Source organism: Pseudomonas sp. GL_139_B, assembly GCF_057834475.1.
This window is the reverse complement of record NZ_CM174403.1, coordinates 4488952-4544897: the sequence shown is the minus strand read 5'-3', so window position 1 is coordinate 4544897 and position 55946 is coordinate 4488952. Positions and strand designations below refer to the sequence as shown.

The window sequence follows — 55946 nt, the reverse complement described above, 5'->3', positions numbered from 1 at the left end:
TGCGAAAATGATCCAGGCGCCGATCCTCCATGTGAATGGTGACGATCCGGAAGCTGTATTGTTCGTGACCCAGCTGGCCATTGACTACCGCATGCAGTTCAAGCGCGATGTGGTCATCGACATGTTCTGCTACCGTCGTCGCGGCCACAACGAGGCCGACGAGCCAAGCGGTACACAGCCTCTGATGTATCAGCAGATCACCAAGCAGCGCACCACCCGTGAGCTGTATGCCGATCGCCTGACCCAGGGTGGTGTGCTCGACGCTGAGCGTGTTCAGGCGAAAATCGATGAATACCGCAACGCGCTGGACAACGGTCTGCATGTTGTAAAAAGCCTGGTCAAAGAGCCGAACAAAGAGTTGTTCGTGGACTGGCGTCCGTATCTGGGCCACGCCTGGACTGCACGTCACGACACGCGTTTCGATCTGAAAACCTTGCAGGAACTGTCCGCCAAGCTGTTGGAAATTCCAGAAGGTTTTGTGGTTCAGCGCCAAGTCGCGAAAATCTACGAAGACCGTCAAAAAATGCAAGCCGGCGGCCTGCCGATCAACTGGGGTTACGCCGAAACCATGGCGTACGCGACCCTGGCGTTCGAAGGTCACCCGATTCGCATGACGGGACAGGACATCGGTCGCGGTACGTTCTCGCACCGTCACGCTGTCTTGCACAACCAGAAAGATGCGGGCACCTACATCCCGTTGCAAAACCTGTACAACGGCCAGCCACGTTTCGACATGTACGATTCGTTCCTGTCCGAAGAAGCGGTTCTGGCGTTCGAATATGGTTACTCGACCACCACGCCTGATGCGCTGGTGATCTGGGAAGCCCAGTTCGGCGACTTCGCCAACGGTGCCCAGGTGGTTATCGATCAGTTCATTACCAGTGGCGAGCACAAGTGGGGTCGTCTCTGCGGTCTGACCATGCTGTTGCCGCACGGTTATGAAGGTCAGGGTCCTGAGCACTCGTCGGCTCGTCTGGAGCGTTACCTGCAACTGTGCGCCGAGCACAACATTCAGGTAGCTGTACCGACTACGCCGGCTCAGATCTATCACTTGCTGCGTCGTCAGGTTATTCGCCCGCTGCGCAAGCCATTGATCGTTCTGACTCCGAAGTCGCTGTTGCGTCACAAGCTGGCCATCTCGACTCTGGAAGATCTGGCCGAAGGTTCGTTCCAGACCGTGATCCCGGAAATCGATGCTCAAGACCCGAAAAAGGTCGAGCGCATTGTTCTGTGTAGCGGCAAGGTCTACTACGACCTGCTGGAAAAACGCCGTGCCGAAGGTCGTGACGACATCGCCGTCGTGCGTATCGAGCAGCTGTACCCATTCCCTGAGGACGACTTGAAAGAAGTCCTGGCTCCTTACACCAACGCCAAGCATGCCGTTTGGTGTCAGGAAGAGCCGATGAACCAGGGTGCCTGGTACTGCAGCCAACACCACTTGCGTCGTAGCATCAGTACCCTCAACAAGTCTCTCGTACTTGAGTACGCGGGCCGTGAGGCTTCTGCTGCACCTGCATGTGGTTATGCATCGATGCACGCTGAGCAGCAGGAAAAACTGCTGCAAGACGCCTTTACTGTTTAACGCCTTCGCGCACTTGAAACCGAATTTAAGGACACACAGATAATGGCTATCGAAATCAAAGCCCCCACTTTCCCGGAATCGGTTGCCGATGGCACCGTTGCCACCTGGCACAAACAACCGGGCGACGCGGTAAAACGTGACGACCTGATCGTCGACATCGAAACCGACAAGGTTGTGCTGGAAGTGTTGGCGACTGCTGACGGCGTGCTGGGCGCTATCGTCAAGAACGAAGGCGACACCGTTCTGTCCGACGAAGTCCTGGGCTCCATCGTTGCAGGTGGCGCTGCTGCTGCCGCTCCAGCTGCCGCTCCGGCCGCGGCACAAGCGGCTGCCCCGGCTGCTGAAGGCGAAGACGATCCTGTTGCTGCACCGGCTGCTCGCAAGCTGGCTGAAGAAAACGGCATCAACATCGCGTCCGTTGCCGGCACTGGCAAAGGCGGTCGTGTGACCAAGGAAGACGTGGTAGCGGCTGTTGCTGCCAAAAAAGCCGCTCCAGCTGCCGCGCCTGCCAAGGCTGCAGCGCCTGCTGCCGCTGCTCCTGTGTTCGCTGCTGGCGACCGCATCGAGAAGCGCGTTCCGATGACCCGCGTTCGCGCTACCGTGGCCAAGCGTCTGGTAGAAGCTCAGTCGAACATGGCGATGCTGACCACCTTCAACGAAGTCGACATGACCGAAGTCATGGCCCTGCGTTCGAAGTACAAGGACCTGTTCGAGAAGTCCCACAACGGCGTACGCCTGGGCTTCATGTCGTTCTTCGTGAAAGCGGCCACCGAAGCGCTGAAACGCTTCCCGGCTGTTAACGCCTCGATCGACGGCGGCGACATCGTTTACCACGGCTACGCCGACGTCGGCGTTGCTGTTTCCAGCGACCGTGGTCTGGTTGTGCCGGTTCTGCGTAACGCCGAACTGATGAGCCTGGCTGAAATCGAAGGCGGCATCGCTACCTTCGGCAAGAAAGCCCGTGACGGCAAACTGTCGATGGACGAAATGACCGGCGGCACGTTCACCATCACCAACGGTGGTACTTTCGGTTCGATGATGTCGACACCGATCGTCAACCCGCCGCAAGCAGCTATTCTGGGCATGCACAACATTCTGCAGCGCCCTATGGCGATCAACGGTCAGGTCGTCATCCGTCCGATGATGTACCTGGCTCTGTCCTACGATCACCGTCTGATCGATGGCAAAGAAGCTGTGACCTTCCTGGTGACCATCAAGAACCTGCTGGAAGACCCGGCTCGTTTGTTGCTGGATATCTGATAGAAGCGGCTGCAGGTTTCAGGTTCCAGGCTGCACGAAAGGGCAGCCTGGCTTGAGGCTTGTGGCTTCAAGCTTGCCGCAAAAAAGAGGATTTTTTGAATGTCGCAGAAATTTGACGTAGTAGTGATCGGCGCGGGCCCTGGCGGCTATGTAGCTGCCATCAAAGCAGCGCAGCTTGGTCTGACGACGGCCTGCATCGAGAAGTACACAGACAAGGAAGGCAAACTGGCTCTGGGCGGTACTTGCCTGAACGTCGGCTGCATTCCATCCAAGGCGCTGCTGGACAGCTCCTGGAAGTTCCACGAAGCCCAAGATGGTTTCGCGATCCACGGTATCAACCACGCTGGCGTGACCATGGACGTACCAGCAATGGTCGGCCGTAAAGCCAACATCGTCAAAGGCCTGACTTCGGGTGTTGCCACCCTGTTCAAAGCCAACGGTGTGACTTCCATTCAGGGGCACGGCAAGCTGCTGGCCGGCAAGAAAGTTGAAGTCACCAAGCCTGACGGCTCGGTAGAAATCATCGAAGCCGAAAACGTGATTCTGGCTCCAGGCTCGCGTCCGATCGACATTCCACCGGCTCCGGTCGACCAGAATGTGATCGTCGATTCGACTGGCGCACTGGAATTCCAATCCGTACCTAAGCGTCTGGGCGTGATCGGCGCTGGCGTTATCGGTCTGGAACTGGGTTCGGTCTGGTCCCGTCTGGGTGCCGAAGTGACCGTTCTCGAAGCGCTGGACACCTTCCTGATGGCCGCTGACGCTGCCGTTTCCAAGGAAGCGCTGAAAACCCTGACCAAACAGGGTCTGGACATCAAGCTCGGCGCACGCGTTACCGGTTCCAAAGTGAACGGCGACGAAGTCGTGGTGAACTACACCGATGCCAAGGGCGAACAGAACATCACTTTCGACAAGCTGATCGTAGCCGTTGGTCGCCGTCCAGTGACCACTGATCTGCTGTCCGCTGATTGCGGCGTGACCCTGGACGAGCGCGGTTTCGTGCACGTTGACGATCATTGCGCCACCACCGTGCCGGGCGTATACGCCATCGGCGACGTGGTGCGCGGCATGATGCTGGCGCACAAGGCCTCGGAAGAGGGCATCATGGTCGTTGAACGCATCAAGGGCCACAAAGCCCAGATGAACTATGACTTGATCCCTTCGGTTATTTATACTCACCCGGAAATCGCATGGGTCGGTAAAACCGAGCAGGCCTTGAAGGCTGAAGGCGTTGAAGTTAACGTTGGCACCTTCCCGTTCGCAGCCAGTGGCCGTGCCATGGCAGCCAACGATACCGGCGGTTTCGTTAAAGTCATCGCCGATGCCAAGACTGACCGCGTATTGGGCGTCCACGTGATAGGCCCGAGCGCTGCAGAACTGGTTCAGCAGGGCGCGATCGGCATGGAATTCGGCACCAGCGCTGAAGACCTGGGCATGATGGTTTTCTCCCATCCGACCCTGTCTGAAGCCTTGCACGAAGCCGCTCTGGCTGTGAATGGCGGCGCCATCCACATCGCCAACCGCAAGAAGCGTTAAGACAATAAGAAACCACGGCGGAATGGCCCGTCGTGAGCCTTGCATGCAAGACTCACCGCGGAATATCCGCTGGACGCAGTCTTGCGTAGCTGCACCGGTTGTCCGGAAAGCTACGCAAGCAGCAGTCACAGGTGGTGCGGCACTTGAACAAGTGCAGCACCGAATGCGCAGTACCTAACGAAGACGGTAATAAGCATGAATCTTCACGAGTATCAGGGTAAGCAGCTGTTCGCTGAATACGGCCTGCCAGTTTCTACCGGTTACGCAGTAGACACCCCGGAAGCAGCAGCAGAAGCTTGCGACAAAATCGGTGGCACCGAGTGGGTTGTCAAAGCCCAGGTCCACGCTGGTGGTCGCGGTAAAGCGGGCGGCGTTAAGCTGGTTCGCAGCAAAGAAGACGCTAAGGCATTCGCACAGCAGTGGCTGGGCAAGCGTCTGGTGACTTACCAGACTGACGCCAATGGTCAGCCAGTCACCAAGATCCTGGTTGAATCGTGCACTGATATCGCTAAAGAGCTGTACCTGGGCGCTGTCGTTGACCGTTCGAGCCGTCGCATCGTGTTCATGGCTTCCACCGAAGGTGGCGTGGACATCGAGAAAATCGCTCACGACACTCCAGAAAAAATTCTGAAAGCCACTATCGATCCACTGGTTGGCGCTCAGCCATTCCAGGGTCGCGAGCTGGCATTCCAACTGGGTCTGGAAGGCAAGCAAGTTGCTCAGTTCGCCAAGATCTTCGTAGGTCTGGCCAAGCTGTTCAAGGATCACGACCTGGCTCTGCTGGAAGTGAACCCGCTGGTGATCAAGGCTGACGGCGATCTGCATTGCCTCGATGCCAAGATCAACATCGACGCCAACGCCATGTACCGTCAGCCTAAGCTGAAGACTTTCCACGATCCGTCGCAAGACGATCCGCGCGAAGCGCACGCTGCCAAGTTCGAACTGAACTACGTAGCACTGGAAGGCAACATCGGTTGCATGGTCAACGGTGCTGGCCTGGCCATGGGTACCATGGACATCGTCAACCTGCATGGCGGCAAACCAGCCAACTTCCTCGACGTAGGCGGCGGTGCTACCAAAGAACGCGTTACCGAAGCGTTCAAGATCATCCTGTCCGACACTAACGTCGCTGCAGTATTGGTCAACATCTTCGGCGGCATCGTTCGTTGCGACATGATTGCCGAAGGCATCATCGGCGCTGTGAAAGAAGTCGGCGTGAAAATCCCGGTTGTTGTTCGCCTTGAAGGCAACAACGCTGAGCTGGGCGCTAAAGTACTGGCAGAAAGCGGTTTGAACATCATCGCTGCTACCAGCCTGACCGACGCTGCTCAACAAGTCGTTAAAGCTGCGGAGGGCAAATAATGAGCGTCCTGATCAATAAAGACACCAAAGTTATCTGCCAGGGTATTACCGGTTCGCAAGGTAGCTTCCACACCCAGCAAGCCCTCGAATACGGCACCAAGATGGTTGGCGGCGTAACTCCGGGCAAAGGCGGCACCGAACACCTGGGTCTGCCAGTGTTCAACACCGTGAAAGATGCTGTAGCTGCCACTGGCGCCACCGCCAGCGTGATCTACGTTCCAGCTCCTTTCTGCAAAGACTCGATCCTGGAAGCTGCTTTCGGCGGCATCAAGCTGATCGTCTGCATCACCGAAGGCATTCCTACCCTGGACATGCTGGACGCTAAAGTTAAATGCGACGAGCTGGGTGTCATCCTGATCGGTCCTAACTGCCCAGGCGTGATCACTCCAGGCGAATGCAAGATCGGCATCATGCCAGGTCACATTCACTTGCCAGGCAAGGTCGGTATCGTTTCCCGTTCCGGCACCCTGACCTACGAAGCTGTCAAGCAGACTACTGACGCCGGTTTCGGTCAGTCGACTTGCGTCGGCATCGGCGGTGACCCGATCCCGGGTTCGAACTTCATCGACATCCTGAAGCTGTTCCAGGAAGACCCGAAGACCGAAGCGATCGTCATGATCGGCGAGATCGGCGGTTCGGCTGAAGAAGAAGCGGCTGCCTACATCAAGGCAAACGTGACCAAGCCGGTTGTTTCCTACATCGCTGGTGTGACTGCCCCTGCGGGCAAGCGCATGGGCCATGCTGGCGCAATCATCTCTGGCGGCAAAGGCACTGCAGACGAGAAGTTTGCTGCCCTGGAAGACGCAGGCGTTAAAACCGTGCGTTCGCTGGCAGACATCGGCAAGGCTTTGTCCGAGCTGACCGGTTGGGCGATGAAGTAAGCCTCGCGCTTAACTCACGCTTCACCAAACAAAGGCCACCTTCGGGTGGCCTTTGTCGTTTCTGGCGTTCCGACGATGACGGACTTACAGGCGACAACCATTAACATGCAAAAACGCGACACAGAAACGTCGCGTATCGGATAGTTCGCCCTCTAACAGTGCGTTTTTCGGGCGAATTCGTTAGGCTAGCCGCCATTTTTGCGAACGCCGCCCACAAGGCAGCGACGCGCTAAAGGGTCAGTCCTATACGGATCGACAGCATTTCCCTCACCCCCAAGGGAAATCCCTCTCTAAATTCCGATTCAGTAGTGTGGTATTTCCTTAATGAAAGTGTTGAAAGGCCAGGACATCCTGGCACTTGGTTTTATGACGTTTGCCCTGTTTGTCGGGGCTGGCAACATCATTTTCCCGCCTATCGTCGGTTTGCAGTCCGGGCCTAATGTCTGGATGGCAGCGCTGGGCTTCTTGATCACCGCAGTCGGTTTGCCGGTGATCACGGTGGTAGCACTGGCGAAAGTGGGTGGTGCGATGGATGCCCTTAGCAGCCCGATCGGCAAAGTCGCCGGTGGCCTGCTGGCTGCTGCGTGCTACCTCGCCGTTGGCCCATTGTTCGCGACGCCACGTACCGCCACGGTATCGTTCGAAGTCGGCCTGGCGCCGTTGACCGGCGAGAGCCCGCTGGCGCTGTTCCTCTACAGTTCGGTGTACTTCCTGATCGTGTTCTTCATCTCGCTCTACCCGGGCCGATTGCTGGATACCGTAGGACGTTTCCTCGCACCGCTGAAGATCATCGCCCTGGCCGCACTCGGCATCGCCGCGTTCGCGTTGCCTGCCGGTGATATCGGCGTGGCCACACCGGAGTACGTCGCGGCACCGTTCTCCCAAGGCTTCATCAATGGTTACCTGACCATGGATACCCTGGGCGCTTTGGTATTCGGCATCGTCATCGTTAACGCGATCCGCTCACGTGGCGTTGAATCGCCGGTGCTGATTACCCGTTACGCAATCATTGCCGGGCTGATTGCCGGCGTGGGCCTGGCGCTGGTTTACGTCAGCCTGTTCCGCCTTGGTTCGGGCAGCCATGAAGTGGCCGCCGGTGCGACCAATGGCGCGGCGGTATTGCACGCCTACGTTCAACATACCTTCGGTTCGTTGGGCAGCGGTTTCCTGGCCGTGCTGATCTCGCTGGCCTGCTTGGTGACAGCGGTCGGCTTGACCTGTGCTTGCGCCGAGTACTTCAGTCGCGTGCTGCCACTCTCCTACAAGACGCTGGTCATCATCCTGGCGGTGTTCTCCTTGCTGGTGTCCAACCTGGGCCTCACCAAGCTGATTGCCTTCTCGATCCCGGTACTGACAGCGATTTACCCGCCATGCATCGCCCTGGTGGCGCTGAGCTTCTGCAAGGACTTCTGGCATGAGCAGGGCCGCATTGTCGGTCCGGTGATGCTGGTGTCGTTCCTCTTCGGCATGATCGACGCGCTCAAGGGCGCGGGTCTGGCGGACTGGATGCCGACTCAGCTGTCTCACTTGCCGCTGAGCGAGCAGGGCCTGGCGTGGCTGGTGCCAGCGGTCATGACCTTGGTGGTCGCAGTGGTTTGCGATCGCCTGCTGGGCAAACGCGAAGAAGCGCTGGCGTAACTCGCTGAATGGCCTGCCACAAGCGGGCCATCTGACTGAAACAGAAATGCCCCGTATCAATCGATATGGGGCATTTTTTATGGGTGAGGTGCAGTGCCTTTTTCCTTGAGCTAACGTCGAAGCACTGCAAAACCCATTGTAGGAGCGAGCTTGCTCGCGAAGGCGGCTTATCATTCAACACAAATGTTGACTGACCCACCGCGTTGGCGAGCAAGCTCGCTCCCACCGGGGGGGGCGAGTATTTCGCATTTACATCACAAGGACCTGCATGTCGTTCATCCACACTAATTTGATCCACATCCTCGCCGCGCTGTGGTTTGTCATCTGCTGGGGCGGTTACACCCGTTATGCCACGTGGAAGGGGCGCGACACCGCGTGTCTGGCCAGCGTGTTGCACCTGTACCGCGAAGACTGGATGCGTCGCATGCTGCTGCGCGATAACCGCATCGCCGATGCCAGCGTGGTCGGTAACCTGGAGCGTAACGCCTCATTTTTCGCTTCCAGCACATTGATTATTCTGGCCGGTATTCTCACCGTGCTCGGTGCTTCCGAAAGGGCGGTGTCGTTGTTGGCGGATATTCCGATGGTGCAGCAGGCGTCACAAGGCATGTCCGAGATCAAATTGCTGTGCCTGGCGCTGGTGTTTGTCTATGCCTTCTTCACCTTCAGCTGGTGCATGCGCCAGTACAACTTTGCGGCGATTCTGATTGGCTCGGCACCCATGGTCGGAGAGCGCCACGTTTCCGAACAAGAACGCAAAGCCTTCGCTGCCCGAGCGGCACGGGTCATCTCCATGGCGGCCAACCAGTTCAACTTCGGCCTGCGTTCCTACTACTTCGGCATGACCATGCTGGCCTGGTTCGTCAGTCCGTGGCTGTTCATGCTGATGAGTGCCGGCGTAGTGCTGGTGTTGTATCGCCGGGAGTTTCATTCCGACGTTCTGGATGTGATGGTCTATACCCCAACAGAGGCACCCTTGCCCGAGGCAATCAAAGAGGCCGCTTAATGAATATTCCGTTTTGGTGCGTGTTCATCAGTGCATTACTGATCTATGTCGCTCGCATGCCGGTGGCCAAGGCGATGAAAGAGCAGGGCAGTTACAACAACCACCAGCCGCGTCAGCAACAGGCGCAACTTACCGGCTTCGGCGCCCGTGCGGTGGCCGCACATCAAAACTGTTTTGAAGCCTTTATATTGTTTGCGGTGGGGGTGTTGATGGCCCACACCACACAAACCGAAGGGTGGCTGATCGACTCGCTGGCGATCATCTTTGTGATTTCACGCGTTATCTATTTGCTGTGTTATTGGGGCGATTTGGCTTGGCAGCGCAGTCTGGTCTGGTTTGTCGGTTTCGTCTGTTCGTTGTTACTAATGATTAGTCCGACTTTTAGAAGCGTTTTGCTCTAACGGAGCAAATGGCAGGCAAAAGAAAACCCGCACTTGGCGGGTTTTCTTTACACGCTAAAAACTGTTTTAGTTTTTAGGTGCTTCTTTTGCAGCGGCAGCGTTCGATTCAGCCTGAGCTTTGGCAGCTTCGGCGTTTTCTTTCGCAGCGTCGTTCACTTTATCCTGAGCTTTGTTCATGTCCTGCTGAGCTTGTTCAGCATGTTTGGCTGCATCTTGAGCTTTGTCCTCGGATTTTTTATCGCAGGCAGCGAGACCGAGGGAAGCGGTCAACATCAAGGCAATAGCTAAAGTCTTACGCATGGGGTGTTTCTCCTTATGGAAATAACTACTGGCCTTTCGAGCACCGCCTGCAATGATAAGTTCCTCATTTCACTCAAATAAATGAAGGTCATTCGATAAGGAACTTTTTGCTTCTCCCAAGACTTCAGATCCCCACTAACTAGAGTTTTTTATCACATGGCCGAAAACCCTGTTTTTGAGCGTGCAACGCGATTCTTGTCAGCGCTCAGGCATTGTCAGGTCCTCGGGTTGCGAGTACACAGTGCCAGTAATGACGGACTAACGGTCATCTTGCCGTATAGCCCGAAAATCGTTGGCAACCCAGAAACCGGCGTGATTCACGGCGGCGCACTGACATCGTTGATGGATACGGCGTGCGGTATGTCGACCCTGTGCGTGCTACCTGAATTTGAAGTCTGCCCGACCCTCGATCTACGCATCGACTACATGCATGCCGCCGAACCGCATAAAGATGTCTACGGTTTCGCCCAATGCTACCGAGTAACCAGTGATGTGATCTTCGCTCGCGGTTTCGCCTATCAGGACGATCCCGAACAACCCATCGCCCATGTCGTCGGCACATTCATGCGCATGGGCAAGGCCATCAAAGGCACCAAAGGCTTTGGCGGCGTCCTCGCCGGAGGTGCGCAATGACCGATTCCTTCAAGGAACAACTGCAAGAGGCCCACGAGAAGGGCGACTACGCTTCACTCTTGCATCTGATTCCTTACGCCAAACTGATTGGCGTCGAATGTTCGCGGGTGGGGGATGACCTGCTGTTTCGACTGCCGGCCAACAAGGACAACATTGGTAACCCTTTATTGCCGGCGATTCATGGCGGCGTGATTGCCGGGTTCATGGAACTCTCGGCCGCGCTGCATCTGCTGATTTTCGCTGGCTCACCCGGGGTGCCGAAGATCATCGACTTCTCCCTCGATTACCTGCGCGCGGGGCAGTTTCGCGATACCTGGGCCAAATGTCAGGTGTGCCGACAGGGACGCCGGGTCGCCAACGTGGCCGTTGCCGCCTGGCAAAGCACCGAATCCGAGCCCATTGCGACGGCTCGCGCCCATTTCAAAATTGAAGAGCCCTTGAAATCCTGAACGCAGCCCCCAACTTGGATGACAACCCGCCGACGACCCTGAAGGTCGCGGCCACTGCCATCTGATTGGAGTTTGATGACCATGAGTGTGGAAACTCAAAAGGAAACCCTGGGCTTCCAGACCGAGGTGAAGCAACTGCTGCACCTCATGATCCATTCGCTGTATTCCAACAAGGAAATCTTCCTTCGCGAATTGATCTCGAACGCCTCTGACGCTGTCGATAAATTACGTTTCGAAGCCCTGTCCAAGCCTGAATTGCTGGAAGGTGGCGCCGAACTGAAAATCCGTGTGAGCTTCGACAAGGACGCTAAAACCGTCACCCTCGAAGACAACGGCGTTGGCATGAACCGTGAAGAAGCGATCACCCATCTGGGGACTATCGCCAAATCCGGCACTGCCGATTTCATGAAACACCTGTCTGGCGATCAGAAGAAAGATTCGCACCTGATCGGTCAGTTCGGTGTGGGTTTCTACTCTGCATTCATCGTCGCCGACAAAGTCGACGTGTTCAGCCGTCGTGCCGGTGATGCGGCCAGCGAAGGCGTGCACTGGTCGTCCAAGGGCGAAGGCGATTTTGAAGTTGCCACGATTGAAAAAGCCGAGCGCGGCACTCGCATCGTCCTGCACCTGAAGTCCGGTGAAGACGAATTCGCCGATGGCTGGCGTCTGCGCAACATTATCAAGAAGTACTCCGACCATATCGCTCTGCCGATCGAGTTGCCAAAAGAAGTGGCCGCTGCTGAAGGTGAAGAGCAGCCGGCTGCGGAATGGGAAACCGTTAACCGCGCCAGCGCCTTGTGGACCCGTCCTCGCACCGAAGTGAAGGACGAGGAATACCAGGAGTTCTACAAGCACGTTGCTCACGATTTCGAGAACCCGCTGAGCTGGAGCCACAACAAGGTCGAAGGCAAGCTCGAATACAGCTCGCTGCTCTACGTGCCGGCCCGTGCTCCGTTCGACCTGTACCAGCGTGAAGCGCCGAAAGGCCTGAAGCTGTACGTGCAACGCGTGTTCGTGATGGATCAGGCCGAATCGTTCCTGCCGCTGTACCTGCGTTTCATCAAGGGCGTGGTCGATTCCAATGACCTGTCGCTGAACGTGTCGCGGGAAATCCTGCAGAAAGACCCGATCATCGATTCGATGAAATCGGCGTTGACCAAGCGCGTTCTGGACATGCTGGAAAAACTGGCGAAGAACGAGCCTGAGCAATACAAGAGCTTCTGGAAGAACTTCGGTCAGGTCATGAAAGAAGGCCCGGCAGAAGACTTCGCCAACAAAGAGAAAATCGCTGGCCTGCTGCGTTTCGCGTCGACCAACGGTGAAGAAGGCGAGCAAGTGGTGGGTCTGGCCGAGTACCTGGCTCGCGCCAAGGAAGGTCAGGACAAGATCTACTACCTGACTGGCGAAACCTACGCGCAAGTCAAAAACAGTCCGCACCTGGAAGTCTTCCGCAAGAAAGGCATCGAAGTGCTGCTGCTGACCGATCGTATCGACGAGTGGCTGATGAGCTACCTCAACGACTTCGACGGCAAGAGCTTCGTCGACGTGGCGCGCGGTGACCTGGACTTGGGCAATCTGGACTCGGAAGAGGACAAGAAAGCTGCGCAAGAAGTTGCCAAGTCCAAAGAAGGTCTGGTTGAGCGTCTGAAAACCGCACTGGGTGATTCGGTTGCTGAAGTACGGGTTTCCCACCGTCTGACCGATTCCCCGGCGATTCTGGCGATCGGCGAGCAGGACCTGGGCATGCAGATGCGTCAGATACTCGAAGCCAGCGGTCAGAAGGTTCCGGATTCGAAACCGATCTTCGAGTTCAACCCGGCTCACCCGCTGATCGAGAAGCTCGACAACGAGCAGAGCGAAGAGCGCTTCGGCGACCTGTCGCACATTCTCTTCGATCAGGCGGCACTGGCTGCCGGTGACAGCTTGAAGGACCCGGCCGCGTATGTGCGCCGTCTGAACAAGCTGTTGGTTGAACTGTCGGTCTAACTGCGTTGTAAAAAAACCCGCTTCGGCGGGTTTTTTTCATTCTGGTGTCTTTTACTGGGAGTGTGTCATGAGCCAAATCACTGTACGTTCTGTCGTTTATCAAATTGATGGCCAGCCCTATGAAGGCCGTCTGGCGTTCGATGCTGACCACAAAGGCCCGCGTCCGGGCTTGCTGATGGCGCCGAACTGGATGGGTGTCAGTGCCGGGGCCGAAGTGATAGCCAAGTCCGTGGCGTCCAAAGGTTATGTGGTGCTGATTGCGGACGTGTATGGTCAATCTGTTCGTCCGCAGAATGGTGACGAGGCGGGCGCCGCAATGATGCCGTTGAAACATGACCGTGCGTTGTTGCGCAAGCGACTGCAAGCGGCGTTTGAACAGCTGCAAAGCCAAGGCGAAGCAGCGGTCGATATCTCGAAACTGGCGGCATTCGGTTTTTGCTTCGGTGGTTGCTGTGCCCTGGACCTGGCCCGCACAGGTGCGCCGTTAAAAGCGACGGTATCGTTCCATGGAACACTGGATTCGCCTGCCCCGGCGGATGCCAAAAACATCAAGGGCTCGGTGCTGGTGCTGCACGGTGCAGCCGATCCATTGGTACCCAAAGAGCAACTGCCAGAGTTCGAAGCGGAAATGAATGCGGCGGGTGTGGACTGGCAATTGCTGAGCTATGGCGGGGCGGTACATTCCTTTACCGATCCGCATGCGAACGTGCCGGGCATGATGATGTATGACGCGAAGATAGCGGCGCGGGCGTTTACGTCAATGCACAATTTGCTGGATGAAGTGTTTAAAGGCTGATAGCAGTTTTTGCCCTGACACTCTGGTGTCATGACTGGCCTCATCACGAACAGGCTCACCCCCACATTTTTGGAATGCATTTCCCCTTGTAGGACTGAGCCTGCTCGCGATGACGGTGTAACGGTCATCGAAAAAGCTAAGGCAGTTCGATTCGCTCATTTTCCCCCGGCACAGTTGGCCAATCCCCGGCCGCCCAGCGCCGCCGCGCTTCATCGATAACCGCCGGATCACTCGCGACAAAATTCCAGTTGATCCGCCGTGGCCCGTCCAGCGGTGCACCACCAAACAGCACGGCATGACAGTCGCTCTCGGCAAACAGAGTCATCTCTTCCCCAGCCGGCAACACCACCAGCGAATTCAATTCCAGCGTCTCGCCATCCAGCTGCGCTTCGCCACTCAGGACATACAGCGCGCGCTCCTCATGCTCGGCGGGAATCAGCAGTGTGGTCGCTGTTTGCAGGTTCAATTCCGCATACAACGTAGGAGAAAGCACCGGGACTGGCGATTTCAGACAAAAGCCTGACCCGGCAATCATCCGGATCTTCACACCAAGGTTATCGCTGACCGGCAAGGTGCTCGCCGGATGATGGCTGTAGTACCCCGGACCTTGTTCATGCTCCTTCGGCGATGCCAGCCAGATCTGCAAGCCGTGCATCGTAAAGCCACTGTCTTTCAACGCCTCGGGTGTTCGCTCGACATGGGCAATCGCGCTGCCGGCGGTCATCCAGCTGACATCGCCGGCGCTCACCACTTGATCGGAGCCGAGGCTGTCCTTGTGCTGGATCTGCCCTTCAAACAAGTAGGTGAGGGTCGACAGACCGATGTGCGGATGCTGTCGGATATTCATGCCTTTGCCTGCCGGATAATGGGTCTGGAGCATGTGGTCGAAAAACACGAAAGGCCCGACGCTGCGGCATTTGGCTGACGGCAATGGGCGAAGAATCGGCTGGCCTTCGACATCTTCGGCGCGAGGGCGGATCACGAGCGGAGTGTTCATGCTGCATTCCAGGCTGAGCGGGTGATGCATGGAGCATAACCCGCTTGCGCTGCCGTTGCCGCTATTGGCTGAACGCACCTTCGGACAGGTGGGTTTCGATGCTGACCTCGGTGCTGGTCATCAGCTTGTGGACCGGGCAGCGGTCGGCGACGCGGTGCAGTTCTTCGCGCTGCGCATCGGTGAGCACGCCCTTGAGTGTCAGTTTGACGTGCAGGGCGTATTTGCCTTTCTGCTCTTCGCTGTTGTCGCGTTTGACCTCGACAGTGACACCGGTCAGCGGGATGTCCTTCTTCTTGGCATACATCTTCAGAGTCAAGGCTTTGCACGCCCCCAAGGCTGCATCGAAGTAATCGTGGGGTTCTGGCGCCGAGCCTTCACCGCCAGCCGAGGTCGGCACGTCGGCAAACAGTTCGTGGTCGTCGATTTGAACGCTATGGCGAAAACCTTCGGCGGAAACGGTATTGACGGTAACGGTCATGGAAAGCCTCCCAGGCTGGAAAAGTCGTACGGTCAAAAATAACCTTGAAGTTATAGAGCATTCCTGCGTCGGCGCGTTCCACTTTCTTCCGGGCGCATGCCCGTTCGTTGAACGGATACCGGGCGACCGGCCGGCCGCGCGCGGTTGCGAATGACGCCATCGCGGCCTATGGTCCAAGCGAGGTATTACCTGCGACCGTCACACAATGACGCGCAGCAGGTTGGTGTCCATCCAGTGCGAATAACCTAGCAAGGTGAAGACATGCCGAATGAATCCCGCCCCGCCGTCCTTGAACTGATTGGTAACACGCCGCTGGTGCGTGTCAGTCGTTTCGATACCGGCCCGTGTACGCTATTTCTCAAACTCGAATCACAAAACCCCGGTGGATCGATCAAGGATCGCATCGGTCTGGCGATGATCGACGCTGCCGAGCGCGATGGTCGCCTGCAACCTGGTGGCACCATCGTCGAGGCCACTGCCGGCAATACCGGTCTGGGGCTGGCCCTTGTCGGCCGTGCCAAAGGATATCGCGTGGTGTTGGTGGTGCCCGACAAGATGTCTACCGAGAAAGTCCTGCACCTCAAGGCAATGGGCGCCGAGGTGCATATCACCCGCTCGGATGTCGGTAAGGGCCATCCCGAGTACTACCAGGATGTAGCCGCGCGGCTGGCACAGGAAATTCCCGACGCGTTCTTTGCCGATCAATTCAACAATCCGGCCAACCCGCTGGCTCACGAATGCAGCACCGCGCCAGAGATCTGGGCGCAAACCCAGCATGATGTCGATGCCATCGTCGTTGGCGTCGGTTCGGCGGGCACGTTGACCGGCTTGACCCGCTTCTTTAACCGCGTTCAACCGAATCTGGTCATGGTGTTGGCCGACCCTGTCGGCTCGGTAATGGCCGAATACAGCCGCAGCGGCACCCTTGGAACCCCCGGTTCCTGGGCGGTGGAGGGTATTGGCGAAGATTTCATTCCCTCGATTGCCGACCTGTCGAGCGTGCGCCACGCGTATTCGATCAGCGACGAAGAAAGCTTCGATCATGCCCGCCAACTGTTGCGCGCCGAAGGCATTCTCGGTGGCTCGTCGACCGGGACACTGCTGGCGGCGGCACTGCGTTATTGCCGCGAGCAAACCGAGCCGAAACGGGTCGTGAGTTTTGTCTGCGACACCGGCACCCGCTACCTGTCGAAGGTCTACAACGATCAGTGGATGAACGATCAGGGCCTGTTGCAATACAAGCACTACGGCGATCTTCGTGACCTGATCTCGCGCCGTTTCGAGGATGGTCGAGTGATCAGCGTGGGCCCTGACGACACGCTGCTGACCGCTTTCCAGCGCATGCGCCTGGCGGACGTGTCACAACTGCCGGTGCTGGTGGACGGCCAGCGGCTGGTCGGTGTGATTGACGAGTCCGACATTCTGCTGAGGGTGCATCAGGACGCCTCGCACTTCCGCTCGACGGTGGCCAGCGCGATGACTGACAAGCTGCAAACGCTGCCTGCCGCTGCCAGTCTGGCGCAGTTGCAGGCGGAACTCGACCGTGGGCTGGTGGCGATCATTGCCGATGCCTCGGGCTTCCACGGACTGATTACCCGCTTTGACCTACTCAATCATCTACGGAGATCCCTGGCATGAGTCACGATAAAGATGCTGCGTCTTATGGGTTTGCCACACGTGTGATTCATGCCGGGCAGGCGCCGGACCCCTCCACTGGGGCGTTAATGCCGCCGATCTACGCCAACTCCACCTATTTGCAGCAAAGTCCTGGCGTACACAAAGGTCTCGATTACGGGCGTTCGCATAACCCGACGCGCTGGGCGCTGGAGCGCTGCGTGGCGGATCTCGAAGGGGGCACCCAGGCCTTTGCGTTCGCGTCCGGGCTGGCGGCGATTTCCACGGTGCTCGAATTGCTCGATGCCGATTCGCATATCGTCTCGGGCAATGATTTATATGGCGGCACGTTTCGCCTTTTCGACAAGGTGCGTCGGCGCAGCGCCGGGCATCGTTTCAGTTTCGTCGATCTGACGGACCTGGCGGCTTTCGAAGCGGCGCTGCAGGACGACACGCGAATGGTCTGCGTCGAGACTCCGAGCAACCCATTGCTGCGTCTCACTGACCTCGCCGCCATCGCGCGCATCTGTCGTCAGCGCGGCATCATTTGCGTGGCCGACAACACCTTCGCGAGCCCGTGGATCCAGCGCCCGCTGGAACTGGGCTTCGATGTCGTGGTGCACTCAACCACCAAGTATTTGAATGGCCACTCCGACGTGATCGGCGGAATCGCGGTGGTTGGGCAGAACGCGGAGCTGGGGGAGCGACTGGGCTTTCTGCAAAACGCGGTGGGCGCCATCGCCGGGCCATTTGACGCCTTTCTCACCCTGCGCGGCGTGAAAACCCTGGCATTGCGCATGGAGCGTCATTGCAGTAATGCACTGGCGCTGGCGCAATGGCTGGAACAACAGCCGCAGGTAGCGCGCGTCTACTACCCGGGCCTGCCATCCCATCCGCAGCACGAATTGGCGCGGCAACAGATGCGCGGTTTTGGCGGGATGATTTCACTCGATTTGAACAGCGATCTGGCGGGCGCCAAGCGCTTTCTGGAGAGCGTGCAGATCTTTGCGCTTGCCGAGAGCCTGGGCGGGGTGGAAAGCCTGATTGAGCACCCGGCGATCATGACCCACGCGACCATCCCCGCCGACACCCGTGCGCAACTGGGCATCGGCGATGCGCTGGTGCGATTGTCCGTGGGGGTCGAGGACGTCGAAGACCTGCGCGCTGATCTGGCGCAAGCGTTGGCGCGGATTTAAGTTCCAGCAGGCAAAAAAAATCCGGAATCCTTATCGGACTCCGGATTTTCGTGTCGAGCCCGGTTTAGCTGCCTTTGACTGCTTTACCGTTGACCTTGCCGTCGAGGAGCATGATGTTGTACTCCTTGCCGTCGGTTTCAACTTGTTGCAGGCGAACCAGCAGGTAATCCCACTCCTTGGCGAACCACAAGACGGTGGTGCGTTTATTCTGTGTCGGGTCGCGCACACGCTCGACCTTGATCCCATCGATCTTGCCGGCCTTGGTGTCGACTTTTTCCGAGCCCAGTACGCGGAAGTCATAGGTATCGACTTCGCTACCGTCGATGACCTGATAGCTCATGCTCTTTTTGCCGGCGGCGACGTCGCGCTGAAGGGCCAATTGATACGTGGACTTGTCGAGCATCCCGCGGTTGAGCGGAACCTTGACCGGGTCGCCACGATCCATGCCGGTGACCAAATTGGTGGTCCAGTCGAAATCCAGATCAGACTTCTTGGCTTTGCCCAGGCCCCCACGCTCAAAGTGGTAGGACTGAGGCAGCAGGGTGTCCTTGTCCAGAGTCAGGGTGCTTTCTTCAGACAGGCTGGCGATCATCATCGATGCCTTGAAGCTGAGTTTCCAGACGCCGTTGGCTTCCTTGGTCAGGCTGCGTTCAGCCGTGCCACTCATGGGCAGCTGTTTCCAGTCGGCGGTGTAGCTGGCGGAGAAAGGTTGAAGTTCCGCAGCCTGTGCCAGGGGCAAGGCAAACAGAGCGCAAGCGAAGAGCAGGGCGCGACGCATAATATCTCCTAGGTTCGAATCAAGTGGCCGCTGGCCGCGAGTAACTTGCCATCCAGTAAAGCACCTTGTTCGCCGAGTGATAAACGACCTTCGGCAAACCAGCGTACAGCCAACGGGTAGATCAGGTGTTCCTGAGCATGGACTCGCTGCGCCAGACTCTGCGGCGAATCGTGCAACTCTACCGGTATTACTGCCTGTACGACCAGTGGTCCGCCATCGAGTTCCTCGGTGACGAAGTGGACGGAGCAGCCGTGCTCCGTGTCGCCGGCCTCCAGCGCGCGCTGATGAGTGTGTAACCCTTTGTATTTGGGTAGCAGCGACGGATGGATATTGAGCAGGCGACCCGCGTAGTGGCGCACGAAATCAGCGCTGAGAATGCGCATGAAACCGGCCAGTACCACGAGTTTGGGGTTGAAGGCGTCGATCAGTTCGATCATCGCGGCATCAAAGGCCTCGCGACCTTCGAAAGCCTTGTGATCCAGGGCGCGGGTGTCGATACCCGCATCCCTGGCACGTTGCAGGCCGTAGGCGTCGGCGCGGTTGGAAATCACCGCAGCGATGCGGACCGGGCTGTCGCCGGTCCGCGTGCTGTCGATCAAGGCCTGCAAGTTACTGCCGGTGCCGGACAACAGCACCACAACATCACAGGTCTTAGGCATCAGTGAGCCTTGAGGTTCTTCAGTTCAACCTGGGCCGCGCCTTCGGCAGCCGTGGCGATCTGGCCGATGACCCATGGCTGTTCGCCTGCATCACGCAGTACATTCAGCGCGGTTTCAACGTGCTCTTGTGCCACGCAGATGACCATGCCGACGCCGCAGTTCAGCACACGGTGCATTTCGTTTTCGTCGACGTTGCCTTTCTCTTGCAGCCAGTCGAACACGGCAGGACGGGTCCAGCTCGCCACGTCGACCACCGCTTGTGCGCCTTTTGGCAAAACACGCGGGATGTTGTCCAGCAGGCCACCACCGGTGATGTGGGCCATGGCTTTGACAGCGCCGGTTTCCTTGATCAGCTTGAGCAGCGGCTTCACGTAGATACGGGTTGGGGCCATCAGCAGGTCGGTCAGCGGTTTGCCGTCGAGCTGGATGTTTTCGATATCTGCGCCCGACACTTCGATGATCTTGCGGATCAGCGAGTAGCCGTTGGAGTGCGGGCCGGAAGACGGCAGGGCGAGCAAGGCGTCGCCGGCAGCGACTTTCGAGCCATCGATGATTTCGGATTTTTCCACGACGCCGACGCAGAAACCGGCCAGGTCGTAGTCTTCGCCTTCGTACATGCCAGGCATTTCAGCTGTTTCGCCGCCGACCAGGGAGCAGCCGGACAGTTCACAGCCTGCGCCGATGCCGGTCACGACCTGAGTCGCGGTTTCGACATTGAGCTTGCCGGTGGCGTAGTAGTCGAGAAAGAACAGTGGCTCGGCGCCGCAGACCACCAGGTCGTTTACGCACATGGCCACCAGGTCGATGCCGATGCTGTCGTGTTTGTTCAGGTTCAGTGCCAGGCGCAGCTTGGTGCCCACGCCGTCGGTGCCGGAGACCAGCACGGGCTGCTTGTAGCCGGCCGGAATTTCGCAGAGGGCGCCGAAACCGCCCAGGCCGCCCATGACTTCCGGGCGCGCGGTGCGCTTGGCGACGCTCTTGATGCGTTCGACCAATGCTTCACCGGCGTCGATGTCTACACCGGCGTCCTTGTAGCTCAGGGAGGGTTGCTTGCTCATGATCCAGGCCTTTAGGGGGGATTCAGGGGTAACGACCGAGTCCAGCGGGGACACCGAATTCGACGGGGGGCGATTGCCTCACACAAAATTCGGATTACCCGGCTGTTGCCGGTCTGCGAAGGCGCGCGATTTTATCAGGCTTGAGGGGCAGCGGCCATCCTCACGCCGACAGCAGGGGCATATCCCATTAAAAAAAATGATATTGAACGCCCCTAGTGGCGTGTTGCTTGGCTGTATAAGGTATCGCGATTAACCGTCTATCGTTATGGCAGCGTCAAAAACTTATCGGGGTCGGGTGAATGTTTTGCGCGAGGCAATGGTCACAGCCTTGCTCAATGCCTTCATGCGGTCAGTTCCAGCCGCTCTTGCCGTCAGGAATCTTCCATGCGTTTGCTTTCTAGATTTTTATGTTTGAGCTGTTTTTCCCTTTTCAGTCTCGCCAGTCATGCCGAAACCGTGAAAGGTCTCTATCAGGTGCGTGAGCCTGTCACCAGTCAGGCGCCCGAGGAGCGTGATCAAGCGACTCAGCGAGCTCTGGATACGCTGGTGTTGCGTCTGACCGGCGATCCGAGGGCGGTGCAAAGTCCAGGGTTGGCGGCCCTGCGCAAAGATCCTCAGCAGATCATCAGTCAATACGGCTTTGATGCGGGCCCGCCGCAAGTGCTGAAAATCGATTTCGACCCCAATACCACCGAGCTGGCGTTGCGTCGTGCGGGGCTGTCGTTGTGGGGCGCGAATCGTCCATCGATCCTCGGCTGGTGGTTGAACGACTCCACCGAAGGTTCGAGCCTGGTGGGCGATGGCCAGGCCAGTGCCGCGCCTCTGCGTCGAGCAGCACAACACCGCGGTTTGCCATTGCGTTTGCCGCTGGCGGATCTGAGTGAGCAGTTGGTGGCTACGGCGCCAACGCTGGAAGGCACGGATGCGACGCCTCTGCACCATGCATCGGAGCGTTACAACGCTGACGCCCTGCTCGCGGTGCATGCCCGGGAAGAGGGCGGTCAGTGGCAAGCCAAATGGAATTTGTGGTTAGGGGACAAAAAGGAAGCGGGCAGCGTTCAAGGCGCGGATCAGGCCGCGGTGGCCGATGCGGTGATGCTGGCAATCAGCGAGCGGCTGGCGCCACGTTTTGTCGTCAGACCGGGCGCTTCGGGCGAACAATTGCTGGAAGTGCAGGGCATGAACCTGGAGCGTTACGCGACACTGGGGCGATTGCTCGACCCTTTTGGTGCGCGCCTGCAAAGTGTTAGCGGTGATCGCATCCTTTATCGGGTTAATGGCAGCGTTGAGCAGCTGCGCTCACAGTTGTCGCTGGCGAAGTTGCAGGAAGTACCGGCCGGTGAGACAGCCACGCCCGTAGCACCGGTTCAGCCCGTGACGCAGGGTTCGACGCCTGCTACAGCGCCAGCCCCGGCGCCGACGCCGCAATTGCGCTTCCGCTGGTAAGGTTTTCTTTCTTTATATAGATGCATATGGAGTGGTACATGGCCGATACGCGCCGTTGGTTCTGGTTGGGTGGAGTCGCTCTGCTGTGTGCGTTTGTCTGGCTGTTGCATCCGATCCTGACCCCCTTTCTGGTGGCGCTGTTGCTGGCCTATATGTTCGATCCGGTGGTGGATCGACTGGAGAAGGCCGGGTTTTCAAGGACGTGGGGCGTGGTGGCGGTGTTCGCGTTGTTTACCCTGATTTTCACCACGCTGCTGCTGGTGTTGGTGCCACTGCTGGCCAAGCAATTGTTTCGTTTGTATGAGTTGGCACCGCAAATGCTCGACTGGCTGCAGCACACTGCACTGCCGTGGGCGCAATCGAAGTTCGGGTTGTCGGAAGGCTTCTGGAAATTTGACCGGCTCAAGGCCGCGATCAGCGAGCATGTGACGCAGACCAGTGACATCGTCGGTGTGGTGTTAAGTCAGGCCACGGCGTCCGGTCTCGCGTTGATTGGCTGGTTGGCCAATCTGGTGTTGATCCCGGTGGTGAGTTTTTACCTGCTGCGGGATTGGGACCTGATGATGGTGAAGGTGCGTAGCCTGTTGCCCCGGGATCGCGAAGAGCGCGCTGTCTTGTTGGCTGGCGAATGTCACGAAGTGCTGGGGGCGTTCGTGCGCGGGCAATTACTGGTGATGGTGGCACTGGGGGTGATCTACTCCGCGGGCTTGATGCTGGTGGGGTTGGAGTTGGGGCTGTTGATCGGTGTAATCGCTGGTTTTGCCGCAATCGTGCCGTACATGGGCTTTGTCATCGGGATCGGCTCGGCGCTGATTGCCGGACTGTTTCAGTTCGGTGGCGACCTTTATCCAATGTTGGGCATCGTCGCGGTGTTCATGGTCGGGCAAGCGCTGGAAGGCATGGTGCTGACGCCATTATTGGTAGGTGACCGGATCGGTCTGCACCCGGTGGCGGTGATTTTTGCGATTCTGGCGGGGGGGGAGCTGTTCGGTTTCACTGGCGTGTTACTGGCCTTGCCAGTGGCGGCAGTGATCATGGTGTTGGTGCGCCATGTGAATGATTTATATAAGGACTCTGAAATGTACAGCGGACCGGATGAGCCAAGGCGGTAAGGTTCGTTGAAAGGCCGTTGCGGCCGACCAGGATCATTGCCGGGTTGGCCTGCACTCCTCGCGTGGCTGTCACATGCAGCGCCAACAAAACTGTCATGAAACCAGCACGTTAACGCAAACCTTTGATTTTGCTTGTGGTCTGTCGCATTGTGCGACCAGCGTCACGGGTATAAACTTCGCAAACTTTACACAGAGGCCACTAACGGTTCTTTAGGAACTGTTCAGTCAGCATGAAACCGATTCAGCTGCCCCTAGGTGTGCGTCTGCGTGATGACGCTACCTTTATCAATTACTACCCAGGCGCCAATGCCGCAGCACTCGGCTATGTCGAGCGGCTATGCGAAGCCGACGCCGGGTGGACCGAAAGCCTGATTTATCTCTGGGGCAAGGACGGGGTAGGGCGTACTCACTTGTTGCAGGCGGCCTGCCTGCGCTTCGAGCAGTTGGGCGAGCCGGCGGTGTACTTGCCTTTGGCCGAGCTGCTTGATCGTGGTATCTCCATTCTCGATAACCTCGAACAATACGAACTGGTCTGCCTGGATGATTTGCAGGCGGTTGCCGGCCGGGCGGATTGGGAAGAGGCGCTGTTCCATCTGTTCAATCGCCTGCGCGACAGTGGTCGTCGCCTGCTCATCGCCGCGTCGACATCACCGCGTGAATTGCCGGTGAAACTGGCGGATTTGAAGTCGCGTTTGACCCTGGCGCTGATCTTTCAGATGCGCCCGCTTTCCGATGAAGACAAATTGCGCGCTTTGCAATTGCGTGCATCGCGACGCGGTTTGCACCTGACCGATGAAGTCGGGCATTTTATTTTGACCCGCGGTACTCGCAGCATGAGTGCGCTGTTCGAGCTGCTTGAACGTCTCGATCAGGCCTCTCTTCAAGCTCAGCGCAAGCTGACCATTCCCTTCCTGAAAGAAACCCTTGGCTGGTAACAAGAGCTTGGTGAAACCTAAGCCTGGCAGGGGGTTCGACCTATTTCAGGCGCCAAGAGATCCGCTTTCCTACAGGGCTGCAGGCTGCGCGAGTGTCTAAAATGGGCTTAAGCGCTTAGATGTTAGCGAGAAACTGATAAGTCACATAAAGTTCGATTGAATTTGCAAATGAGGATGATAGCGGGCATAGTCTCGGCTTCTTTACAACTATCAGCCACGGTCGTGCCCATGCTAAAGCGCTTCGCACCCCTCGTGCCTCTCGCACTCGTCACCCTGTTGTTCGGTTGCGCTGCTCACTCTCCAGTGTCCCAGCAAGAGCAACAACAGCAGGTTAAAAATTCAGTTACTGCACAATCTTCTTCCGTTCTTTTCCAGGACGCTCTTTACCAGGAAGAGGCGGCCACCAATAAAGAGCTGGCCAGCTTTGCCGACGGCAAGGGCTATCAGCTACCGGTTCTGGCTGACAGCATCCTCGAGCGTGGCAAGTCCCTGATCGGTACCCGTTATCGTTTCGGCGGTACCTCTGAAGACGGTTTCGATTGCAGCGGTTTCATCGGTTATCTGTTCCGTGAAGAAGCGGGCATGAACCTGCCACGCTCCACGCGCGAAATGATCAACGTGAATGCGCCACTGGTATCTCGCAGTGCGCTGAAGCCGGGCGATTTGCTGTTCTTCGCTACCAATGGTCGTCGCGGCCGCGTCAGTCACGCCGGGATCTACCTGGGTGACAACCAGTTTATCCATTCCAGCAGCCGCAAAAGCGGTGGTGTTCGGGTCGACAGCCTGGGCGACAGCTACTGGAACAAGACCTTCATCGAGGCCAAGCGCGCCCTCGCGATGGCCCCGACCGTGGTCACCGCTCGCAAGTAAACGTACAGGTTGTAAGGCGAAGTTAAAGTCTTACTTGAACTTTGCCGCGTAGCCGCTAGAATTCTGATCTATTAATGATGGCAAACCGCCTGCGCCCCGCGCAGGCGGTTTTCTTTTCTGCACCCCCGGCAGAAAAAGCCGCAGCCAGATCAGGATGTTCTGCTTATGACGATGTCGGCCCGCCTCGCACTCCTGTTCTTCTTCGCAGCGCTGCTCAGCGCCTGTGCCAGCCGCACCCCACCTGCGCCGGTGGTTCGCGCGCCCATTATTTTCGGTAACCCGCAGTCCTTTTCCCCTGAAGCAGAAGACGTGCTATTCCGCGCGCTCGGTCTGGTGGGGACGCCGTATCGCTGGGGTGGCAACACGCCGGATTCGGGCTTTGATTGCAGTGGGTTGATCGGTTACGTCTACCGTGATGTTGCCGGCATTTCCTTGCCGCGAACCACTCGCGAGTTGATCAGCATGCAAGCCGCCAATGTGGGAAAGGAGGGCCTGCAAACTGGTGACCTGATTTTCTTCGCGACTAATGGCGGCTCTCAGGTCAGCCATGCCGGGATTTATGTCGGCGAAGGCCGCTTCGTCCATGCGCCCGCGACTGGCGGCACGGTGAAGCTCGACAGCCTGTCTAAAGCCTATTGGCAGAGGGCATACCTGAGCGCCAAACGCGTTCTGCAGCCCCAGCATTTGGCGCGCAATCCCTGATAAAGCGCTGACCCCTGGAGCGAGCTTGCTCGCGAATAGGCCGGCACATCCAGCATCAATATGGCTGGTCCACCGCTATCGCGAGCAGGTTCACTTCTACAGGTGTTGCAGTTATTTGGCTGCGGTCACGCGCCACACCTTGTTCCCCACATCGTCCGCCACCAGCAAGCCACCCTGCTGATCGATCACCACGCCCACCGGCCGGCCCCTGGCCTCTTCGTCGTTATTGAGGAAGCCTGTCAGCACATCAACCGGTTGCCCGGTCGGTTTGCCGCCCGCAAACGGCACGAAAATCACTTTGTAGCCACTGCGCGGATTACGGTTCCATGAGCCGTGCTGGCCGATGAACGCCCCTTCCTTGAATTGCGCGGGCAGGGTGTTGCCTTCAGCGAACGTCAGGCCCAGCGATGCAGTGTGCGGACCCACCGCGTAGTCCGGCATGATGGCCTTGGCCACCAGGTCCGGGTTTTGCGGCTCGACGCGAATGTCGACATGTTGGCCGTAGTAGCTGAATGGCCAGCCATAGAACCCGCCATCCTTGACCGAGGTGATGTAGTCCGGCACCAGGTCGCTGCCGATTTCGTCCCGCTCGTTGACCGCCGTCCACAGCGCGCCGCTGCGGGGCTCCCAGGCCAAGCCGTTGGGATTGCGAATCCCCGAAGCGAATATCCGGTGACTGCCGGTGGCGCGGTCCACTTCCCAGATCGCCGCGCGGCCTTCTTCCTTGTCCAGGCCGTTTTCACCAACATTGCTGTTTGAGCCCACGGTGACGTACAGCTTGCTACCGTCCTTGCTGGCGATGACGTTTTTGGTCCAGTGATGATTCAGCGTGCCCCCCGGCAGATCAATCACTTTGATCGGCGGCGACTTGATCGCCGTGTCACCGCTTTCATAGTGGAAACGCAATAAGCGGTCAGTGTCGGCCACGTACAGGTCATTGCCGACCAGTGTCATGCCGAAGGGCGAATTGAGGTTTTCCAGGAACACCGTGCGCGTTTCGGCGATGCCGTCGTGGTCCTTGTCACGCAGCAGCGTGATGCGGTTCGGGCTGGGAACGGTAGCGCCGGCGCGGCCCATGGCTTTGCCCATGACCCAGCCACGAATGCCTTTGCCGTCATCGGGTTTGGGTGGCGCGTTGGTTTCGGCCACCAGCACGTCACCGTTGGGCAGCACGTAGAGCCAGCGCGGGTGATCGAGGCCTTCAGCAAAGGCCGCCACTTGGGTCCCGGCGCCAGCGGTGGGTTTCGCGTCGGCCGGCCAGCCGATCGCCTGAGCGACGTTCACCGTCGGAATCAGGGTTTTATTCGGTTCGGGCAGCTTGGGTGACGGACCGGTGCCGTCGGAAACTTGCAGGGTGGAGGTTTCACCGCAGGCGGCAAGCCCTCCGGCGAGCACGATGACGAGAACGAGCGGGGACTTGCGCATGCTGGTCTTCCCTATGAATGCAGTGTCTTATTCATAGAGAAGATAAACAGCGCGATGGTTCAACCGGTCAGCCGCGAGCTTCCTTGAACAGGACGGCGATGCCCGGGTGATAGTTGCCGGCTTCGTTACGCAACTTGCGGTAGGCGTAGGGGAAATACCAGGCCACCGCGCAGCAGTGTTCCTTTTGCAGGTCGTCAACCATGTCCTGAAGTTCTTCAGGGGTGGCGCTCTGCTGGGCTTTTTGCGGAGCCACGAACAGGCAGCCGAGTTTAAGGTCGCTGGTGTAGCTGAGGCGTTTGGCGTCACTGGTGATGTCCAGCAGTGCCTGCGTCAGGTTCAGGCTGTTGACCTTGGGCCAGCGTTGAGTGGTCTGAAGATAGGCACGCTCTTCGGCGGTCGCGATAAACAGATCGGCGTGGGCATTGCGCTCGCCTTCTTCGATTTGTTTGCGGGTCGGCGCGCTTTGCAGGGTGACCATTTCCGCCATCCAGGCGGCGGTGGAGAGCAGGCCAAGGTTGGCCTTTTCGTCATGCCAGTAAGGCGCTTCGTTATCGCCGCGAATCGTGTTGTAGCGGTCGATACAGTCAAACCAGCGTTCCAGCACCGGTCGCAGGAATTCCAGCTTCGGATTGCTGATAATCATGCCTTGCATCTTGCTCACCCTTGTAATTGTGTTGTTGTTGGGTTGTGGCTCTTTGATATCATTGCTGGCCGTGTGCCGCAAGATTGGCGTCAATAAAATGATCGGCGGCAGTATATCGCTCGCCGCGGCTTTGTCTTCATTTGACGCTCCACCCCCAACCCTCTAACCTTCGCGGCTTGTTTCAGGTGCTCTGTGGCCGTGGCCGACAGAGTGAAACAGGGAAGCCGGTGAGTGACTTTCGTCATACGACGAATCTTCACGATCCCGGCGCTGCCCCCGCAACGGTAAATGAGTCAAGACTGCGCCTTGAGCCACTGTGTCTATCTTCGACATGGGAAGGCGCGCAGCCCGGCATATCGCCGCTCATGAGCCCGGAGACCGGCCTGATTCATCCAGCGGCATCACGGTGGGCGATGCCAGGCTTCTTGCCGTCTATTCTTGTGCCTGCCCGCCGTTATCCAGCCTCAACGGAGAGCTCCCCCATGACCGATACCCCTGATCGTGACGAACGCCATTTGGCGCGCATGCAGCGCAAAAAAGCCGTGATCGATGAACGCATCGCCAATTCCCCAAACGAGTGCGGTTTACTGCTGGTGCTGACTGGCAACGGCAAGGGCAAAAGCAGTTCGGCATTCGGCATGCTCGCCCGGTCCATGGGCCACGGTATGCAGTGCGGTGTGGTGCAGTTCATCAAGGGCCGCAACAGCACCGGTGAAGAACTGTTCTTTCGCCGCTTCCCGGAGCAAGTGCGTTTCCATGTCATGGGCGAGGGCTTTACCTGGGAAACCCAGGACCGCCAGCGTGATATTGCCGCCGCTGAAGCGGCCTGGGCAGTGTCCCGTGAATTGCTCAGCGATCCGTCCATCGGCCTGGTGGTGCTGGATGAGTTGAACATCGCCCTCAAGCACGGCTACCTCGACCTGGACCAGGTGTTCAGCGATTTGCAGGCGCGCCCGCCCATGCAGCACGTGGTGGTGACCGGTCGCGGCGCCAAGCCGCAAATGATCGAACTCGCCGACACTGTCACCGAAATGGGCGTGATCAAGCACGCGTTCCAGGCCGGAATCAAAGCGCAAAAAGGCGTCGAGCTGTGAATCAACCACGTCATTGCCCGGCGGTACTGATTGCCGCGCCGGCTTCCGGTCAGGGCAAGACCACCGTCACCGCCGCTCTGGCCCGATTGCATCGCAATCAGGGGCGCAAGGTGCGCGTGTTCAAATGCGGCCCGGACTTTCTCGACCCGATGATTCTCGAACGCGCCAGCGGTGCGCCGGTGTATCAACTGGACATGTGGATGGTCGGCGAGCAGGAAAGTCGTCGACTGTTGTGGGAAGCCGCCGCTGAAGCCGATTTGATCCTGATCGAGGGTGTCATGGGCTTGTTCGACGGCACGCCGTCCAGTGCTGACCTGGCGCGGCACTTCGGTGTGCCGGTGCTCGCGGTGATCGACGGCACCGCCATGGCGCAGACCTTTGGTGCATTGGCGTTGGGCTTGGCGAAGTATCAGTCGGACTTGCCGTTTGCTGGCGTGTTGGCCAACCGCGTTGGCACGCTGCGTCATGCGCAATTGCTCGAAGGCAGCCTGACCGAAGGATTGCGTTGGTACGGCGCTTTGTCGCGGGAAACCGGGATCGAATTGCCGAGTCGACATTTAGGGCTGGTTCAGGCCAGTGAGCTGAATGATCTCGATGTGCGCCTCGATGCGGCGGCCGATGCGTTGGCCAGCAGCTGTGAAGTGGCATTGCCGCCGGCGGTGGAATTTGCAGCCCCGGATGTAATCGCGGTCGAACCGTTGCTCGCGGGTGTGCGAATTGCTGTGGCCCGTGATGAAGCGTTCGCGTTCACCTACGGCGCGAGTCTGGATTTGCTGCGAGTCATGGGCGCCGAGCTGTCGTTCTTCTCGCCGATCCGCGACAGCGAATTACCGGGGGCTGACAGCCTTTATCTACCCGGCGGTTATCCGGAATTGCACCATGTGGCGCTGTCACAAAATACCTCGATGCTGAATGCGATTCACGCACACCATGCAGCGGGTAAACCGCTGTTGGCCGAGTGTGGTGGCATGCTGTATCTGCTCGACTCGCTGACTGATGTCGATGGCACCCGCGCCGAACTGGTGGGGTTGCTGAAGGGCGATGCAGTGATGCAAAAGCGTCTGGCCGCGCTGGCCTTGCAAGCGGTCGAACTGCCGGAAGGATCGTTGCGCGGGCACACCTATCACCATTCGCTGACCAGTACCGAAATTGAGCCGATTACGCGTGGCCTGAGCCCGAATGGCGGGCGCGGGGCGGAGGCGGTTTATCGTGAGGGGCGGATGACGGCTTCTTATGTGCACTTTTATTTTCCGTCCAATCCATCGGCGGTTGCCGCGCTTTTTGCGCCTGACCCTGAGGCCGCCATCGCGAGCAGGCTCGCTCCCACATTGGATCACCTAAACCCTGTAGGAGCGAGCTTGCTCGCGAAGAGGCCATGACTGACAACGCATTCAGTCAGGCCGAACGCGCAGCGGTCTACCGCACCATCGCCGAACGCCGCGACATGCGTCACTTCAGCGGCGGTACCGTCGAGCCTGAACTATTGCGACGCCTGCTCGAAGCCGCACACCAGGCACCCAGCGTCGGCCTGATGCAGCCTTGGCGCTTCATCCGCATCAGCGACCGAGCCCTGCGCGGCAAGATCCAGTTGCTGGTGGAAGAAGAACGCATTCGCACCGCCGAAGCCCTCGGCGAGCGCACCGACGAATTCATGAAGCTCAAGGTCGAAGGCATCAACGACTGCGCCGAGGTGCTGGTCGCGGCGCTGATGGATGATCGCGAGCGCCACATTTTCGGCAGGCGCACCTTGCCAGAAATGGACATGGCCTCGTTGTCCTGTGCGATTCAAAACCTCTGGCTGGCCTCTCGCGCCGAAGGCCTGGGCATGGGCTGGGTGTCGCTGTTCGAGCCGCAAGCGCTGGCGGACCTGCTGGGTTTGCCGGTCGGGGCCAAGCCGTTGGCGGTGCTTTGTCTGGGTCCGGTCAAGGCATTCTATCCAGCGCCGATGCTGGTGCTCGAAGGGTGGGCGCAAGCGCGTCCACTCAGTGAGTTGCTGTATGAAAATTATTGGGGAGAAAGTCAATGAGTGTGGCGTTATTGAGTGTCGCCGCAGTTGCGCTGGACGCGCTGCTGGGTGAGCCCAAACGCTGGCATCCGCTGGTAGCGTTCGGCAATTATGCCGAGCGCATCGAGCAACGTTTCAACGGCGGTGGTCGTGGCTGGCGCAGCCATGGCGTTACCGCGTGGGTGCTGGCGGTGCTGCCGCTGACCTTGCTCGCCACGGCATTGTCCTGGGCGCCTTATGTGGGTTGGGTCGTCGAGATTCTCGCGCTGTATTGTGCCCTTGGGATGCGCAGCCTCGGTGAGCATGTCGAGCCGGTGGCGAAAGCCCTGCGCAGTGATGACCTGGAAGAAGCGCGCACATGTGTGGGGTATCTGGTCAGTCGCCAGACCAGTGAACTGGATAAAACCGAAGTTGCCCGTGCGGCCACCGAATCAGTGCTGGAGAACGGCAGCGATGCGGTGTTCGCTGCGCTGTTCTGGTTTGCTGTGGCCGGTGCGCCCGGTGTGGTGCTCTACCGTTTGAGCAACACGCTGGATGCGATGTGGGGTTATCGCAATGAACGCTTCGAACGATTTGGCTGGGCGGCGGCGAAGATCGACGACGTCCTCAACTACATTCCCGCACGCTTGGTGGCGTTGACCTATGCGCTGTTGGGAAAAACCCGACTGGCGTTGAAATGCTGGCGTACGCAAGGCCCCACCTGGGACAGCCCGAATGCCGGCCCGGTGATGGCGGCGGGCGCCGGCGCATTGGGCGTCGAGTTGGGCGGGGCGGCGATTTATCACGGTGAGTTGCATCAGCGTCCGCAACTGGGCGAAGGCGTGCCGGCGGATCCCGATTCCATTGACCGTGGCTGGCAATTGGTTCAGCGCGGGGTATGGTTATGGTTGCTGATTCTCTGCGTGGGGGCTGAATTCTATGCTTGAGCACGGTGGCCGATTGCGCAAGGCGGCGCGCGAATATGGCATCGCAGAAGCCGATTGGCTCGACTTGTCCAGCGGCCTGGCGCCTTGGCCGTTTCCGATCCCGGACATCCCGCTGCGCGCCTGGGCACGTTTGCCGGAAACCGGAGACGGCCTGGAGCAGGCGGCCTGCGACTATTACAGCGCGGCGCAAGTGCTGCCGGTGGCCGGTTCGCAAATGGCCATCCAGTTACTCCCGCGTTTGCGGCGTGCCGGCAAGGTCGGCGTGTTGTCGCCATGCTACGCCGAACACGCCGAAGCCTGGCGACGCTGCGGCTACATCGTGCGTGAGGTGCTGGAGCAGGAGGTCGACTTCTTTATCGACAGCCTCGATGTGCTGGTGGTGGTCAACCCGAACAACCCGACCGGCCTGAGTCTGACCCCGAGTCGTCTGCTCGACTGGCACACTCGACTGGCCTCGCGTGGTGGTTGGCTGGTGGTGGACGAGGCGTTCATGGACAACACGCCGCAGTTGAGTGTGGCGCCGTTTACCCACCAGGTCGGCTTGATTGTATTGCGTTCGTTCGGCAAGTTTTTTGGTCTGGCCGGTGTCCGGTTGGGGTTCGTGCTGGCGGAACGCAAACTGCTCAACTTGCTCGCCGAGCAAGTCGGACCGTGGGCGGTCAGCGGGCCGACCCGTGTGATTGGCCAGGCCTGTCTGCTGGACACCGAAGGTCATGCCCGCCAACGTCTGCGCAGCGAGGAAGCCAGCGAGCGTCTGGCGCGGCTGCTTGAGCCGTTCGGCTTCAAGCCGCAGGGTGGATGCGCCTTGTTCCAGTGGCTGATCACCGACCAGGCCGAGCAATTGCATGAGTTCATGGCTCGGCAGGGCATTTTGCTGCGCTTGTTCCCACACAACAGCAGCCTTCGTTTTGGCTTACCCGCCGACGAAGCGGATTGGACACGCCTGGCGCAAGCCTTTGAAGCCTACGTCAAGGACGCTCAATGACTACATTAATGGTGCAGGGCACCACGTCCGACGCCGGTAAAAGCACACTGGTGACGGCGCTGTGTCGCTGGGTGGTGCGCCAGGGCGTAAGCGTCGTGCCGTTCAAGCCGCAGAACATGGCGCTCAACAGTGCGGTGACGGCGGACGGTGGTGAAATTGGTCGTGCGCAAGCCGTGCAAGCCCAAGCTGCCAAGCTTGAACCGCACACCGACATGAACCCGGTGCTGCTAAAACCCAACAGCGATACCGGTGCTCAAGTGATCATTCATGGTCGCGCGGTCACGACAATGAACGCGGTCGCCTATCACGACTACAAAGCCATCGCCATGCAAGCGGTGCTGGCCTCCCATGAACGGTTGAGTGCGGCGTATCCGGTGGTGATAGTTGAAGGCGCGGGCTCGCCGGCCGAGATCAATCTGCGTGCCGGCGATATCGCCAACATGGGCTTTGCCGAAGCGGTGGATTGCCCGGTGGTGTTGATTGCCGACATCAATCGCGGTGGGGTTTTTGCGCATCTGGTGGGCACGCTGGAGTTGCTCTCGCCGACCGAACAGGCGCGTATCAAAGGCTTCATCATCAATCGTTTTCGCGGCGACATCGCCTTGCTGCAACCCGGCCTCGACTGGCTCGAAGAGCGCACTGGAAAACCAGTGATCGGTGTTCTGCCGTACGTGATGGACCTGCATCTGGAGGCCGAGGACGGCATCGATCAGCGCCAGACCGACAAGGCCGACCAGGTGCTGAAAGTCGTGGTGCCAGTGCTGCCGCGCATCAGCAACCACACCGATTTCGATCCACTGCGCCTGCATCCGCAAGTGGACCTGCAATTCATCGGCCCCGGTCAGGCGATTCCGCCGGCCGACCTGATCATCCTGCCCGGCTCGAAAAGCGTACGCAGCGACCTCGCGTATTTGCGGGCCAATGGCTGGGATTCGGCGATCAGTCGCCATCTGCGCTATGGCGGCAAAGTGCTGGGGATTTGTGGCGGTTTGCAAATGCTCGGTGAGCACGTGCATGACCCGTTGGGTCTGGAAGGCACGCCGGGTTCAAGTGCCGGTCTGGGGTTGCTGGCGTTCGAAACACAGCTCGAAGAAGAGAAGCAATTGCGCAACGTGCGCGGGCGCTTGGCCCTGGAAGATGCCGCCGTCAGCGGCTATGAAATCCATGCCGGCGTGACCACCGGGCCGGCGTTGGAAAACGCCGCCGTGCAGCTGGATGATGGTCGCTGCGATGGCGCGCAAAGTGTAGATGGACAGATTTTCGGCACCTATCTGCATGGCTTGTTTGAATCGCCGGCGGCGTGCAGTGCGTTGCTGCGTTGGGCGGGTTTGCAGGCGGTGCAGGAGGTCGATTACCACGCATTGCGCGAGCGCGATATCGAGCGGCTGGCGGATCTGGTGGAGCAGCATTTGGATACGCGGCTGCTGCGTCAACTCTGCGGGATTTGAGGTGAATTCATCGCGAGCCTGCTCGCGATGAGGCCAGTCGCAACGCCGCCATTTAAAGGTAAATGACCATGCTCCAACTAATCCTCGGCGGCGCCCGCTCCGGCAAGAGTCGCCTGGCGGAAAAACTCGCCACCGACAGCCAACTGGCCGTGACCTACATCGCCACCAGCCAACCGCTGGACGGTGAAATGAACGACCGCGTCGCCCATCACCGCGCCCGGCGTCCCGCCGAATGGGCATTGATCGAAGAGCCGGTCGAACTCGCCCGCGTCCTGCGCGAAACCGCCAGCACCAACCATTGCCTGCTGGTGGATTGCCTGACGCTGTGGATGACCAATCTGCTGATGCTGGACGACGTCGAACGCCTCAATGCTGAACGCAAAGCCCTGTTGGACTGCCTGGCCTCGTTGCCGGGTGAAATCATTTTTGTCAGCAACGAGACCGGAATGGGGGTCGTGCCGCTGGGCGAATTGACTCGCCGTTACGTCGATGAAGCCGGTTGGCTGCATCAAGCGTTGGCCGAGCGCTGCCAGCGTGTCGTCCTGACCGTCGCCGGCCTACCCCTGACTTTGAAAGGAACTACGTTATGACTCAATCCTGGTGGCTGAACCCGTGCAAAGCGATCGATGCTCAAGCCGTCGAACAGGCGCAGGCGCGTCAACAGCAACTGACCAAACCGGCCGGCTCGCTCGGGCAGTTGGAATCGGTGGCGGTGCAATTGGCCGGGTTGCAGGGGCAGGTCAAGCCGAGCCTGGAGCACCTGTGGATCGCGATTTTTGCCGGTGACCACGGTGTCGTGGCTGAAGGCGTGTCGGCGTTTCCTCAGGAAGTCACCGGGCAGATGCTGCACAACTTCGTCACGGGCGGCGCGGCGATCAGCGTGTTGGCGCGACAGTTGGGCGCGTCCCTTGAAGTGGTGGATCTGGGCACGGTCACGCCGACCTTGAATCTGCCCGGCGTGCGCCACTTGAACGTGGGCCCCGGCACGGCGAATTTCGTCAAAGGCCCGGCCATGACGATTGACCAGGGCGAACTCGCCTTGCAGGCCGGTCGTGACAGTGTGCAGCGCGCCATCGCAGCCGGGGCTCAATTGTTTATCGGCGGCGAAATGGGCATCGGCAATACCACCGCTGCCAGTGCATTGGCCTGTGCCTTGCTCGATTGCCCGGTGGTGGATCTGGCCGGTCCGGGTACTGGCCTGGACGCGGCGGGCGTCAGCCACAAAGCTCAGGTCATCGAGCGTGCGCTGGCGCTGCACAGTGCTCAGCGCGGGGACACTTTACAGACGCTGTTCAACCTCGGCGGCTTTGAAATTGCCGCGCTGGTTGGCGCGTATCTGGCGTGTGCGCAGGATGGGGTTGCTGTGCTGGTCGACGGGTTCATTTGCAGTGTCGCGGCATTGGTTGCGGTGCGTTTGAATCCTGGGTGTCGTGAGTGGCTGCTGTTCGGCCATCGCGGTGCCGAGCCTGGCCATCGTCATGTGCTGGAAACCATGAACGCCGAACCGTTGCTGGATCTTGGCCTGCGCCTGGGCGAGGGCAGCGGTGCGGCGTTGGCCGTGCCGTTGTTGCGTCTGGCCTGCGATCTTCACGGGCAGATGGCGACCTTCGCCGAAGCCGCTGTTGCGGATCGTCCGGCATGACGTTGCGCCTGGACCTGCTGCGACATGGCGAGACCGAACTCGGTGGCGGGTTGCGCGGCAGCCTCGATGACGCACTGACCGCAAAAGGCTGGGAGCAGATGCGCGCGGCGGTGATTGAGCAGGGGCCCTGGGATCGTTTGGTCAGCTCGCCTTTACAGCGCTGTGCGCGGTTTTCTGAAGAGCTCGGCGAGCGACTGGGATTGCCGGTGCACTTGGATAAAGACCTGCAAGAACTGCACTTCGGTGCCTGGGAAGGGCAGAGCGCGGCGGCGTTGATGGAAACCGATGCTGAGGCATTGGGCCTGTTCTGGGCGGATCCTTATTCGTTTACGCCGCCGGATGGTGAGCGGGTGGCGGACTTTTCCAAGCGGGTGTTGGCGGCCATCGAACGATTGATCGTTGCGTACGCTGGTGAGCGGGTCCTGTTGATCAGTCATGGCGGGGTTATGCGGTTATTGCTGGCGCAAGCGCGGGGGTTGCCTCGCGAGCAGTTGCTGAATGTTGAAGTAGGTCACGGGTCGTTGTTTTCGTTGCGCGTCGAACCCGGCGTCATTCTCAAGGAAACGATTTGACCATGCTGCCATTCTGGATCGCCCTGCAATTTCTTAGCAGTCTGCCGATTCGTCTGCCCGGCATGCCGACTCCTCAGGAGCTGGGCCGGTCGCTGCTGTTTTATCCGCTGGTGGGGCTGCTGTTCGGCGTGATTCTGTGGGCGCTGAACTGGTTGTTGCTGGGCACACCGTTATTGCTGCATGCCGCGCTGTTGCTGACGGTTTGGGTCTTGCTCAGCGGCGCGTTGCATCTGGACGGGCTGGCCGATAGCGCCGACGCGTGGCTTGGTGGATTTGGTGACCGGGAACGTACGCTGACGATCATGAAAGATCCGCGCAGTGGACCGATTGCGGTGGTGACGCTGGTGTTGGTGTTGTTGCTGAAGTTCGCGGCGTTGTTGGCGTTGATCGAGCAGCAGCATAGCCTGTCCCTGATCATCGTTCCGCTGATCGGCCGTAGCGCGATGCTGGGTTTGTTCCTGACCACGCCGTATGTGCGGGCGGGCGGGTTGGGGCAGGCGCTGGCGGATCATCTGCCGCGATTGGCGGGTCAACAAGTGCTGGTGGTCAGTGCGTTGGGCTGTGTTTTGATCTCAGGTTTTAGCGGTGTTGTGGCTGTTGTTGTGACATCGGTTATTTTTCTATGGCTGCGGCAGCTCATGCTACGGCGATTGGGCGGGACGACGGGCGATACAGCAGGCGCGATGCTGGAGTTGCTGGAGATGGCGGTGCTGGTAGGATTGGCGCTGGTCTGACAGCTCCTGAGGTAAAAGTGCTGGCCCCATCGCGAGCAGGCTCGCTCCCACAGTTGATCGCATTCCCCCTGTGGGAGCGAGCCTGCTCGCGAATGCAGTCCATCAGACACATCGATATCTTGATTTAACACAACCGCGGGTATATACACGCACCATGCTCGACTCCCAATGTTTATGTATCAACCTGCGTCGCGCCGCCCGTGGCGTCAGCAGGCATTACGACGGCGCTCTGGACGGCTTCGGGATCAACGTTGCCCAGTATTCTTTGCTGTGCAATTTGCAGCGCCTGGATCAACCGAGTATTTCCACTCTCGCCGAAGCCATCGGCCTGGACCGTAGCACCCTCGGGCGCAATTTGCGGGTGCTGGAAGGCGAAGGGTTGGTGATGCTGGTCGAGGGCGAAGATATGCGTAATCGCATCGTCCGACTGACCGAGGCCGGTGCCGAACGTCTGAAGGCCGCCTTGCCGGCCTGGGAGGCAGCACAGCAGCGGTTGATTGACCGACTGGGTGCCGAGAAACGTGAAACCTTGCTGCGATTGCTGGACGAACTGGCCTGAAGCCGGTTTTTCCGATCTTAAGCGGGTATATACCCGCTACCGGAGAATAAGAAATGACATCGATGTGGCGTACTTGCGGTTGGGTGTTGTTGGGGAGTGCGCTGATCCTTGCGTTGTCTTTGGGCGTGCGTCACGGCTTCGGGCTGTTTCTGGCGCCGATGAGTGCCGAATTCGGCTGGGGGCGGCAGACTTTTGCGTTTGCCATCGCCTTGCAGAATCTGATCTGGGGCCTGGCGCAGCCCTTCACCGGTGCGCTGGCCGACCGCTTCGGTGCGGCCAAAGTAGTGCTGATCGGTGGCGTGCTGTATGCCCTGGGCCTGGTATGCATGGGGCTGTCTGATTCCGCCGTGACCCTGTCCCTGAGCGCAGGCCTGTTGATCGGCATCGGCCTGTCCGGCACCTCGTTCTCGGTGATCCTCGGCGTGGTCGGCCGTGCGGTGCCGCCCGAGAAGCGCAGCATGGGTATGGGCATCGCCAGTGCGGCCGGTTCATTCGGTCAGTTCGCGATGTTACCGGGCACGTTGGGCTTGATCGGTTGGCTCGGCTGGTCCGCCGCGTTGCTGGTGCTGGGCCTGTTGGTGGCGTTGATCGTGCCGCTGGTGAGCATGCTCAAGGACAAACCATTGCCTGTCATGGGCCATGAACAAACCCTCTCCGAAGCGCTACATGAAGCCTGCTCCCACTCCGGGTTTTGGTTGTTGGCGTTCGGCTTCTTCGTATGCGGTTTCCAGGTGGTGTTCATCGGCGTGCATTTGCCGGCTTATCTGGTCGATCAACATCTTCCGGCCACCGTCGGCACCACGGTGTTGGCGCTGATCGGGTTGTTCAACATCTTTGGTACCTACACCGCCGGCTGGCTCGGCGGGCGTATGTCGAAACCGCGCTTGCTGACCGGCTTGTACTTGCTGAGGGCGGTGGTGATTGCACTGTTCCTGTGGGCGCCCGTGACAACGACCACGGCGTACCTGTTCGGCATGGCCATGGGGTTTCTGTGGCTGTCGACGGTGCCATTGACCAACGGCACCGTGGCGACCTTGTTCGGTGTGCGAAACCTGTCCATGCTCGGTGGGATTGTTTTCCTGTTTCATCAGCTCGGCTCGTTTCTCGGCGGCTGGTTGGGCGGAGTGGTGTATGACCGAACCGGGAGCTATGACTTGATCTGGCAAGTGGCAATTCTCTTGAGCCTGTTGGCAGCTGCCCTGAACTGGCCGGTGCGTGAGCGGCCGGTAGCGCGTCTGCAATCACAGATGAGTGCGATATGAACAGTCTTTGGCCGCGAATCGCTGTAGCGGCCGTCTGCGCCTTGCTGCTGGCGTTGTCGTGGTGGGGCTGGCATCAGGGCGGGCTGGCGCTGATGCAGTTGGGCATGGGTGCTTGCTAGCGAGCAGTGAGGGCGAGTAACTTCGATTTTGACGACTTATCAAGGATGCACCGACATGCTGATGCGCTGGATTGCAGTCCCCGCGTTGCTGGTGGCGTTGACCGGGCTGGCTCACGCGGACGAGTGCCCGGAGCTGTTGCAAGGCTCATTGCAGAAGCTGCGCGCCAAGGAATCCATCGACCTGTGCCAGCGATTTGAGGGTAAACCACTGGTGGTGGTCAATACCGCGAGCCACTGCGGTTTCGCCCCGCAGTTCAAGGGCCTTGAGGCGCTCAATCAGCGTTTCAAGGGGCAGGGGCTGGAGGTGATTGGCGTTCCGTCGAATGACTTCAAGCAAGAGTCCAAGGACACCGCCGAGACCGCCAAGGTCTGTTACGTGAACTACGGCGTGACCTTTACCATGACCGAGCCGCAGGCAGTGCGAGGTGAGGACGCGACGCACCTGTTCAAGGTCCTGGCCAAACAGAGCAGTGCGCCGAAGTGGAACTTCTACAAATACGTGGTCGATCGCAAGGGCAACGTCATCGCCAATTTTTCCAGCCTGACCAAGCCCGATGATCCCGAGTTCATTGCAGCGGTGGAGCAAGCCCTGGCTTCCCAACCCTGATCAGCGCCCACTAAAAAGCCCCGCCTCTGTAGCAGAGTGCGGGGCTTTTTTGATTTAGTCGGCGAGTGGTTAAGGCTCGCCGTGAAACATCAGAAGCGGTAAGTCGCGCCGAGACCGAAACCGTTTGCCGAGTTTTCATACTTGGCGTTGTAGGTCTGGCCACGGTCGTTGCTGTTGTTGACCTTGACCGACTCTTCGCGCAGGTACGAATACGCCAGATCGATGGTCAGGTCGTCGGTCGGGCTCCAGCCAGCGCCCAGGCTGAGCGCTGTGCGATCGCCGGTCGGGATGCGTGGGGAACGATCGACGTTGTTGGTCGGTGCCTGGTCAACGGACAGACCGGTACGCAGTACCCATTGCTTGTTCAGCTGGTAGGCCGCGCCGATGGCGTGAGCCCAGGTGTCGTGCCAGTTCTGCTCTTCGGTGATGGTACCGAATTGGCCGTTCAGGACGGTTGGAACACCGCTGTTTTCGACGGTGATATCTTTCAGGCGGCTCCAGCGAGTCCAGGTGCTGCCTGCGTAAAGAGTCCACTGGTCGTTGAGCTGGTGAGTGACCGAGAAGTCCACCGATTCAGGCGTGGTCACGTCCAGCGAAGCGTCGTATTTCTGGTTCGGGTTCTGGCCAATCAGGCCCAGTACGTTGTAGCTGACCTTGGTGTCACCTTCGAGCTCGTACTTCACTTTCGAGTGGTAAGTCAGGCCGACGCGAGTGCTGTCGGTCGCTTGAACCAGTACGCCGATGTTGTAGCCCAGCGCGGTGTCGTCACCGTCGATCTTGACCTTGCCATCTGGCGCGGCCTGGGTGATCGACAGGTTCGATTCCAGGGTGCCGTTGATGTGGTTGATGGTCGGACCGAAACCGATGGAAACCTTGTCGTTGAAGGCGTAGCTGACAGTCGGTTGCAGGGTGACGACTTTTACTTCGCTCTTGCTACCGAAGTAACGACCGGCAAAGCCGTTTTCGTAGTCGGTTACCAGACCGAACGGTGCGTACACACCGATACCGAATGCCCAGTGGTCGTCGATTGGCTTGACGTAGTAGCCCATCGGCACGCCCATGAAAGGGACCATGTCACCTTTGTTGGTACCGCCATTCGGACTGGAGCTGGCGTCACTGATGTCAGTGTGCGCGTCGATGAATGAAACACCGCCAGTCACTTGTTCGCGCTTGATGCGGGACATGCCGGCCGGGTTGCCAGCAATGGTGGATGCGTCGTCGGCAGAAGAAGATCGCCCGGCAAAACCTGTACCCATCCCGCTGATGCTTTGTTCGTTGAGGGCAAAGCCACTTGCAAAGAGCTGGGTGGATGCCAGGGTAACGGCGAGGCTAAGGGTGGTTTTGAGCATTACTTTTTTCATTATTAGAACTCCTGGTGATCACCGGGGCGAAAATTACCAACATTTTCGTCCCAGCGCCATAGGCTGTAGGCCTTGAGTTAGAGCGGTTTTGTAGGACAATCCGACCAGGTTGGCGACCAATTGCACGATCTTGTGAAATTGGTGGGTCAGCAAGCGACCTGATTCAGGGGTGAAACACAGGTTTGCCAAGCGCTGGTGAAATCGCGCAGACGCCCTTGAGGCTGAAAGGTCTGACGCCAGATGCGGGCCATGCCTAACAAGTCGTCGGCGGCGGGGAGGGGGGTGTTCTGTTCTTCTACCAGCAGCCAAGCGATGGCAGTGGCGTAACGCAGGTTAACGGTCAATTCCAGGTGCGGCCCGCTAAGAAATGCATGTTGGCTGGCCAGGCCGCGGACAAGGCTCGCCCGTTCGGGGTCCAGTGCCAGGTAGTGATCCCAAAGTGCCTGGTGGCGGGGTTCGGCGATTCGGTACAGGCCGTGTCCGCGGCGGTCGTGCAGGGCGGAGCCAAGGGCCGACTGACTGGCGGCGATGCCCAGCAGCAAGGATTCGGCAGTTGCGCTATGGCGTCCGAGGTAAATCAATGTCGGACGAATCACATAACGGCACAGTTCGCTGGCAGCGATACCCATAAAGGCCTCGATGAATTAGGCGGCGATACCTGACAGGGGAGCGTTGGCAGCGGTGGATCGAATCAGGCTCGCCGGAAGCGGAACAAGCCGCTTGAGTTGAAGTGTAGTGTCATATTCGCGCCGTAAAGGTCTGTTTTTAAAATATTTCCAGCTTCGAGTTATAACCGTTATATCGGTTAGTGCTTAGCGGCTGTTTGCGAAAAGAGAACTAACGGGCAATAAAAAGCCCTGCTTTTTGAGCAGGGCTTTTGAGGTTTTCAGTCTTTCTGGCGTCTCAGGCAATCAATGCCTGGCGGGTACGCTCGATCACGGCCTGCAGCGGTTCTGCGCTGGAGTATTGATCGGGGTACAGGCGTTCGCTGTGTCGAGCGATGCCGTGTTCGTTAACCAGAGTGAAGCTGAAGCAGCCTTTACGAGCGGCCATGATCAGGCAGTTCATTGGTGCAAAAGCGTTGGTTAGGGTGCGGATTGCATCCTGGGTATGGATTTGAGTAGTCATTATTGGGTGTTCCTACAAGCGACACGGATAAGAACCGTGCAAAGTTAAAACGTTCCAGTGACGACGACCACCATTGGTCGAACGAAGAACCCGACTGGAACAAAGCAGCCAGTTTGAAGCGCTGATAATTGGCGCGCTTGGGCTGGCAGGTAGGTACTTAGGAGGGCAGGCAACACATCAAGGGCAAAGGTTCTGGGCCCGGGGTGAAGATCCTGATCAATTTGCAGGCTGGTTCGGTCAGAGTAAGTGAACTTCGCAACACCCTTCGCATTTGTTCGAAGGCTGTGTTGGCGCAAGGTTTACCTGGAAACCATCGAGGTGGTCGATCCTGTTTTGTCGGTGGAGGCTTCACTTGAGGGAAGGCTGACCGCGAGGATTTGTTCGACCAGAATTGACTTTCAGCTTGGTACTAACGCCGCGGATAGTAACGGATTGAATTTGAGAATGGAAGTGTGTTAGCCAAAAAGATAAATCGGCGCTGGCAGTGCGCACTGCGATTGCTCACATTCCGACCGCTGGTTATGGTTGCTCATCGGACCGCGATCTGCCTGGATCAAGGGTTTTCCCGGTTAATCCCCAGAATCCATACAAATATGCGCCGCAAAAGTGCGCACATATAACCGCCTCGAAGGCAGTTGTGCACATAAGTTGCGCAGACTGTAACCCCACTGTCATTCAGCCCTCGGTCCTAGTGGGTGCCTGTATTGAAAATTTAAGTCAATGAAAAACATCGCTTTTTTTTACTGGTGAAAAAATCGTCAGTTTGACTGCGAGCCCCGTCCCACAGGGCTTTGCGCGAGTTCAAGGGCGGTTGTCCACTGAGTTATCCACAGCTTCTGTGGATTGTCCCGAGCGCTTGCTCTAGGACGGGCGTGCCCGGATTTTTTGGGCTTTACCTGTAAGAAAAAAAGAGTAGAGTTGCGCGCCTTCCGATCTGTCCCACAGTGCTTTATGAAGTTTCGCTCAGTATCAATCGCTGCTACCTCCACTCCCTCAAATGTTACCCCGCCCAAGCGCTTTTCGATGCGCGTGGCCGAGTGGCTGCTGGACAGTCCGCGTCTTGGGGATAACCCCAACATCAAGCACTTCGCCGGACGCTTGCTCAAACAGCCTGCCCGTGAAGGTGTCGTGGCCGCGCAAAGCCGCCTCGGGCAATTGATGTGTCGCGAATGCGGCAACGCCCGTGATCGGCGCATTGGTCAGGATCTGTTGCGCCAGGCCGCGCGAGCAGGGGACGCGCGCGCCCAACAGGAACTGGGGTTGATCGAAGACTGAGCTGTCCAAGTCGGCTTGCCTTGGTTAACCTTCAAGCTTTATCTCATCGGCAGGAATCCCTATGGCAATGGACTTGACCAGCCTATTACTCGGTCTGGCGGGCGCTGGTCTGCCGTTACTGGTACTGGCCTGGCAAATTCAGCGCCGTGCGAGCGTCTCGCAAGCCGGGCTAGCATTGCTGGAAGAGCGTCTGGCCATGGCGCAGTTAGCGCAGGACGGTTTGAATGCCCAGCTCGACGCCAGCCGCGATGAAATCGGTGATCTGAGCCAGGTTAACGCCGCCAGGCAGGCAGACCTCGCCGCTGCGCGCCGTGAAGTCGAACTGCTGCAAATTGAACGCGACGACGCCCGCGATGCAGCTCACGCCTGGAATATTGAGCGCGCCGGTAAAGAGACTGAGTTGCGTCGCCTGGACACGCTGGCGGCCTCACTCAGCGCCGAGCTGCGTGAGCAGCAGGACAGCCATCAGCAGCGCCTCAGTGACCTGCAAGGGTCGCGAGACGAGCTGCGAGCGCAGTTCGCTGAACTGGCGGGCAAGATTTTCGATGAGCGTGAGCAGCGCTTTGCCGAAACCAGTCAGCAGCGGCTGGGCCAGTTGCTCGATCCTTTGAAAGAACGCATCCAGTCTTTCGAAAAACGCGTCGAGGAAAGTTATCAGGCCGAAGCCCGCGAGCGTTTCTCGCTGGCCAAGGAGCTGGAGCGCCTGCAACAGCTGAACCTGCGCTTGAGCGACGAAGCCACCAACCTGACGCGTGCCCTCAAAGGGCAAAAAACACAGGGCAACTGGGGCGAGTTGATTCTTGAGCGAGTGCTTGAACACGCGGGGCTGGAAAAGGGCCGTGAGTACCAGACCCAAGTCAATCTCAAAGGCCCGGACGGCGAGCGCTTCCAGCCGGATGTGATTATTTACCTGCCGGGCGACAAGCAGGTGGTGGTCGACTCCAAGGTCAGCCTGACGGCCTATCAGCAATACGTGGCAGCCGAAGACGACGCCATTGGCCAAATCGCTATCAAGCAGCACGTACTGTCGCTGCGCAATCACGTCAAAGGCCTGGCCGGCAAGGATTACAAACGGCTCGACGGCTTGCATAGCCTGGATTTCGTGTTGCTCTTCGTGCCGATCGAAGCGGCGTTTTCTGCAGCGTTGCAGGCCGAACCGACGCTGTTCCAGGAGGCGTTCGACCGCAACATCGTGATCGTCAGCCCTACCACGTTGTTGGCGACTTTGCGGGTCATCGACAGCCTCTGGAAGCAGGAGCGCCAGAGCCAGAACGCCCGGGAAATCGCCGAGCGTGCCGGGTGGCTGTACGACAAGTTCGTGTTGTTCATTCAGGACCTGGACGAAGTCGGCAATCGCTTGCAGCAACTGGACAAAGCCTACAGCTCTGCGCGCAACAAGCTGACAGAAGGCCGCGGTAATCTGGTCAGTCGTAGCGAGCAGCTGAAATTGCTCGGCGCGCGCGCTAGCAAGAGCTTGCCGGCAGATTTGCTGGAGAGGGCGATGACCGATGTGGATGGCTTGGTCGAGTTGCCGGAGTAATCCGAAAAGCATCGCGAGCTGGCTCGCTCCCACATGAACTGCGCAAAACTCTGTGGGAGCGAGCCTGCTCGCGATGACGAATATTGCTTCCCTGCAAGGCTAAAGTCTGCCGCGCTACAACGGCAAATGCCGACTCAACAACGCCCTTAACGCCGCAGGCTTCACCGGTTTGGTTAAATAATCCAGCCCTGCGGCATGCACTTGCGCCACGGTCTCCGGCCGGCCATCGGCGCTGATCACCACCCCCGGCACCGGTTCCCCCAATTGAGTGCGCAACCACGCCATCAGCTCGGTCCCGGTCTCGCCATGGTCGAGGTGGTAATCCACCAGCGCCAATTGCGGGCGCATACCGTCGTTGAGCAGCGCTGCACATTCCTCCCGGTTACGTGCCGTCCAGACCTGACAACCCCAGCGCGTCAGCAGGCTGTTCATGCCGATCAGAATGCTGTCTTCATTATCGATGCACAGCACCTGCGCGCCGGTCACCACATGACCGTTAACTTCGGTAGTCTGTGTCAGTGCCACGGTTTGTGCCTTGGCCAGTGGCACACTGACGCTGAACACGCTACCGCGCCCAGGCCAGGAGCGTACGCGCAGCGTGTGACCCAGCACGCGACATAAACCATCGGCAATCGCCAGGCCCAATCCCAGACCTTTCTCGGCGCGAGTCTGGTGGCTATCGAGGCGTTTGAATTCTTCGAAAATCACCTGCAGTTTGTCTTCTGCAATGCCCGGTCCCCGGTCCCAGACCTCCAGGCACAGCTCACCCCTGCGCCGCCGAACGCCGAGCAACACCGGCCCTTTGGCATAGCGGAACGCATTGGTCAGGAAGTTTTGCAGAATACGTCGCAGCAGTTTGATATCGCTGTCGACCCGTAACGTGCTGCCCCGAACACGGAAGGTCAGCTCCTGTTCCTGAGCCAGCGCCTTGAACTCTGCACCGAGGGTGTCAAGCAGTTCGTTCAGCACGAATGGCTTGATGTCGGGGTTGATCTTGCCGTTTTCCAGGCGAGAAATGTCCAGCAGGTCGCTGATCAAGTCCTCTGCCGAGCGCAACGAGCTGTCCAGGTGATGGACCAGTTTCTGCGCTTCGCCAGACAAGCCGTCGTCCTGATGGGACAGCGCTGCGGAGAACAGGCGCGCGGCGTTCAGTGGTTGCATCAAGTCATGGCTGACAGCCGCCAGAAAGCGGGTTTTCGACTGGTTGGCGGACTCGGCGGTTCCTTTGGCTTCGGTCAGAGCGACGTTAAGTTGCGACAGTTCGTGGGTGCGCTCGGCCACCCGCCGCTCCAGGCCCTCGTTGGCTTCGGTCAGCGCTTGTTCGGCTTCGCGGAACGCGGTGATGTCGGTGAAACTCATGACGAAACCACCACCGGGCATTGGATTGCCGATCAGCTCGATCACCCGCCCGTTGGGGAATAGTCGTTCAGAGGTATGGGCGCGGCCCTGACGCATCCAGTGCAAACGTCGGGCAACGTGGACTTCCGCCTCGCCAGGGCCACACAGACCGCGTTCGGCGTTGTAGCGAATAATGTCGGCAATCGGCCGCCCGACACTGATCAATCCGTCCGGGTAGTTGAACAGCTCCAGATAACGCCGGTTCCATGCCACCAGTTTCAACGACTGGTCGACCACGCTGATGCCCTGGGTGATGTTTTCGATGGCGCCTTGCAGCAGGGCACGGTTGAACTGCAGCACTTCCGACGCTTCGTCGGCGATCCGCACGACATCTTCCAGCTGCATTTCCCGGCCTTCGATGGCGGCTTTTACCACCGCACGCGTCGAAGACGCACCGAGTACACCCGCCAGCAAGCGTTCGGTGTGGGCGATCCATTCGCCATCGGCGTTTTGATTCGGGTTGAAGCCTTTGCCTTGGCGGTAGGCGAAACGGATGAAGCTTTGACGCGCCCGTTCTTCGCCGACGAAGCGTGCGGCCAGTTGCAGCAAATCGTCGATTTGCACCGCCAGCATCGAACGGGCACTGGGGCGGGCGCTGATTTCCTGACCGATGAAACGGCCCGCCTGCCAGTGCTCCGACACCCGTGTGCGCGACAATACCGACACCCAGGCAAACAGCGTGAAGTTGCCAGCCAGCGACAGCACCACGCCTTGGGTCAGCGGGGTGATCGGCAGGTGCAGCGGGTTGCTGTGTAACCAGGCCAGGCCCGGGAAACTCTCTAGGGACAAGCCGAGGCTACGGGCAGCAATCGGCAAGATCAGCGTGTAAAACCACAGGAACGTCCCGGCGGCGAGGCCAGCGAATACGCCGCGACGGTTGGCCTGCTTCCAATACAGCGCGCCGAGCATGGCCGGGGCCAGTTGCGTCACGGCGGCGAAGGCGATCTGGCCGATGGTTGCCAGGCTGGCGGTCGAGCCCAGCAGGCGATAACTGACGTAGGCCAGCAGCAAAATCACCACGATGCTGACGCGGCGCACCGAGAGCATCCACTGACGAAACACTTCGAACGGCCGCTCGGCGTTGTTGCGTCGCAGCAACCACGGCAACAGCATGTCGTTGGAGACCATGGTCGACAACGCCACACTGGCAACAATCACCATGCCGGTCGCCGCCGAGGCACCGCCGATAAACGCCAGCAAGGCGAGGGCAGGGTGAGACTGGGCCAGCGGCAAACTGATGACGAACGAGTCTGGCAACACCGAACTGGGCAGCATCATCTGACCGGCGAGGGCGATCGGTACAACAAACAACGCCGCCAACGCCAGGTAGGCCGGGAACACCCATTTGGCCAGGCGCAAATCTTGAGGATCAATGTTTTCAACCACCGTCACGTGGAACTGTCGGGGCAGGCAAATGATCGCCATCATCGCTACGCCCGTCTGCACCACCATCGAGGGCCAGTTGACGGTTTCCTTCCAGTATTCTTCGAGGCGGGGGGCGAGCATGGCTTGGTCGAACAGGTCGTCGAAACCATCGTACAGGCCGAACGTGACGAACGCGCCGACGGCGAGAAATGCGAACAGTTTGACCAGTGACTCAAACGCAATCGCCAGCACCATGCCACGGTGATGTTCCGTAGCATCGAGGTTGCGCGTACCGAAGACAATGGTGAATAACGCCAGCACCAGCGACACAACCAATGCCGTGTCCTGGGCGCGGACCCCCATGGCGTCGGCGCCCGCGCCAATCAGCAAGTTCACCCCGAGTACGATGCCCTTGAGCTGCAAGGCGATGTAAGGCAACACGCCGACCAGACAAATCAGCGCCACCACCACCGCCAGCGACTGGGATTTGCCATAACGGGCAGCGATAAAGTCGGCGATGGAGGTGATGTTTTCCTGCTTGCTGATCATCACCATTTTTTGCAGGACCCACGGCGCGCCTAGCAGCAGCAGGATCGGCCCGAGGTAGATCGGCAGGAACGACCAGAGCTGTTCCGCCGCCTGGCCCACGGCGCCAAAGAACGTCCAGCTGGTGCAATAGACTGCCAGCGACAGGCTGTACACCCACGCGCGCATTCGCGGCGGCAACGGCGTGCTGCGACGGTCACCGTAAAAGGCGATGGCGAACATGATGGCCATATAGGCCAGGGCGACGGCGGCGATCAGCCCGCTGGACAGCGACATGGGAACTCCAGACAAAAGACCCCGGGACTCCCACCCGGTCAGACAGTCTCGCACGATGGCCCAGGTTAGTCAGTGTCGACCAAGGTCGTGGCGTGGCGGGGTGTCGCAGGCTGTGTGTCAGTCAAAATTTGGTTGTCTGTGCCTGCCTCATCGCGAACAAGCTCGCTCCCACAGGGGATAGCGTTCCAACTGTGGGAGCGAGCCTTACTGATTCAACGCAATCTCGATCAATCGATGCAACTCTCCAGCCTCCAACGGCGCGTCGGAAAACAGGATTCGAAATACGATAGGCGCCGCCACCATGTTGATCAGCCGATCGACACTCGGTTTGGGCTCATTCGGATAACGATCCAGAATCATCTGTAACTGCCCGCCAATGATCGTCGCGCAATAGCTCGGCTTGAGGCTCGCTTGCACGTCGCGCAGCATGTTGCGGCCGGGTTCGGAGCTCATTTCGTCCAGGTACTGTTCCGCCCAGGCCTGCACGTCACCGCACAGGCTGCCGGTTTTGGGTGACTCGGTTTCCGGTTGCAGGCGTGCGAGGGCGACGTCTGCCAGCAGCGCCGATAAATCACCCCAGCGCCGATAGATAGTCGACGGCGTAACCCCCGCGCGCGCAGCGATTTGCGGCACGGTCACGGTGGTGCGGTCCTGCTCTTCCAGCAATTCGCGCACAGCCTTGTGAATTGATTCCTGCACCCGGGCGCTGCGGCCGCCGGGACGTAAAGTGGAGCTTGTCATTACCTGTGTCCTGTTCTCGCCGAGACTTGCCGTAAAGGCAAAAGCCCCAGCTCTAAAAGCCATGCATCGGACCTTAACACAAAGAATTTGCTTTAAGAGCCAGTCGGTAGCACACTCCATAAAAGCAAAAAGTTAGCTTTTGTGGGGTGTGCCGATGTCCAGTTCCCGTTCAAATCGTGCAAGCCTGTGGTTTCTGTCGATCACTTTACTCAGTTTTCTGGCGGCCTCCACGGCGCCGACACCACTGTATCGCTTGTATCAGGAGCAACTGCACTTCTCGGCCGCCACCCTGACCCTGATTTTCGGCGTCTACGCCTTCAGCCTGCTGGCTGCGCTGCTGACAGTCGGTTCACTGTCGGATCACCTTGGACGCAAACCGGTGATTTTCATCGCCGTGGTGCTGAATGGTCTGGCGATGTTGCTGTTTATCCACGCGGACAGCGTTGCTTGGCTGATTAGTGCCCGGGTGTTGCAAGGGTTTGCCACCGGCATGGCGACTGCCGTGCTCAGTGCAACGCTATTGGACACAGACCGCCAACAAGGGCCGCTGATCAACAGTGTTGCGCCGTTGCTCGGCATGGCCCTGGGTGGTTTGGGCTGTGGTTTGCTCGCTGAATTTGCACCGGCACCGTTGCATTTAACCTATTGGCTGCTGCTCATCGTGTTTGCGTTGCAGGCGATGTACATCTGGCGTTTGCCGGAAAGTGTCTCGCGACAGCCTGGGGCATTGGCGTCGTTGCGACCGACCCTACATGTACCGGTTCAGGCGCGTACCACCTTATGGCGGGTATTGCCGCTCAATACCGCCACGTGGGCGCTCGGCGGTTTTTATGCGTCCCTCGCGCCGTCATTGGTGCGCGCGGCCACCGGTTCCACTTCGAACCTGATTGCCGGGTCGACCGTTGCTGCGCTGACGGTGACGGGGGCGCTGATGATTTTCACCCTGCGCAATCGCCCTGCCGCGTTGGCGCTGCAGTGGGGGGCGAGTCTGCTACCGACGGGGATCGTCCTGGTCTTACTGGGCGTGCACGGCGCGAGCCTGCCGTTGTTTTTCCTCGGCACGCTCGTCGCCGGTTGTGGTTTTGGCGCCGGTTTTCTCGGGGCCGTGCGCAGTCTGGTGCCGTTGGCTCTACCCCATGAACGCGCGGGTCTGATGTCGGCGTTTTATGTGCTCAGCTACCTGGCGTTCTGTTTGCCATCGTTATTGGCGGGGAACCTGACGCGTACGTTCGGCCTGGTCGCGACCACCGACGGTTATGGCGCGGTGCTGATCGTGCTCTCCGTCGGCGCTTTGCTGACCTTGATGCGGCAACGCTCGTTGAAAGCTTGTAGCGCTGATGCGCGTTGATCGCTAGCCTTGGCCTCGCCATTCATTTCGACGGACCGCCCCATGAAGATCATCCGCAGCAAATCCTTCACCGCTGATCGTGCCTGGGGTGCGCTGGACATTGCCAACATGAACGGCATCACCACCCGGTTGCACTGGACGGATCAGCCTTACAAGTGGCACGTCAACGATGGCCAGGAAGTATTCGTGGTGCTGGATGGGCAGGTGCAGATGCGTTATCGCGAAGAGGGCATCGAGAAGGAGGCACTGCTGGACGTCGGCGACATCTTTTATGCGTCCGTTGGCACCGAGCATGTGGCGCATCCGCAAGGTGTGGCGCGGATACTGGTGATCGAATCAGAAGGCAGCATTTAACGCTATATCTGCAAAACAGATAAGTTATAGAGATATTACCCGTTATATAGATATTCGATTCGGTTCTACCATGGGCTCTACCTCACCTGAGGACAGGAGTTCGCCATGACATGCACCAACAGCATCAAAACCGGTATCAAACCGTTCAGCCAATTGCAGCACCCGCGTGAAGTCATCCGTCAATTCACGCCCAACTGGTTCGCCGCAACCATGGGCACCGGGGTACTCGCGTTAGCGCTGGCGCAATTGCCTGTCGCCATGCCCGGCTTGCGTGTGTTCGCCGAAGGGTTGTGGCTGTTCAATATTTTTCTGTTCGTGTTGTTCACCGCTGTTTACGCGGCGCGCTGGGTACTGTTCTTTGACGAAGCCCGGCGGATTTTCGGCCATTCCACAGTCTCGATGTTCTTCGGCACCATTCCCATGGGCCTCGCGACCATCATCAACGGCTTTCTGGTGTTCGGCCTGCCGCGCTGGGGCGACGGCGTGATCCATATTGCCGAAATGCTCTGGTGGCTGGATGTGGCGATGTCGCTGGCGTGCGGCGTGCTCATTCCCTACATGATGTTCACCCGTCAGGAACACAGCATTGACCAGATGACCGCCGTTTGGCTGTTGCCGGTGGTGGCTGCAGAAGTCGCCGCTGCCAGCGGTGGCCTGCTGGCGCCACACTTGGCGGATGCCCATTCGCAATTGGTGATGCTGGTGACGAGTTACGTGCTGTGGGCCTTTTCCCTGCCGGTAGCCTTCAGCATTTTGACGATCTTGTTGCTGCGCATGGCGCTGCATAAACTGCCCCACGAAAACATGGCGGCCTCCAGTTGGCTGGCATTGGGCCCGATTGGCACTGGGGCGCTGGGTATGTTGCTGCTGGGGGCGGACGCGCCAGCCATCTTCGCCGCCAACGGCCTGCCAGGTATCGGTGAAATCGCTGCGGGCTTGGGGCTGGTGGCCGGGATCACGCTGTGGGGTTTTGGGTTGTGGTGGATGCTGATCGCGGTGCTGATTACCTTGCGTTACCTGCGCGGCGGCATCCCATTCAATCTCGGCTGGTGGGGGTTTACCTTCCCGTTGGGGGTCTACTCACTGGCAACATTGAAACTGGCCAGCACCTTGAACCTGACCTTTTTCAGTGTCTTCGGCTGCGTGCTGGTGGCGCTGCTGTCGGTGATGTGGCTGATCGTTGCCCGGCGGACGTTGCAAGGCGCGTGGCGGGGCGAACTGTTTGTATCGCCGTGCATTGCAGGATTAAAGAAATAACCTGCGAAAGATTAGATAGTGTGTGGCCTGGATCGTCGTTCGATATTCCAATAACGGTATCCACGCCACTCGCAACCTAACATCAGGGACACATGGAAGATGAGTCACCCCTCACAGTTCAACTTGCTGCGCACCCGGCGCTTCCTGCCGTTTTTCGTGACCCAGTCCCTCGGGGCCTTCAACGACAACCTCTTCAAGCAGTCATTGATCCTCGCCATTCTCTACAAACTGACCCTCGACGGTGACCGCTCGATCTGGGTCAACCTCTGCGCGTTGCTGTTTATCCTGCCGTTCTTTTTGTTCTCGGCACTGGCCGGGCAGTTCGGGGAGAAGTTCGCCAAGGACCGCCTGATCCGTCTGATCAAACTCGGCGAAATCGTCATCATGGCGGTCGGCGCGGTCGGTTTCACCTTTAACCATCTGTCGTTGATGCTGGTGGCGCTGTTTGCCATGGGCACCCACTCGGCGCTGTTCGGGCCGGTGAAGTACTCGATCCTGCCCCAGGCCCTGCGCGAAGAAGAGCTGGTCGGCGGTAACGGGCTGGTGGAAATGGGCACCTTCCTGGCGATTCTCGCCGGGACCATCGGCGCCGGGATCATGATGTCGTCCAGTCACTACGCGCCTATCGTCTCCGGCGCGATCATCGGGGTTGCGGTGCTCGGCTATCTGGCCAGTTGCAGCATTCCACGGGCGGCGGCGTCTTCACCGCAAATGCGCCTGAACTGGAACATTTTCAGCCAGTCCTGGGTCACCTTGAAATTGGGCCTTGGGCAGACCCCGGCCGTGTCGCGTTCGATTGTCGGCAACTCGTGGTTCTGGTTTGTCGGGGCGATTTATCTGACGCAGATCCCGGCCTATGCCAAGGAATGGATGCACGGCGACGAAACCGTGGTGACATTGATTCTGACGGTGTTCTCGGTGGGGATCGCGCTCGGCTCGATGCTCTGCGAAAAGCTTTCCGGGCGCAAAGTCGAGATTGGCCTGGTGCCGTTTGGCTCGTTCGGTCTGACCGTGTTTGGCTTGCTGCTGTGGTGGCATTCCGGCGGGATTCCAGACAGCGTGACGGGCCATGGCTGGGTCGAAGTCCTTGGGTTTGGTCACACCTGGCTGGTATTGATCGACATCCTTGGCCTGGGAATCTTCGGTGGTTTCTATATCGTACCGCTGTATGCGTTGATTCAGTCGCGCACCGCCGAGAACGAGCGGGCGCGGGTGATTGCCGCCAATAACATTCTCAACGCGCTGTTCATGGTGGTGTCGGCGATTGTCTCGATCATCTTGTTGAGCCTGGTCAAACTGTCGATTCCGCAGCTATTCCTGGTGGTGTCGCTGCTGAACATCGGCGTCAACGCCTACATCTTCAAGATCGTCCCCGAATTCAGCATGCGCTTCATGATCTGGCTGCTCAGCCATTCCATGTACCGCGTGGAGCATCGCAATCTTGAGCTGATTCCCGACGTAGGCGCGGCGCTGCTGGTGTGCAATCACGTGTCTTTTGTCGACGCGCTGCTGATTGGCGGTGCAGTGCGTCGGCCGATTCGCTTTGTGATGTACTACAAAATCTACAACCTGCCGGTGCTGAACTTTATCTTTCGCACGGCCGGGACAATTCCGATCGCAGGGCGTCAGGAAGACATTCAAATCTACGAAAGAGCCTTCAAGCGGATTGCCCAGTATCTGAAGGATGGTGAGCTGGTGTGCATCTTTCCTGAGGGCAAGTTGACCGCCAATGGTGAGATCAACGAGTTCAAGGGAGGGTTGACGCGGATTCTTGAAGAGACACCGGTGCCGGTGATTCCGCTGGCGTTGCAGGGGTTGTGGGGGAGTTTCTTCAGCCGCGATCCGGGCAAGGGGCTGTTTCGTCGATTGTGGTCACGGGTGACGTTGGTGGCGGGGCCGGCGGTGGCGGTTGAAGCGGCGGAGCCGGCGGCATTGCAAGCGATGGTTGGCGAGTTGCGCGGCACCGTTAAATAGTCGGTGAATGTAGCGACCTCATCGCGGGCAAGCCCGCGATGGCGTCAATGGCCTAGGCACTAACCTTGAGGCCGATCAGCCCGGCAATAATCAATGCCACACTGGCCAGTCGAAACAGCGCCATCGATTCACCAAACAGGATAATCCCGGCGATCACCGTGCCGACCGCACCCACGCCCGTCCAGATCGCATAAGCCGTGCCCAGCGGCAATTCCTTCATCGCAAGACCCAGCAAGCCAAGGCTGATGGCCATGGCCGCAACAGTCAACGCAGTGGGCAGAGGGCGGCTGAAACCGTCGGTGTACTTCAGGCCAACGGCCCAGCCGACTTCGAACAGGCCGGCGAAAAACAGAATGATCCAGGACATGAAAGACCTCCATCGATTGACGGGGTCGTCCCCAGATTAATGACTCGATCGAGCCGCGAGGTCGTCCTCGCGTTGCGCCATAGAGTGCCCATCATTAACCTGGGGATCAAGTTTTCGGCTTATTCGGTTGCCTGCCGCGCAGCGATTTCCCGGTCTTGTTTCTCGCTCATTCGACGGAAATACGTCGAGAGGAGCGCCCCGGAAATGTTGTGCCACACACTGAACAAAGCACTTGGCACCGCCGCCAGCGGCGAAAAGTGTGCACTGGCCAGCGCAGCACCCAGCCCGGAGTTTTGCATGCCGACTTCCAGCGCAAGCGATTTGCGTTGGGCCAATGGCAGCTTGAACAGACGCCCGGTGAAGTAGCCCAGTAGATAACCGAAGCTGTTGTGCAGCATCACTACTGCCATGATCAGAAGGCCGGACTCGGCAATCTTCGCCTGGCTGGCGGCCACCACGGCAGTAACGATGATCACGATGCTCACCACCGAGATCAGCGGCAATACTTCCACCGCGTGACGAACCTTGGCACCCAGTAAGCGTTGAGCTACCACGCCGAGGATGATCGGCAGCAGTACCACTTGCAGAATCGACCAGAACAGCTCCATGAAAGACACCGGCAACCAGGCCGACGCCAGCAGCCAGATCAGCGCAGGGGTCAGCAATGGGGCGAGGAGGGTGGTAACTGCGGCAATGGCCACCGACAGGGCCAGATCACCGCGCGCTAGCCAGGTCATCACGTTCGAGGAAGTGCCGCTTGGGCAGCAACCAACCAGTATCACGCCGACGGCAATTTCCGGTGGCAAGTGAAACGCCTGGCAGAGCAACCACGCCACACCGGGCATGATCACGAAATGCGCAACCACGCCCAGGGCCACGCGCCATGGATGGCGAGCGACTTCGGCGAAGTCTTCAAGTTTGAGGGTCAGGCCCATGCCAAACATCACCAGCCCCAGCAGTGGCACAATTGCGCCCTTGAGGCCGATGAACCACGCCGGTTGCAGGAAGGCCAGAACCGCGAAAATCAGTACCCAGTAAGCGAAGGTGTTGCCGACAAAACGACTCAATGCAGCCAATGCGCGCATGGCCTTATCCTTATCATGAGTAACACCACAAAAACCAATGTGGGAGCGAGCCAGCTCCCACAATTGAGATCACAAGCTTTTAGATCCCCTGCGGAGTCTCTTCGCCACCCAATGCTTCAATCAGCGCCGGCAGGAAGTCGCCGAAGGTCAGCATCATCAGGGTGAAGCTGGCGTCCAGTTGGCCCAGGGCCTCTTCGCCGCCGTCCTGTTCCGCCTGGTCTTGCAGCAGGTCTTC

The 55946-nt window shown here is 58.9% G+C and carries 55 protein-coding genes and 1 riboswitch (2 of these 56 only partly in view); of the genes, 39 read left to right on the top strand and 16 right to left on the bottom strand.

Going from position 1 to position 55946, the window contains the following annotated elements; translation table 11 throughout:
* The 8 genes from AC3ISI_RS20755 to AC3ISI_RS20720 all read left to right on the top strand — a co-directional run.
* Positions 1-1582, top strand: partial view of a 2-oxoglutarate dehydrogenase E1 component gene (locus AC3ISI_RS20755; protein ID WP_489333580.1) — the 3' portion only. The gene continues 1250 nt to the left of window position 1, outside the view; 1582 of the gene's 2832 nt are visible here — the last part of the coding sequence; its start codon lies beyond the left edge, outside the window; its stop codon occupies positions 1580-1582.
* 42 nt (positions 1583-1624) lie between these two features.
* Positions 1625-2842: a 2-oxoglutarate dehydrogenase complex dihydrolipoyllysine-residue succinyltransferase gene (gene odhB / locus AC3ISI_RS20750; RefSeq protein ID WP_489333579.1), complete on the top strand. Its 1218-nt coding sequence runs from the start codon at positions 1625-1627 to the stop codon at positions 2840-2842.
* A gap of 99 nt (positions 2843-2941) precedes the next feature.
* Entirely contained in the window at positions 2942-4378 is a 1437-nt protein-coding gene (lpdA, locus tag AC3ISI_RS20745) for a dihydrolipoyl dehydrogenase (RefSeq protein WP_489333578.1), read from the top strand.
* Positions 4379-4573: 195 nt separating this feature from the next.
* Positions 4574-5740 carry an ADP-forming succinate--CoA ligase subunit beta gene (sucC, locus tag AC3ISI_RS20740; RefSeq protein WP_007898980.1) on the top strand — a complete coding sequence of 389 codons (1167 nt, stop codon included), beginning with the start codon at positions 4574-4576 and terminating at the stop codon, positions 5738-5740.
* Complete coding sequence (sucD, locus tag AC3ISI_RS20735; RefSeq protein WP_489333577.1) at positions 5740-6621, top strand: succinate--CoA ligase subunit alpha; 882 nt, start codon at positions 5740-5742, stop codon at positions 6619-6621. The genes sucC and sucD overlap by 1 nt, the downstream gene beginning before the upstream one ends.
* 324 nt (positions 6622-6945) lie before the next feature.
* Positions 6946-8259: a branched-chain amino acid transport system II carrier protein gene (gene brnQ / locus AC3ISI_RS20730; RefSeq protein WP_489333576.1), complete on the top strand. Its 1314-nt coding sequence runs from the start codon at positions 6946-6948 to the stop codon at positions 8257-8259.
* A 268-nt stretch (positions 8260-8527) separates the two neighbouring features.
* Positions 8528-9265: a DUF599 domain-containing protein gene (locus tag AC3ISI_RS20725; RefSeq protein WP_489333575.1), complete on the top strand. Its 738-nt coding sequence runs from the start codon at positions 8528-8530 to the stop codon at positions 9263-9265.
* Entirely contained in the window at positions 9265-9666 is a 402-nt protein-coding gene (locus AC3ISI_RS20720) for an MAPEG family protein (protein WP_489333574.1), read from the top strand. The genes AC3ISI_RS20725 and AC3ISI_RS20720 overlap by 1 nt, the downstream gene beginning before the upstream one ends.
* 66 nt (positions 9667-9732) lie before the next feature.
* Here the strand turns inward: AC3ISI_RS20720 and AC3ISI_RS20715 are convergent, their stop codons facing one another.
* On the bottom strand, positions 9733-9966 hold the full coding sequence (locus AC3ISI_RS20715; RefSeq protein ID WP_477792793.1) for a hypothetical protein: 234 nt from the start codon (positions 9964-9966) through the stop codon (positions 9733-9735).
* Between the two features lie 156 nt (positions 9967-10122).
* Between AC3ISI_RS20715 and AC3ISI_RS20710 the strand changes: the two genes are divergently transcribed.
* The 4 genes from AC3ISI_RS20710 (at position 10123) to AC3ISI_RS20695 (ending at position 13830) form a co-directional block, all read left to right on the top strand.
* Entirely contained in the window at positions 10123-10599 is a 477-nt protein-coding gene (locus AC3ISI_RS20710; RefSeq protein WP_489333573.1) for a PaaI family thioesterase, read from the top strand.
* Complete coding sequence (locus AC3ISI_RS20705; protein ID WP_489333572.1) at positions 10596-11048, top strand: PaaI family thioesterase; 453 nt, start codon at positions 10596-10598, stop codon at positions 11046-11048. Before AC3ISI_RS20710 ends, AC3ISI_RS20705 begins: the two co-directional genes overlap by 4 nt.
* Before the next feature lie 81 nt (positions 11049-11129).
* Entirely contained in the window at positions 11130-13034 is a 1905-nt protein-coding gene (gene htpG / locus AC3ISI_RS20700) for a molecular chaperone HtpG (protein ID WP_489333571.1), read from the top strand.
* 67 nt (positions 13035-13101) lie between these two features.
* Complete coding sequence (locus AC3ISI_RS20695; RefSeq protein WP_489333570.1) at positions 13102-13830, top strand: dienelactone hydrolase family protein; 729 nt, start codon at positions 13102-13104, stop codon at positions 13828-13830.
* A 136-nt stretch (positions 13831-13966) separates the two neighbouring features.
* On the opposite strand, the gene AC3ISI_RS20690 is transcribed toward AC3ISI_RS20695, so the two are convergent.
* On the bottom strand, positions 13967-14827 hold the full coding sequence (locus AC3ISI_RS20690) for a pirin family protein (protein WP_489333569.1): 861 nt from the start codon (positions 14825-14827) through the stop codon (positions 13967-13969).
* A 61-nt stretch (positions 14828-14888) separates the two neighbouring features.
* Positions 14889-15305 carry an OsmC family protein gene (locus AC3ISI_RS20685; protein ID WP_489333568.1) on the bottom strand — a complete coding sequence of 139 codons (417 nt, stop codon included), beginning with the start codon at positions 15303-15305 and terminating at the stop codon, positions 14889-14891.
* 261 nt (positions 15306-15566) lie between these two features.
* Here AC3ISI_RS20685 and AC3ISI_RS20680 point away from each other — a divergent pair, with 261 nt between their 5' ends.
* Positions 15567-16943: a pyridoxal-phosphate dependent enzyme gene (locus tag AC3ISI_RS20680; protein WP_489333567.1), complete on the top strand. Its 1377-nt coding sequence runs from the start codon at positions 15567-15569 to the stop codon at positions 16941-16943.
* Complete coding sequence (locus AC3ISI_RS20675) at positions 16940-18115, top strand: trans-sulfuration enzyme family protein (RefSeq protein WP_489333566.1); 1176 nt, start codon at positions 16940-16942, stop codon at positions 18113-18115. Before AC3ISI_RS20680 ends, AC3ISI_RS20675 begins: the two co-directional genes overlap by 4 nt.
* 64 nt (positions 18116-18179) lie before the next feature.
* Here AC3ISI_RS20675 and AC3ISI_RS20670 read toward each other — a convergent pair whose 3' ends face one another.
* From AC3ISI_RS20670 to purM, 3 genes are read right to left on the bottom strand one after another with little or no spacing between them, the layout of a single operon-like run.
* Positions 18180-18893: a DUF3108 domain-containing protein gene (locus AC3ISI_RS20670; RefSeq protein WP_489333565.1), complete on the bottom strand. Its 714-nt coding sequence runs from the start codon at positions 18891-18893 to the stop codon at positions 18180-18182.
* A gap of 8 nt (positions 18894-18901) precedes the next feature.
* On the bottom strand, positions 18902-19552 hold the full coding sequence (gene purN / locus AC3ISI_RS20665; protein WP_489333564.1) for a phosphoribosylglycinamide formyltransferase: 651 nt from the start codon (positions 19550-19552) through the stop codon (positions 18902-18904).
* Complete coding sequence (purM, locus tag AC3ISI_RS20660; protein WP_454875996.1) at positions 19552-20610, bottom strand: phosphoribosylformylglycinamidine cyclo-ligase; 1059 nt, start codon at positions 20608-20610, stop codon at positions 19552-19554. Before purM ends, purN begins: the two co-directional genes overlap by 1 nt.
* A 384-nt stretch (positions 20611-20994) precedes the next feature.
* On the opposite strand from purM, the gene AC3ISI_RS20655 reads away from it, so the two are divergent.
* From AC3ISI_RS20655 to AC3ISI_RS20635, 5 genes are all read left to right on the top strand, one after another.
* A complete protein-coding gene (locus tag AC3ISI_RS20655; protein ID WP_489333563.1) occupies positions 20995-22056 on the top strand; it encodes a DUF2066 domain-containing protein in 1062 nt (353 codons plus the stop codon).
* 38 nt (positions 22057-22094) lie between these two features.
* Positions 22095-23168 carry an AI-2E family transporter gene (locus tag AC3ISI_RS20650; protein WP_489333562.1) on the top strand — a complete coding sequence of 358 codons (1074 nt, stop codon included), beginning with the start codon at positions 22095-22097 and terminating at the stop codon, positions 23166-23168.
* A gap of 230 nt (positions 23169-23398) precedes the next feature.
* Entirely contained in the window at positions 23399-24103 is a 705-nt protein-coding gene (gene hda, locus AC3ISI_RS20645; protein ID WP_010456804.1) for a DnaA regulatory inactivator Hda, read from the top strand.
* Positions 24104-24331: 228 nt separating this feature from the next.
* Positions 24332-24973, top strand: coding sequence for a C40 family peptidase (locus tag AC3ISI_RS20640; RefSeq protein WP_489333561.1), 642 nt, complete (start codon positions 24332-24334; stop codon positions 24971-24973).
* A gap of 165 nt (positions 24974-25138) precedes the next feature.
* Positions 25139-25675: a C40 family peptidase gene (locus AC3ISI_RS20635; RefSeq protein WP_489333560.1), complete on the top strand. Its 537-nt coding sequence runs from the start codon at positions 25139-25141 to the stop codon at positions 25673-25675.
* A 111-nt stretch (positions 25676-25786) separates the two neighbouring features.
* Here AC3ISI_RS20635 and AC3ISI_RS20630 read toward each other — a convergent pair whose 3' ends face one another.
* Positions 25787-27100, bottom strand: a complete 1314-nt coding sequence (locus AC3ISI_RS20630; protein WP_489333559.1) for a PQQ-dependent sugar dehydrogenase — start codon at positions 27098-27100, stop codon at positions 25787-25789.
* Positions 27101-27167: 67 nt separating this feature from the next.
* Positions 27168-27752, bottom strand: coding sequence for a hypothetical protein (locus AC3ISI_RS20625; RefSeq protein WP_489333558.1), 585 nt, complete (start codon positions 27750-27752; stop codon positions 27168-27170).
* 157 nt (positions 27753-27909) lie between these two features.
* Positions 27910-28144: riboswitch (cobalamin riboswitch) on the top strand.
* An 81-nt stretch (positions 28145-28225) separates the two neighbouring features.
* On the opposite strand from AC3ISI_RS20625, the gene cobO reads away from it, so the two are divergent.
* From cobO to AC3ISI_RS20555, 14 genes are all read left to right on the top strand, one after another.
* Positions 28226-28837 (top strand): cob(I)yrinic acid a,c-diamide adenosyltransferase, encoded by a 612-nt coding sequence (cobO, locus tag AC3ISI_RS20620; RefSeq protein WP_489333557.1) that lies wholly within the window; start codon positions 28226-28228, stop codon positions 28835-28837.
* A complete protein-coding gene (locus AC3ISI_RS20615; protein ID WP_489333556.1) occupies positions 28834-30216 on the top strand; it encodes a cobyrinic acid a,c-diamide synthase CobB in 1383 nt (460 codons plus the stop codon). Before cobO ends, AC3ISI_RS20615 begins: the two co-directional genes overlap by 4 nt.
* Positions 30213-30863: a 5,6-dimethylbenzimidazole synthase gene (bluB, locus tag AC3ISI_RS20610; RefSeq protein ID WP_489333555.1), complete on the top strand. Its 651-nt coding sequence runs from the start codon at positions 30213-30215 to the stop codon at positions 30861-30863. Before AC3ISI_RS20615 ends, bluB begins: the two co-directional genes overlap by 4 nt.
* Positions 30860-31768, top strand: coding sequence for an adenosylcobinamide-phosphate synthase CbiB (gene cbiB / locus AC3ISI_RS20605; RefSeq protein ID WP_489333554.1), 909 nt, complete (start codon positions 30860-30862; stop codon positions 31766-31768). The genes bluB and cbiB overlap by 4 nt, the downstream gene beginning before the upstream one ends.
* On the top strand, positions 31761-32753 hold the full coding sequence (gene cobD, locus AC3ISI_RS20600) for a threonine-phosphate decarboxylase CobD (protein WP_489333553.1): 993 nt from the start codon (positions 31761-31763) through the stop codon (positions 32751-32753). Before cbiB ends, cobD begins: the two co-directional genes overlap by 8 nt.
* Positions 32750-34201, top strand: a complete 1452-nt coding sequence (locus AC3ISI_RS20595) for a cobyric acid synthase (protein ID WP_489333552.1) — start codon at positions 32750-32752, stop codon at positions 34199-34201. Before cobD ends, AC3ISI_RS20595 begins: the two co-directional genes overlap by 4 nt.
* Before the next feature lie 68 nt (positions 34202-34269).
* Complete coding sequence (cobU, locus tag AC3ISI_RS20590) at positions 34270-34791, top strand: bifunctional adenosylcobinamide kinase/adenosylcobinamide-phosphate guanylyltransferase (RefSeq protein WP_489333551.1); 522 nt, start codon at positions 34270-34272, stop codon at positions 34789-34791.
* Positions 34788-35843, top strand: a complete 1056-nt coding sequence (cobT, locus tag AC3ISI_RS20585; protein ID WP_489333550.1) for a nicotinate-nucleotide--dimethylbenzimidazole phosphoribosyltransferase — start codon at positions 34788-34790, stop codon at positions 35841-35843. Before cobU ends, cobT begins: the two co-directional genes overlap by 4 nt.
* A complete protein-coding gene (gene cobC, locus AC3ISI_RS20580; protein ID WP_489333549.1) occupies positions 35840-36415 on the top strand; it encodes an alpha-ribazole phosphatase family protein in 576 nt (191 codons plus the stop codon). Before cobT ends, cobC begins: the two co-directional genes overlap by 4 nt.
* A gap of 2 nt (positions 36416-36417) precedes the next feature.
* A complete protein-coding gene (locus tag AC3ISI_RS20575; protein WP_489333548.1) occupies positions 36418-37149 on the top strand; it encodes an adenosylcobinamide-GDP ribazoletransferase in 732 nt (243 codons plus the stop codon).
* Positions 37150-37303: 154 nt separating this feature from the next.
* On the top strand, positions 37304-37708 hold the full coding sequence (locus tag AC3ISI_RS20570) for a MarR family winged helix-turn-helix transcriptional regulator (RefSeq protein WP_489333547.1): 405 nt from the start codon (positions 37304-37306) through the stop codon (positions 37706-37708).
* 53 nt (positions 37709-37761) lie between these two features.
* Positions 37762-38970, top strand: a complete 1209-nt coding sequence (locus AC3ISI_RS20565) for an MFS transporter (RefSeq protein WP_489333546.1) — start codon at positions 37762-37764, stop codon at positions 38968-38970.
* Positions 38967-39089 (top strand): hypothetical protein, encoded by a 123-nt coding sequence (locus AC3ISI_RS20560; protein ID WP_007977581.1) that lies wholly within the window; start codon positions 38967-38969, stop codon positions 39087-39089. The genes AC3ISI_RS20565 and AC3ISI_RS20560 overlap by 4 nt, the downstream gene beginning before the upstream one ends.
* 55 nt (positions 39090-39144) lie before the next feature.
* On the top strand, positions 39145-39696 hold the full coding sequence (locus tag AC3ISI_RS20555) for a glutathione peroxidase (protein WP_489333545.1): 552 nt from the start codon (positions 39145-39147) through the stop codon (positions 39694-39696).
* A gap of 89 nt (positions 39697-39785) precedes the next feature.
* On the opposite strand, the gene AC3ISI_RS20550 is transcribed toward AC3ISI_RS20555, so the two are convergent.
* From AC3ISI_RS20550 to AC3ISI_RS20540, 3 genes are all read right to left on the bottom strand, one after another.
* The gene (locus AC3ISI_RS20550) at positions 39786-41057 is read right to left on the bottom strand and encodes an OmpP1/FadL family transporter (protein ID WP_489333544.1); all 1272 of its coding nucleotides are present in this window, start codon (positions 41055-41057) and stop codon (positions 39786-39788) included.
* A 146-nt stretch (positions 41058-41203) separates the two neighbouring features.
* On the bottom strand, positions 41204-41686 hold the full coding sequence (locus AC3ISI_RS20545) for a hypothetical protein (RefSeq protein ID WP_150778613.1): 483 nt from the start codon (positions 41684-41686) through the stop codon (positions 41204-41206).
* A gap of 274 nt (positions 41687-41960) precedes the next feature.
* Entirely contained in the window at positions 41961-42185 is a 225-nt protein-coding gene (locus AC3ISI_RS20540) for a hypothetical protein (RefSeq protein WP_007945191.1), read from the bottom strand.
* 951 nt (positions 42186-43136) lie between these two features.
* Between AC3ISI_RS20540 and AC3ISI_RS20535 the strand changes: the two genes are divergently transcribed.
* Together AC3ISI_RS20535 and AC3ISI_RS20530 are read left to right on the top strand one after the other, a co-directional pair.
* Positions 43137-43460 carry a sel1 repeat family protein gene (locus tag AC3ISI_RS20535; RefSeq protein WP_489333543.1) on the top strand — a complete coding sequence of 108 codons (324 nt, stop codon included), beginning with the start codon at positions 43137-43139 and terminating at the stop codon, positions 43458-43460.
* Positions 43461-43635: 175 nt separating this feature from the next.
* On the top strand, positions 43636-45000 hold the full coding sequence (locus tag AC3ISI_RS20530) for a DNA recombination protein RmuC (protein ID WP_489337760.1): 1365 nt from the start codon (positions 43636-43638) through the stop codon (positions 44998-45000).
* 114 nt (positions 45001-45114) lie between these two features.
* Here the strand turns inward: AC3ISI_RS20530 and AC3ISI_RS20525 are convergent, their stop codons facing one another.
* Positions 45115-48585 carry a hybrid sensor histidine kinase/response regulator gene (locus tag AC3ISI_RS20525; RefSeq protein WP_489333542.1) on the bottom strand — a complete coding sequence of 1157 codons (3471 nt, stop codon included), beginning with the start codon at positions 48583-48585 and terminating at the stop codon, positions 45115-45117.
* Positions 48586-48789: 204 nt separating this feature from the next.
* A complete protein-coding gene (locus AC3ISI_RS20520) occupies positions 48790-49326 on the bottom strand; it encodes a TetR/AcrR family transcriptional regulator (RefSeq protein WP_489333541.1) in 537 nt (178 codons plus the stop codon).
* A 154-nt stretch (positions 49327-49480) separates the two neighbouring features.
* Here AC3ISI_RS20520 and AC3ISI_RS20515 point away from each other — a divergent pair, with 154 nt between their 5' ends.
* The 4 genes from AC3ISI_RS20515 to AC3ISI_RS20500 all read left to right on the top strand — a co-directional run bounded on the left by AC3ISI_RS20515 (position 49481) and on the right by AC3ISI_RS20500 (position 54259).
* Positions 49481-50674, top strand: coding sequence for an MFS transporter (locus AC3ISI_RS20515; protein WP_489333540.1), 1194 nt, complete (start codon positions 49481-49483; stop codon positions 50672-50674).
* Between the two features lie 42 nt (positions 50675-50716).
* The gene (locus tag AC3ISI_RS20510) at positions 50717-51028 is read left to right on the top strand and encodes a cupin domain-containing protein (RefSeq protein WP_489333539.1); all 312 of its coding nucleotides are present in this window, start codon (positions 50717-50719) and stop codon (positions 51026-51028) included.
* 105 nt (positions 51029-51133) lie between these two features.
* Positions 51134-52285 carry a TDT family transporter gene (locus tag AC3ISI_RS20505; RefSeq protein ID WP_489333538.1) on the top strand — a complete coding sequence of 384 codons (1152 nt, stop codon included), beginning with the start codon at positions 51134-51136 and terminating at the stop codon, positions 52283-52285.
* A gap of 99 nt (positions 52286-52384) precedes the next feature.
* Positions 52385-54259 (top strand): MFS transporter, encoded by a 1875-nt coding sequence (locus AC3ISI_RS20500; protein ID WP_489333537.1) that lies wholly within the window; start codon positions 52385-52387, stop codon positions 54257-54259.
* 52 nt (positions 54260-54311) lie between these two features.
* Here AC3ISI_RS20500 and sugE read toward each other — a convergent pair whose 3' ends face one another.
* From sugE to rdgC, 3 genes are all read right to left on the bottom strand, one after another.
* A complete protein-coding gene (sugE, locus tag AC3ISI_RS20495) occupies positions 54312-54626 on the bottom strand; it encodes a quaternary ammonium compound efflux SMR transporter SugE (RefSeq protein WP_010456757.1) in 315 nt (104 codons plus the stop codon).
* Positions 54627-54745: 119 nt separating this feature from the next.
* Positions 54746-55711 carry a bile acid:sodium symporter family protein gene (locus AC3ISI_RS20490; RefSeq protein ID WP_489333536.1) on the bottom strand — a complete coding sequence of 322 codons (966 nt, stop codon included), beginning with the start codon at positions 55709-55711 and terminating at the stop codon, positions 54746-54748.
* A gap of 79 nt (positions 55712-55790) precedes the next feature.
* Positions 55791-55946, bottom strand: partial view of a recombination-associated protein RdgC gene (rdgC, locus tag AC3ISI_RS20485; RefSeq protein WP_489333535.1) — the end only. 765 nt of this gene lie beyond the right edge of the window; only the last 156 of its 921 coding nucleotides appear in the window; its start codon lies beyond the right edge, outside the window — the gene reads right to left on this strand; it ends in the stop codon at positions 55791-55793.

Coding starts and splice junctions, on each gene's coding strand:
- odhB (WP_489333579.1), top strand. CDS start 1,625: ATGGCTATCGAAATCAAAGCCCCCACTTTCCCGGAATCGGTTGCCGAT.
- lpdA (WP_489333578.1), top strand. CDS start 2,942: ATGTCGCAGAAATTTGACGTAGTAGTGATCGGCGCGGGCCCTGGCGGC.
- sucC (WP_007898980.1), top strand. CDS start 4,574: ATGAATCTTCACGAGTATCAGGGTAAGCAGCTGTTCGCTGAATACGGC.
- sucD (WP_489333577.1), top strand. CDS start 5,740: ATGAGCGTCCTGATCAATAAAGACACCAAAGTTATCTGCCAGGGTATT.
- brnQ (WP_489333576.1), top strand. CDS start 6,946: ATGAAAGTGTTGAAAGGCCAGGACATCCTGGCACTTGGTTTTATGACG.
- AC3ISI_RS20725 (WP_489333575.1), top strand. CDS start 8,528: ATGTCGTTCATCCACACTAATTTGATCCACATCCTCGCCGCGCTGTGG.
- AC3ISI_RS20720 (WP_489333574.1), top strand. CDS start 9,265: ATGAATATTCCGTTTTGGTGCGTGTTCATCAGTGCATTACTGATCTAT.
- AC3ISI_RS20715 (WP_477792793.1), bottom strand. CDS start 9,966: ATGCGTAAGACTTTAGCTATTGCCTTGATGTTGACCGCTTCCCTCGGT.
- AC3ISI_RS20710 (WP_489333573.1), top strand. CDS start 10,123: ATGGCCGAAAACCCTGTTTTTGAGCGTGCAACGCGATTCTTGTCAGCG.
- AC3ISI_RS20705 (WP_489333572.1), top strand. CDS start 10,596: ATGACCGATTCCTTCAAGGAACAACTGCAAGAGGCCCACGAGAAGGGC.
- htpG (WP_489333571.1), top strand. CDS start 11,130: ATGAGTGTGGAAACTCAAAAGGAAACCCTGGGCTTCCAGACCGAGGTG.
- AC3ISI_RS20695 (WP_489333570.1), top strand. CDS start 13,102: ATGAGCCAAATCACTGTACGTTCTGTCGTTTATCAAATTGATGGCCAG.
- AC3ISI_RS20690 (WP_489333569.1), bottom strand. CDS start 14,827: ATGAACACTCCGCTCGTGATCCGCCCTCGCGCCGAAGATGTCGAAGGC.
- AC3ISI_RS20685 (WP_489333568.1), bottom strand. CDS start 15,305: ATGACCGTTACCGTCAATACCGTTTCCGCCGAAGGTTTTCGCCATAGC.
- AC3ISI_RS20680 (WP_489333567.1), top strand. CDS start 15,567: ATGCCGAATGAATCCCGCCCCGCCGTCCTTGAACTGATTGGTAACACG.
- AC3ISI_RS20675 (WP_489333566.1), top strand. CDS start 16,940: ATGAGTCACGATAAAGATGCTGCGTCTTATGGGTTTGCCACACGTGTG.
- AC3ISI_RS20670 (WP_489333565.1), bottom strand. CDS start 18,893: ATGCGTCGCGCCCTGCTCTTCGCTTGCGCTCTGTTTGCCTTGCCCCTG.
- purN (WP_489333564.1), bottom strand. CDS start 19,552: ATGCCTAAGACCTGTGATGTTGTGGTGCTGTTGTCCGGCACCGGCAGT.
- purM (WP_454875996.1), bottom strand. CDS start 20,610: ATGAGCAAGCAACCCTCCCTGAGCTACAAGGACGCCGGTGTAGACATC.
- AC3ISI_RS20655 (WP_489333563.1), top strand. CDS start 20,995: ATGCGTTTGCTTTCTAGATTTTTATGTTTGAGCTGTTTTTCCCTTTTC.
- AC3ISI_RS20650 (WP_489333562.1), top strand. CDS start 22,095: ATGGCCGATACGCGCCGTTGGTTCTGGTTGGGTGGAGTCGCTCTGCTG.
- hda (WP_010456804.1), top strand. CDS start 23,399: ATGAAACCGATTCAGCTGCCCCTAGGTGTGCGTCTGCGTGATGACGCT.
- AC3ISI_RS20640 (WP_489333561.1), top strand. CDS start 24,332: ATGCTAAAGCGCTTCGCACCCCTCGTGCCTCTCGCACTCGTCACCCTG.
- AC3ISI_RS20635 (WP_489333560.1), top strand. CDS start 25,139: ATGACGATGTCGGCCCGCCTCGCACTCCTGTTCTTCTTCGCAGCGCTG.
- AC3ISI_RS20630 (WP_489333559.1), bottom strand. CDS start 27,100: ATGCGCAAGTCCCCGCTCGTTCTCGTCATCGTGCTCGCCGGAGGGCTT.
- AC3ISI_RS20625 (WP_489333558.1), bottom strand. CDS start 27,752: ATGCAAGGCATGATTATCAGCAATCCGAAGCTGGAATTCCTGCGACCG.
- cobO (WP_489333557.1), top strand. CDS start 28,226: ATGACCGATACCCCTGATCGTGACGAACGCCATTTGGCGCGCATGCAG.
- bluB (WP_489333555.1), top strand. CDS start 30,213: ATGACTGACAACGCATTCAGTCAGGCCGAACGCGCAGCGGTCTACCGC.
- cbiB (WP_489333554.1), top strand. CDS start 30,860: ATGAGTGTGGCGTTATTGAGTGTCGCCGCAGTTGCGCTGGACGCGCTG.
- cobD (WP_489333553.1), top strand. CDS start 31,761: ATGCTTGAGCACGGTGGCCGATTGCGCAAGGCGGCGCGCGAATATGGC.
- AC3ISI_RS20595 (WP_489333552.1), top strand. CDS start 32,750: ATGACTACATTAATGGTGCAGGGCACCACGTCCGACGCCGGTAAAAGC.
- cobU (WP_489333551.1), top strand. CDS start 34,270: ATGCTCCAACTAATCCTCGGCGGCGCCCGCTCCGGCAAGAGTCGCCTG.
- cobT (WP_489333550.1), top strand. CDS start 34,788: ATGACTCAATCCTGGTGGCTGAACCCGTGCAAAGCGATCGATGCTCAA.
- cobC (WP_489333549.1), top strand. CDS start 35,840: ATGACGTTGCGCCTGGACCTGCTGCGACATGGCGAGACCGAACTCGGT.
- AC3ISI_RS20575 (WP_489333548.1), top strand. CDS start 36,418: ATGCTGCCATTCTGGATCGCCCTGCAATTTCTTAGCAGTCTGCCGATT.
- AC3ISI_RS20570 (WP_489333547.1), top strand. CDS start 37,304: ATGCTCGACTCCCAATGTTTATGTATCAACCTGCGTCGCGCCGCCCGT.
- AC3ISI_RS20565 (WP_489333546.1), top strand. CDS start 37,762: ATGACATCGATGTGGCGTACTTGCGGTTGGGTGTTGTTGGGGAGTGCG.
- AC3ISI_RS20560 (WP_007977581.1), top strand. CDS start 38,967: ATGAACAGTCTTTGGCCGCGAATCGCTGTAGCGGCCGTCTGCGCCTTG.
- AC3ISI_RS20555 (WP_489333545.1), top strand. CDS start 39,145: ATGCTGATGCGCTGGATTGCAGTCCCCGCGTTGCTGGTGGCGTTGACC.
- AC3ISI_RS20550 (WP_489333544.1), bottom strand. CDS start 41,057: ATGAAAAAAGTAATGCTCAAAACCACCCTTAGCCTCGCCGTTACCCTG.
- AC3ISI_RS20545 (WP_150778613.1), bottom strand. CDS start 41,686: ATGGGTATCGCTGCCAGCGAACTGTGCCGTTATGTGATTCGTCCGACA.
- AC3ISI_RS20540 (WP_007945191.1), bottom strand. CDS start 42,185: ATGACTACTCAAATCCATACCCAGGATGCAATCCGCACCCTAACCAAC.
- AC3ISI_RS20535 (WP_489333543.1), top strand. CDS start 43,137: ATGAAGTTTCGCTCAGTATCAATCGCTGCTACCTCCACTCCCTCAAAT.
- AC3ISI_RS20525 (WP_489333542.1), bottom strand. CDS start 48,585: ATGTCGCTGTCCAGCGGGCTGATCGCCGCCGTCGCCCTGGCCTATATG.
- AC3ISI_RS20520 (WP_489333541.1), bottom strand. CDS start 49,326: ATGACAAGCTCCACTTTACGTCCCGGCGGCCGCAGCGCCCGGGTGCAG.
- AC3ISI_RS20515 (WP_489333540.1), top strand. CDS start 49,481: ATGTCCAGTTCCCGTTCAAATCGTGCAAGCCTGTGGTTTCTGTCGATC.
- AC3ISI_RS20510 (WP_489333539.1), top strand. CDS start 50,717: ATGAAGATCATCCGCAGCAAATCCTTCACCGCTGATCGTGCCTGGGGT.
- AC3ISI_RS20505 (WP_489333538.1), top strand. CDS start 51,134: ATGACATGCACCAACAGCATCAAAACCGGTATCAAACCGTTCAGCCAA.
- AC3ISI_RS20500 (WP_489333537.1), top strand. CDS start 52,385: ATGAGTCACCCCTCACAGTTCAACTTGCTGCGCACCCGGCGCTTCCTG.
- sugE (WP_010456757.1), bottom strand. CDS start 54,626: ATGTCCTGGATCATTCTGTTTTTCGCCGGCCTGTTCGAAGTCGGCTGG.
- AC3ISI_RS20490 (WP_489333536.1), bottom strand. CDS start 55,711: ATGCGCGCATTGGCTGCATTGAGTCGTTTTGTCGGCAACACCTTCGCT.